We start from the raw sequence: 57,275 nt of genomic DNA, 5'->3' as shown, positions 1-57,275 counted from the left end.
TCCCGTGAAACCAAGGAATATTTCATCCCTTCAGTTCCCATAGAAACGCCATCGCTGATGGTAATTGTGCCGAACATTTGCGTCATTGCCTTGGCATTTTTGACGCCAATTTCTGCTATGGAGTGCTAATTTGTTGATCCCCATATTGCAGGGGGTAATAGTACTATAGCCATTGGCTATACCAACAATAGCTTTGGAGAAATCCTCATCTTAAAAACCAACGGCAAACGGCACGCAGCATTGATCACTTAGGCGTTAAGCGTAGCTCTGCCGTAGGCAATCGCTGCACTCCTTGCGTTACAACTTGGCTTCTTAAATTCTCTGACATTTTGATAATTTCCTTGCGCCGTCATCTTTCTCTTGGCACATTTCCTTTGTAATTATCTCAACATATCAGATACTTTAGAGCCGACGTTCACGCGTTTATCGAAATATGATAGCTACGGTAGCTAATTATTGATTTTACCATCTGGCATAATCGCACCCTGCAACAGAGTACCCATCATGTGTGCCCCGTACAGATTAGCTCCCTCTAGATTTGCAGCGGTGAAATCTGCATCTATCAAGTCTGCCATTTTCAAGACTGCTCCATCAAGGATAGCTCCTGTGAGCTTTGCTTCATGAAGATTTGCTCCACTCAGATTGGCTTCAGTGAGGTTAGCCCCCGTAAGGTTAGCTCTCACTAAAGATGCTTCTGTCAAGTCAACCCCAACCAAATTAGCTTTACTCAAATCAACTTCACTTAAAGAAGCTCCTTTTAAACTTGCTCCGCTGAGATTGACTCCATTTAGGTAACCACCTATCAGGTTTATACCTTTGAAATTTCTTTCTCCTGTCTGATAGCGTTTCAACAAATCATCAACGCTCATTGCACGATTTAACAATACTTCTTGCATGCAGTGTGCCTCAAAGAACAGACTAAGTTGAGTGAATTGTGTGATCAAGTCGAGTTGTGAAAAATTCTCTCATTAATAGATAAAATATCATGATGATAATCCAAACTAAGTCATTGGTAAACAACTCACAAATAATAGTTTGTTAGGGCGTAAACACTACCACCAATTAAAGTTGTATATTAGACAATTTGTGTTCATTATTGTTTGTCAAGTTTTTTGACTTAATGAGTGTAGTTCTCTTACACTTCATATATAATTCCAACCACGACGCAGTTAACTTGATTCTTCACAGAGGAAGCTAGATGTGATATGGCAGTCTTAAATCATAAGCCCTACGTGTACGCTACAAGGGACGTGAAAATCTCTCTTTATTCTTCTGGTGGTGCGTACTCTGCGCCTGGTGCAGTTCAGTGAAAAAGTAATTTTCACAAATCAGAGAAGCAAACATAAGCGGCGATTTATAAACATTCCCATGCTGCTTGAAAAAAGTCTCGCTCACATAACATGGCATAACGATAAGTTGACTCTACCAAAGTCGTGCGACTCGCATACGAATCAACCAAATCTTCTAATTGTTGCGTTAATGGTTGAAAATCTGCGCCGCTATAAGTACGAATCCAATCCGCATATTGATGATTGGGAATGTTATCACCAGCTAATTGTTTTCCTAAAAAAGCATATAAACCCATACAGGGAGACATCGCTGCAGCAGTTAAACCTACATCAGCACTCCAAGCAGTAGCTAACAGAAAGTCGGTATAGCGACGGGTAGTCACTCCAGGTTCTACAGAATGTAAACTGACTCCCCACTTTGCTGCATAACCCTCATGAAGTTTCAGTTCTTGTAAAACTCCATCAGCCAAGGAGTGAAATGTCGTAAAGACTGAGAAATCTGGTGCTTTAGCTGCAGCTATGCTGTAAGCACGAGCAAAGGCTTCTAAGAAAAAAGCATCTTGTCCGACATAATAGGCAAATTTTTTCTGCTCAAGAGTACCATCAGCGATACCTTGGACAAAGGGATGTTCAAGACAAGCCTGGGCTATGTCGTGATTTGCTTGCCATAGTTCTTTAGAAATACTCATGAGTCATAAGTTATGAGTTGTCATTCAAACAGTGAGCAGTCAACAGGGAACGCTTAACAGTAACAACTGATAACTGATAGCTGATACTGCGGGTACTTGATCAAATACTACTATCCACTGACTACTAATCACTAAAATGGCAAAAACTGGAGTAGTAGAGAGCCAACACTTCCTACAAAATCAATGAAATCAGGTTTGGCAGGTTTTACCTTAGTTTCGTAAGGTGTTTGCAGTTCTTTGATAAAAGCTTGTGCTGTTTGTATTCCACTGCTATTGTTTTGGGATCTAAACAGTTTTTCAGCAACTTGAGCGTCTTGAAATGCACCTTGTCGATCAAGTATTTGGTAACGAGCAACACCACGAGCTAGATAAGCACCTGCATAATCAGGGTTCATGACAATAGCCTGATTGAAATAATCAATTGCTTGCTGTTGATTGCCTTTTTGTGCTTCGGTAACACCCCAAGCATAAAATTTCTCATGTGTAGCAATTTGCGATGGTATGCCGATTGCTCCTTGGAAATTAATCCCATTAAGATTCACACCATCTAATTGAGCGTTAACTAAATAGGCATGTCGCAAATCAGCATTCTGCAAATTTGCCCCACTAAGATTGGCTCCCGTGAGGTTAGCACCAAATAAACCAACACCACTCAAGTTTGCACCCCTCAAGTTAGCACCACTCAAGTTAACGCGGCTGAGATTCGCACCTGCAAGATTGGCTTTAGTTAAATCCGCTCCTGATAAATCAGCCATCACCAAACCAGCCCCGGCTAAATCACAGTTTTGACACTGTTTGCTTGCTAGTAACTGTCTGACATGTTCCAGATTTGCTGCTAGAACTGCCTGATTTAAGCCGATAAGCGTTAAAAATACGCTGGTGGCTAAAATTCGGCTTTTCATTATTGGCGTCACAATGTCTTTGCCTGAAGGCTCAGTGTTTCCATAGACATATCTTTTTATATTTTTTTTATTTTCCTAGTCATATCACTGTTGCTATGGCGTATAATTCTTGTTATCGACGTAAAGTAACAGTGAAAGCTGAGAAATCAGAATTTGTCCTGTTTGTGGCTGTACGGGCTGAAGAAAACCAGTTCAGTTCTGTAAACAAACTTAAGGCAAATGTCAGAGTAACAGCTAGTAAAAGTTTTTCTCGCATAAGTTATTCCTCACAACTGCCAAGTAAGAAATCAGTACTTGTAGTCTAAATACAAGAATGATTTGTCTTCCCTCCCAAACTAAGAGATAAACAAATTTGGGGAAAGTGATAAGTATCAATTATTTAAGTGATGCTCGTCACTTACATAGTATCATGTACGTGAGTCGCTTACCTAGAGCCAACTCCCTAAGGCATAATTGTGTTGCTCAGGTTTACACCTTCTAGAAGAGTTCCTCTCAAAAGAGCTCCCTCTAGGTTAGTATGATCAAGATTGGCACCCCTCAAGTCGGCGCGACTGAGATTAGCACTGCTCAGATTCGCATTTTCAAGAATTGCACCACTGAGATTAGCACTGCTCAAATTCACACCACTCAAATTAGCATTTGCAAGATTTGCACCACTCAAGGTAGCTCCACTCAAGTCAACACCACTCAAGGTAGTGTTTGCAAGATTCGCACCACCTAAGTTAGCATTACGCAGCTTCATCGTGCGTAAGTCCTTTCCTTGCCAATCAACACCACCAAGGTTTTTTCCTAGTTCGTTTGGCTGTTCTTGAATTGCTACGACTGGTGTGTCTTGTGGTGATGAAACCAATGTGTCTTCTGGAGGCGGAGTTAATGTATCGACAGGTGCTTGTGTAATGTCTTCTTCTGTGCTTTCTGTTTGGTTAGGTACTGCTATTGGTCTTTCCACGCCTTTGAGCACTACATAGATTCCAACTCCAGCTAAAAGAGTTGCTCCAGTCAGTATAGCCGAAAGAGTGAAAAGCAAACTTTGGCGTTGTTGGTGATACATTTGTGCTGGTTGAATTGTATAAATTTGGGCTTTTGCCTACTATTTATAGCAGTTCTTAATTGAGTAAAGTACCTATTTAAAATAACGATGTGCAACTACGATCGCTTATTTCACACAATTGAGGAATTAGTCATGCATCATTCTCCCAGTGGTGCAGAAACAGAAATTAACCAATTCTTGATACAGCAATTTGCGGCACTAGGAGTGGAAGTATGGTGCGATCGCGCTGACAATATCATTGCTAAAATTCAAGGGCTAGATTCCACTAGACAGATTGCCATTACTGCTCACAAAGATGAAATAGGCGCAATTGTGAAAACAGTTGGCGAAAAAGGTCGAGTCGAAGTTCGCAGGCTAGGCGGCTCATTTCCGTGGGTTTATGGCGAAGGAGTGGTAGATTTACTGGGAGATAACGCAACACTCAGCGGTATTCTCAGTTTTGGTTCCCGTCACGTTTCCCACGAATCACCCCAAAAAGTTCAGCAGGAAGACACTCCTGTCAAATGGGAAAATGCCTGGATAGAGACAAAATGTACCACAACCGAATTGGAAGCAGCTGGTATTCGACCAGGTACCAGAATGGTTGTCGGCAAGCATCGAAAACGTCCAACACGGTTAAACGACTACATAGCCAGTTACACCTTGGATAACAAAGCTTCAGTTGCTATTTTATTAGCACTTGCCGAAAAGGTAAAACAGCCACCAGTCGATGTGTATCTAGTCGCATCAGCAAAAGAAGAAGTGGGAGCAATTGGAGCACTTTTCTTTACTCAAAACCAGCGCTTAGATGCTTTGATTGCTTTGGAAATTTGTCCTCTCTCATCAGAATATCCCATTGAAGACGGGGAAAGCCCTGTGATACTTTCTCAAGATGGATATGGAATTTACGATGAAACGTTAAATGGACAACTGCGTCACTGCGCCAAGCAACTAGATATGTCAGTACAGCTAGCAACAATCAGTGGTTTTGGTAGTGATGCTTCTATTGCGATGAAATTTGGTCATGTTGCTCGCGCTGCGTGTTTGGCATTTCCGACACAGAACACCCACGGATACGAAATTGCGCATTTAGGAGCAATTGCTAACTGTGTTGAGTTGTTACAAGTCTTTTGTGAGACGGAATTTGAGTAATTATTCTTCTTCCCCTACTTCCCGATAAGTAACAATGTATTAACGTGATAAGCTTAACACCCACAATTCTTTACAATAAACCAGGTAGATTAATAACAAAGTGACAGCAAGCCAATGCCTAAAACAGTTGCCGACATCATGAGCCGTGATCCAATCGTCGTCCAACTAGAAACTCCTCTACAGGAAGCGATAAAAATCCTGGCAGAACGACGCATTAGTGGACTACCAGTTGTGAACGACGCTGGGAAGTTAGTCGGTATTATCTCAGAAACGGACTTAATGTGGCAACAAACTGGTGTAACCCCTCCGGCTTACATTATGTTTCTTGATAGCGTCATTTATTTGGAAAATCCTGGAGATTACGAACGTGACTTGCACAAAGCACTTGGGCAAACTGTTGGCGAAGTCATGAGCAAAAACCCGATCACTATTGATCCTGACAAAACAGTCACAGAAGCTGCTAAACTCATGCACGATCGCAACGTCCACCGCCTACCAGTACTTGACAGCGAGAGCCAAGTTATTGGTATCCTCACTCGTGGTGACATCATTCGAGCAATGGCAGCGAGTCAAGATCAGTGAACACTAAACAGTGAACACTAAACAGTTATCAAGCCAAAATGAGCTGATGAGTGATAACTGATAACTATTTTTTGAAAACATTTTTGAAAATTAGGATAATTAAATGAGTATTACTCCTGAATCTGTCAAGCAACTGCTGGAATCTCAAGATTTAGGCGATCGCTTGCGAGCAGTCAACCAAATTCGTCAATTAGAGCCAAAGCTAGGTTTTGAGTTGGTTCAAAATGCTGTAAATGATAGCAACTCCCGTGTGCGGTATTCAGCTGTGAGTCAGTTGGATACGCTGGGTAAACAAGATTTAGATTTATCTCTAAACATATTGCGCGATCGCTTGCTCAATGATCCCGAAGCTGATGTTCAAGCAGCCGCAGCAGATTGTTTGGGTGCTCTTGGGCTGCGTGAGGCTTTTGACGATTTACAACAACTTTACCAAACCAGCAACGAGTGGATTGTACAATTTAGCATCATCGCTACACTCGGAGAGTTGAACGATCCAAGAAGTTTTGAGTTGCTAAAAACGGCACTTTCTTCAGAAAATGATTTAGTCAAAACTGCAGCCATTAGTTCTTTTGGCGAATTGGGAGACTTGCAGGCTATTCCCTTGTTGGCTCCCTATGCAACAGATCCAGATTGGCAAGTGCGTTATAGGCTGGTACAAGCCTTAAATCGTTTAGGCGGTACAGATGCAAAATCCATATTGGAAACTTTGGCGAATGATGAGGTAGAAGCTGTTGCAACTGAAGCCAAAAAATCTTTACCCGAAGCTTGAAGCATCTGTCTTTAGCATGACTCAGTGAACCGTATTGCTCCATACCATTAAAAATTTGTTCATACTGAGCTTTTTTCCTGTTTACAGTTTGATACATATACTTATAGCCTCTTAAGTTTCTAACTCAGGAGGCTAATTATCTTATTTTGTGTAATTGACATCTTGCACTCAATGAGGTAAAGCGAATATAATTCATTCTTACCTACCTGAAATGCCTTAAAAAAACAGGGTTTCACAGGACTTGAGCGCAATAGCTTATGTCCATATCAGTGTAGTTATGTAAAAATTTCTACATTTTGAAACAACCCGAATCTCAAACTAGGGAAAACTAAGGCAGTTTCTCCAAAAAAAAGGGTTCAAAAACCCATATTTTCCCGGAATCTGCCTCACCAGACTTGGGATCTATATCAGTTGGCTTAACAACAAGGTGTCACAACCGAAAAAATACCCATTAGGGTATGGGCAATTTGTCAAACTATTGTTATCGTTCGTAATACGGAGGTAAAAATATTTTGGACAAATAAAAATTTAGCTATATACCCTATTAGTTCAGCCGACGGCTATATCACCTTTACTTTTTCTTTTTAGGAGTTCATCATGAATCAACCAATCGAATTGAGCCTCGAACAGCAATTCAACATTCGCTCATTCGCCACTCAGGTGCAGCATATGAGCCATGACCAAGCTAAAGACTTTTTAGTTAAGCTCTATGAGCAGATGGTACTTCGGGAAGCGACTTATAAACAGCTTCTTAAGCACCAATGGGGAATAGACGAGGGATCGACCTGGGCAGCATAGAGTTGTAGCGCCGCCGTAGTAGGCGACCTCCTTCTCTAGCTAAGTTCCAAGGAGGAAATGAGCTGGGGATGCCGGGGCGTCAACTAAGAGGATCAACTACGATTAGAGATTTTACCAACGATCATTCATCTTTTGCAAGTGAGTTTCACTTTGTGACGTATATCGTTTGGCTTAACATTGGGTCACACTCGCTTTATGCATCTACGACACTCCGCTGCTACTAAATTGCAGGTTTGGAGGATAAATGCCATTGCACGTGTTTTCCATTAACTAGCGTTTAACTCGTCTAGCTCATGTAAACTCCAGTCATTAGTTTACTCTAAATTGCATTATTCATCCTCTTTGTATTTATATTTCTTATAACTTTGTTCATAATTGTATACATATTTTTTTAAAAAAAGTTTACAAAAGGATGGAACGATGGTGTATAAATCACATGGATGAGCAGTATATTCCTTTCAGCCGAAAAGGTCAAACGAGGAATCTGTATCCATTGCTTGTATCTTTGCCAAAATATGTGGTTTGATCTTTTCGTACTCAGTTTTAAGTAAAGTTTTACTAAATTGTGGTTCGGCAGAAGAAACCAGCTTGTTGCTCATCGTTACCCAGTGATGTAACCACAGGCGTTGTGTAGAAGCAATACTTGAGAGTAATACATCAACACAACGATTTGGTGTCTCGCGAGTAAAGAACAGTATCGGGTAGTAACCTGTTTGTCTGAGTAGGCGAGTGATTTTTTGCCCGAAAGTTGTCTTCAGATCAAGGTAGTATGTTAGCCATTTTGCACCATGCATAGTGTTGTAGATCAGGGTAATCCATAGCAGCATGGGGTGAGGAGAAGTTATAAAAAGAAATTGATTATAGCGTTTACAAACCAAACGCTTTTGAATTTCCAAATGCGGTAGCATCACCCACAAGGCGGGTAGTTCCTTACCATTCAAACCCAGAGGACTAGGAAAGACGATATCGGCGATCGGTTTATTCGAGGGCCAACAAGCTTGCTGTACAATTTCCTGTATCAATCCAGATGATAGCGTCACTGCTTGGCTGTTGTCGTCATACTGAGTTGAATTCAAAGATAGTAGGTGGGATGACGATGAGGAAGGAGCAAAAAAGCGAGGAAAGGATATTTTTTCAGACTCCCACACTCCCACACTCCCTAACTCTGTGAGTCTGTGAGTCTGTGTTCTTCCGCCATTTCTAAATGCTATTTCTGAACGCAACTTGGTATCAACATCTGTTTTGATTAAGACACAGACAGTTGGAGCTTTATCTATATTTGGCAAAGTTTCACTTGCCCGATCGCCCGAAAGGGGCGGCGCGAGAGGAGCATCGCCCTGTTCTAAAGATCGCAGAACCTGAAGAATTTCGTTTATACTTTGGGGACGTGAGCTTGGTGTCTTGGCTAAACAACTCATAACCAAATTTTTCACACTCTGTGGTAGTTGCAGATTGGGTGCAACTTCAGAGAATGATCGTGGTTGTTGATAGTGGTGTACTTTGTACCATGCTCCAAAAGAGTTGGTTGATGCGACTAGGGGAATTTTGCCTGTAAGCATCTCAAACATCATCACTCCCAAACTATAAATGTCAGCACGGTTATCTAATTCCTGACCATCTATCTGTTCGGGAGAAGAATAAGCAAGAGTGCCTAAATAGTAGTCAGTATAGCTGCTATCGGCATGTAGTAACTTGGCAATACCAAAATCTAGAACTTTGACTAATTCGCCGAAACTATGGTCTTGAATGACCACTATATTACTGGGCTTAATATCGCGGTGAATAATTGGACATATTTTGCCTTCTACAAAGATACCATTATGAGCGCACTGTAATCCCAAGCAAATTTGACGCACCAAATTCAAAAATCTTGGTAAACAGGGTGGTTGGTGGCGAATGATATTGCTCAGGCTGCTTCCTTGGAGGTATTCCATAACATAGAACGGAGTATTATTCTCGTCTACGCCATAGTCCATGACTCGGACAATGTGGATGCTTTTTTGTCCAAGAATGGCACAGGTTTTTGCCTCTTGCTCAAAGCGTTCTTGCACTCGCAGATTTTGATTTTGGGTCGATAGAGCTAGAAACTTCACAGCAACAGGTACGCCACCCAACAAAATGTCCTTAGCACGATAGACTCTACCCATTGCTCCAGTACCAATTATCTCCTGGAGTTCGTAGCGTTTGCCGAGTAAACGACCAATGTTGGGATCTGACATAAATCGATTCCAAAGTTTAATAGTAGAGAACCCAGCTTTGCTGACAACTTGTAAGTTAATAAAGACAAATTTACTAGTGTTTTCACAAACAAATAAAGTATAAAAAAGTTAATCTATATTAAATTATACTCAAAAAACACCAAAAAATCTACGTTATACGTGTAATAAATAGTGCGAACCAGGAGTGAGCTTAAGTAGAGAGAATTTCCAACCGCCTTGCCCTGGAGATGATACAGCTATACGGAAACGCAAACAGCGAATGTGTAGTCTATAACTAAATATTCTTTTTTGTGTTAAAAGTGTCACACCATGCCAGTCATCACGATTCGGGAAGAAGAGAAAACCGACACCGGCTTTGAGGTAACTCTGAGATTTGAAGGTGAAGAATATTCACTTACAATCACTAACCCATTCACTTCTAAAGAGGAACAAGAACTGGAGTGGTATTTTGAAGAGTGGTTGGAGTTTCCCTTTAGCGACACGATCATAGCCGAGAGGGCAGCCGCCAGTATTAAAAAGTATGGGGAAAATTTCTTTAACCAAGTTTTTAGAGATAGAGATGCTTATAGTCAATATCAGCGGCTACGCAAAGGGCAAAATCCCCTACAGATAGAAATTGTCGGGAAAACTCCGGACTTTCAAGCACTGCACTGGGAAGCTTTGTGGGAACCTGGCTATCCGCGACCGTTGGCGGTAGACTGTGTGATGGTGCGTAAGAGTGTTAAACGTGGGGCAAGGCAAGCGAACATTCCACAGTCACCCGTGATTAATTTGCTGGTGGTGACAGCACGACCAAATGAAGAACAAGATGTTGGTTATCGTACCATTTCGCGATCGCTGATTGACGCAATTGAAAATAGCCAGTTGGCGGTGAATGTGGAGTTACTGCGCCCAGGTACTTATGAAGCACTAGCAAGACATCTGGAAGAAAAAGGCGCGGGGTTTTATCACATCATCCACTTTGACACCCACGGTGCGCTGATGAGATATAAGGATATCCAAAAGGAAACCGCAAATCCTTATGCTTATCAGTTGAGATGGGGGCGCTATGATTTGCAACACTACGACGGAGTGAAGGCGTTTGTGTTTTTGGAAGGAGAAACCAAAGGCGATGCAGATCCGGTGGAGGCGACGGAATTGGCGAATCTGCTGACGGGTAAGGAAATTCCTGTATGTCTTCTCAATGCTTGTCAGTCGGGGAAACAAATTAAACCCACCTTTGCAAGGGGGGAAGGGGGGGATCTCGACAATGAACAATCAAGATCCCCCCTTCAAAACGGGGGAACAGGAACAGAAGATTACAGAGAAACCAGTCTCGGAAGTCAGTTGATGGCTGCAGGGATGCAGATGGTAGTGGCGATGGGGTATACCGTCATGGTGGATGCTGCCAAGCTGATGATGCAGCAAGTTTATGCTCATCTATTTGATAATAAGGATATCAGCGAAGCGATACGGCTGGGCAGGCTGGAACTTTTCCATGACAAGAAGCGCAAAGCTTATTTCAACAAGCACATTGATTTGGAAGATTGGTTGCTACCTGTGGTTTACAGCAATCAAGCTGTCAAATTCAACCTGCGAGAATTCACGCCACAAGAAGAAGAGCAATTTTGGCAAACTGAAGGTGAAAGATATCGCTTCACGTCGCCAGAATATGGATTTTTCGGGCGAGATTTGGAAATTCTCAAAATAGAAAAGTCATTGCTGCGACACAATATCTTGCTGTTGCAGGGAATGGGCGGAACAGGTAAAAGCACTCTGCTAAGATATTTGCGCCAATGGTGGCAGAGGACGGGTTTTGCAAAAGATATCTTTTATTTTGGGTATGACGAGAAGGCGTGGAATTTAGAGCAAATCATCTTGGAGATTGGCAACAAGATTTATGATAGGTATGACAACTTTCATCGGATGGTGCCAGAAGCTAAAAAGCAAAAGTTACTGAAAACACTCCGCGCTGAATCTTATATTTTGATTCTGGATAATTTGGAATCGGTGACAGGGCAACCCCTGGCGATTCAAAATACTCTCCCAGAAACAGAACGCAACCAAATCAAAGATTTTTTGACGCGCTTGGTAGGCGGAAGAACGCGGGTGATTCTGGGTTCTCGCAGTCGTGAAGATTGGTTGCAAGCAACGACTTTTAAAAACAATATTTATGAATTGCAAGGGCTAGACAAAGAAGCACGTTCTGACTTGGCACAGGCAATTCTCCAACGCCATGTTACTGAAAAACGTATTCCCACTATTCGTCAAGACGAAGATTTTCAGAAGTTGATGCAACTGTTGGCGGGGTATCCATTGGCGATGGAAGTTGTGCTGGCGAATTTGAAAAATCAATCGCCCAAGGAGATTCTTTTGGCGTTGCAGTTTGCTGATGTGAAGTTGGATACGGGAAGTGACGAAAAGACGAAAAGTATTCTCAAATGTGTAGAATATTCCCACAGTAATCTTTCACCAGATGCGCAAAAGTTGCTGTTGTGTTTGGCTCCTTTTAGTGGGTTTATTTTCCGCCGCACTATTCCAAACTATATCAACAAATTACAAGCACTGGAACCATTCAAAGATTATCATTTTGAGAAATTTGATGAGGCGATTCAAGAAGCAATTAACTGGGGTTTGCTTTCCTCAGATTCAAATTTACCTGACTTGCTGACAATTCAACCTGTATTCCCCTACTTTTTGAAAACTAAGTTAGAGACTCTTGATGAAGAAAGCCGTGAAGCTTTGCAATCGGGATTTAAAAACCACTATCAAGATTTGGCAGATTCTTACAATGAGTTGATGGAATCCAAGGAAGTGCAAGAGCGGCCATTGGGTATATTCTTCTGTCAATTAGAGTATGAAAATCTCTACAATATGCTACAAATATGTTTAGATAACCAAGAAAGTATCAACATATATTTTTGTTTATACAAATACTTTGAGTTGATTAACGATAACCAAAGTAAGCTAAAGTTAGCAGAAATGGTTTGTCAACGTTTGGACAAGTATCCACCTGCATTCATCAAGGGGGAATTAGGTTATCAGATACCATTTGCAATTGAGAGACTGGGCGCATGTCAACTGAAAACAAACCAGTACCAGCAAGCAAGAAAGTCCTACGAAAAGACTTTGGAAATTAATGATGCACTTGGCAGTGAAGAAGAAAGACAAAAACAACTTTGGAAAGCTGTCACGTACCACAACTTGGGAATAGTTGCCCAAGAATTGCGAGAATTTGAAGAGGCAAGACGCAATTACCAACAAGCTTTGCAAATCAAAATCGATTTTGGCGATCGCTACGAGTGTGCAAGCACCTACCACCAGTTGGGAATCCTAGCCAAAGAATTGCGAGAATTTGATGAGGCAAGGCGCAATTATCAACAAGCTTTGCAAATCACTATCGATTTTGGCGATCGCTACTCTTGTGCTCGCACCTACCACCAGTTGGGAATAGTCGCTCAAGAATTGCGAGAATTTGAGGAGGCAAGGCGCAATTACCAACAAGCTTTGCAAATCACTATCGATTTTGGTGATCGCTACTCTTGTGCTCGCATCTACCACCAGTTGGGAAGGGTAGCCCAAGATTTGCGAGAATTTGATGAGGCAAGGCGCAATTACCAACAAGCTTTGCAAATCAAAATCGAATATGGCGATCGTTACGAGTGTGCAAACACCTACCACCAGTTGGGAAGGGTAGCCCAACAATTGCGAGAATTTGAAGAAGCAAGGCGTAATTACCAACAAGCTTTGCAAATCAAAATCGAATATGGCGATCGCTACTCTTGTGCAGGCACCTACCACCAGTTGGGAATGGTAGCCCAAGATTTGCGAGAATTTGAGGAGGCAAGGCGCAATTACCAACAAGCTTTGCAAATTTATATCGAATATGGCGATCGCTATTTAAGTGCTTACACCTACGCGCAATTAGGATTGCTTGCAAAAGCAGAGGAAAACTACGTGGAGGCGAGGGCTAATTTGCAGAAAGCTTTGGAGATATATGTTGAGTATAAGGATGAATATATGGCAGAGGTAGGACGGCGGGATTTAGAGAGATTACCAGAGTAGTTAGAAATCAGGCTTGATGATGCGATTAGATTAATGACTTTCTCGTTCCCATGCTCGGCGTGGGAATGTAATTAGAGAGGCTCTGCCTCCACTCACACTAGTCAAAATTCAATAATTGTACTGATGTTTAATGAGGCAGAGCCTCATCCTAGGCATTCCCTGGTTGAACCAGGGAACGAGAAAACGAGAAACGCTATGCTTTGTGCTTTGCAGAGCGAAAAGCTATAAGGTGGTTCAGGATTAGTTTTTTGGTGGTTGGTTTCCCGAAGCATCAGCATCTGGTTCGGTATACTCACAAAAAATATCGATGCCGACATGGACAATGTACAACACAATAACAGTAGCAATATTAGGGTCGAGTGGTACTCCAGTCATAGCTAGCAATGAGACAATCAACGCTGTGAGTAACGGCGCACTCGCTGGATTTTTTTTGTATTCCTGCACTTTGGTACGGAAACTATCATCAGCGCCGCAGAGTTCTTTGCGCAACCGCTTCAGTGTCACTTCCCGCAGAGATTTTTGATAGTCTCTCGTCGCACCGAATTTATCTAACAAAATCTCATCTAAACAAGAGTCAATGTCGCCGTTGTGTTGTTCGATCTGAGTCAGTGCTGACTGGAAAGATGCATCGTTTGGCAAAACTTCGCGATATTGCTCGATTTCAGCGGTAGAGAGTTGAGTCATGCTGAACCTTGGTTGTTGAAGATAGTAGGGACAAACAAATATAGATTACATTGGCGGAGGTTGAGATTACGGAAAAAGTTAGCTAAACGGATATGCGCGTTGCATTCGTGATTTATACCTCACCCTGCCCTGTCGGGCATCCCTCTCCTTAAGGAGAGGGAAAGATTTTAGCGCCGATTCAAGCGAGGGTGAGGTTACGGAAAAAGTTAGCCAAACGGATATGCGCGTTGCATTCATGATTTCTACCTCACCCTGCCCTGTCGGGCATCCCTCTCCTTATAAAGGAGAGGGAAAGATTTTAGCGCCGATTCAAGCTAGGGTGAGGTTTAAGCTTTTTTATCCCATTTGCCATGAACAAACAAGAACCCCGACAACTCTTATGAAGTCGGGGTTCTGAACCGATTGCTATCATTCAGTTGCTCACGGATTTGATACCAAATAATCTTCCAGTAAAGAGACGATCGCCTCTGGATGAAGATTCTTATATTCTTTTGTCCCAATTTGCAAAATCAAATTCGGTGCGTTTTTACAACATTTTAAACAACTAGTGCGCTCAATGATGACTTGATCTGATAAACCGCGAATGGACAAAATCTTTTCTAATTCTGACAAGTAATTTTTTGCACCACGCTTGACACAGCCAGATTTTTGGCAGGTTAAAATCTTTGCCTTAGGAGCACGTTTGTGTTGTTGAACGGGTGTTTTTTGAGTCGAACAAAAATTAAGTGGTGCTATGCTAAAAGCTTTTAGTTTGACTTCGCCTGTTTGGGTGTCTAGCTTACTAATACCAAATACACGAATTTGCTCGCCAGGAACTAGAGAAAACTTGAGGTGTTGACGTAATTCTTTGGGAATTTTGATTTGTACATCCTCGGATTCTAACGCCAGTTGTAAGTATTTGGATTTGCCTGGGCTATCACCAACAAAGCTCAGGAATTGTCCTTCGAGGTTAAATTCAGATAATTTTAAGTAATGATGACCCATGTTTTTTTAATCAGTGGATTTTTTGTGTGGGTTGTCTTTTTTAAGTAAGTGGAAACAGATAATCGTAATACTTAGATCTTGCTTTCTTATTTTTGTCCACCAAGAACGCCAAGAAATAAATTTCTTGGCTCAAAGTCCAAGTCCGTTAAAACGGACTGGGTAAGTCTTTGAGTCCGTTTTAACTGACATTTTGCACTATTCTCAAGAACGCAACCTCGTCCGCCTCGGAATCAATTGGGAGGCTCACACTTCAAGTCTCTTAAAGTAGACTCAAAGGCTTATGCAGTCGTCTAAAGACGACTTTGACTATGAGACTAGGGTTTAAACCCTAGGCGGTTGTTGGCACAAGTGCAAGATCTCAGCCTTAAACTCGTACGCGGTTACACGCTGGCAACGAATGAAAGAAACACTACCTCCCTTCTTCCCTATTCCCTCTTAATTTTGCAAGAGGCTTGGTGCTAAGCTAGGAGAGGCGTTTAGCTTCTACAGTCTGAGGTAAATCTACCAATTCTGGCAAGTTAGTAAATGCTAATTCCCAGCCATTTGCTAAGGTCAAAATTTTGCCTTCTGGTCCTTCAGTTTGTTTGACAACTTCTTCTTCAAGGTCTTTCTTGGCAACGTAGACGACCAAGTTTCCAGCATCATTTTGACGCAGCATGACTTTCATAAGAATTTTACCGCTTCCTAGTGTTGAGATTAATGTATTTGAGAAATGTCTGATTTTCTGTTCAGAAAAATAAGTTTATGAGACTTACTCAGTCATTTCTTGCCCTTTCTCAACAAGTTCTAATTCTTTTTTGAGACAACCTATGACAAATCCTTTGTCCAAAAAATGGACTGCATAGATATAGGATCTTTGTAAATAAGTGCCTATACTAGCAACGTAGCCAGTATCTCCTTTTGTCGCTAAGATAACTCCAATCTCTTGACCAGGAAAAGTGCCATCGTTCTTAATAACTTTACGCAATCGGACTTTATCACCAATGTTAAAAGCTGGTGGTTCTTCTAGTTCTATTTCATCTGATGGTCGCATGTGAATACCTCTGTTGTTCTTGTACTAAATCCAACAGTTCTTGCACGGTTAAACTGCGTTTTTTCTCTACTGATTCTTGTCTTACCGCATCTAAAACAGATTGAGTTTCTTGTGAACTCAGAAAAATACCATGCTCTTGCAGGATACTAGATAATAAATGCCGACCAGAATGCTTACCCACAACCAAACGCCGCTCCCAGCCTACTTCTTGGGGAGCAAACGGCTCGTAAGTGGTGGGGTTTTGCAGTACGCCGTGAGCATGAATACCAGCTTCGTGGGCAAAGGCATTCTCACCAACAATTGCCTTCCAAGGTGGTACATGAGATCCTGATGCAGCCGCAACAAGTCGAGACAGTTCTAATAAACGAGGGGTTTCAATACCCAAATTAACGCCGTATATACGTTTAAGAGCCATGACAACTTCTTCTAAAGCTGCATTTCCGGCTCTTTCGCCTAACCCGTTCACTGTAGTATTGACTGATAAGGCTCCAGCTTTAAGACCAGCAAGAGCGTTGGCAGTTGCCAAGCCAAAATCATTGTGAGTGTGAATTTCTACGGGAATGACTAAAGCCGATACTAATCTTTTGACTTTAGTGTATGTGCTGAAGGGGTCGAGAATGCCTACTGTGTCACAAAAACGAAACCGTGATGCACCCCATTCTTGGGCATATTGCGCAACATCGAGAAGGAAGTTTTCATCAGCTCTAGAAGAATCTTCTCCTCCTACCGACACCCAAAGACCTTTATCAAGAGCAAAGTTAATGCTATCTCTCAATTGTTGCAGAGTGACTCGCCACTGACCATGAAATTTAGCAGCGATTTGGATTCCAGAAACGGGAATAGCGATATGCACTCGCTTCAAACCGCAAGCTATGGAAGCTTGAATATCAGAAATGACAGCGCGATTCCAGCCAAGCAGTTTGGCTTGCAAATCTAACTGAGTAATTGCTGATATCGCTCGTGTTTCTTCCTCACCCATCGCCGGAATACCGACTTCCAACTCATGAACGCCGATGGTATCGAGAAATTTGGCGATCGCGACTTTCTCTTGTAAGTTGAAGGCTACTCCTGCTGCTTGTTCGCCGTCGCGTAGTGTTGTGTCATTTACCAGGACTTGATTCATCTTAAAAACCTCTGAGAAAATGATGAATGATGACAAGCATTGAACTCAGACTAATTGGAACCAGAACCGAGAATCTTTTTTTGGTGATTTCGGTTTATCTGGAATCCAATGCAAGTAAATTTACACGGAGATGAATCACTCTTGTGTTGTCAAATTTATTCCGTGAATTTTAGGAATATTCTGATTTTTGTATTTTGACTTTTCACCCAAATATTACTATTCATAGTTGATAATTCTTGCTCTATCTGTATGCCATCAAACAAGAATTTGGTATCAACTACAAATTGTTATTATCTGGTGGTGATTCTGTCTCACCAAATAGCATATGACTGAGATACGTATTCGCAAGTCCGGAAAACACTAAAATGCTCAATCCGGCTATTAAGGTAGAAATCATCGTCACATCCTCCTAAAGTTATTCAGGATTTGTAGATCGTCATTTTGACCGCACATTGGAATTTATACAGTCTTCTTAAGTTTTGAATATTTTAATGATTGGTGCTGATTTTTATCAGCTAAAATTTGAATTGTTTAACTTTGGTCTTCTAGCCAATCTAAAATGCGCTCTAGCTGTTCTATATCAACTAAGCCATACTGCCAAAGAAGCATTGATAAAGGACTATTATCTAACTCATGTTTACGTAATGCTACAGAAATATCCATAGTTGAAAGTGCAAATTCCTTTTCTAAAAAATCAATAAATTTTACATGAGTTTGATGGTTTGCCATAAGAGAAAGTTTTACCAAAACTATAAAGTATAAAGGTATAAGGATAAAGGATGTAGACGCTACAGATACTTTCCCAGGGCGGGAGAAACCCCCGTACCGCAAGGCGGAATTCAACATTCAACATTCAAAATGCTTATGATGTAAGCTTTTGGTTGATTTTGAATGGGTGCTTCATTAGATACTTTCCCAGGGCGGGAGAAACCCCCGTACCGCAAGGCGGAATTCAACATTCAACATTCAAAATTCAAAATGCTTATGATGTAAGCTTTTGGTTGATTTTGAATGGGTGCTTTATTGATGCGCCCCGTGTACTAGTAGGGTAAAAGAAAAATTTTAACATCTGAACGTCAACCTAACCCTTCATACTTCTTTTCACACCTCACGCCTGTTTTCAGGCTTGCTGATCTCAAATGAAAATCGTCAAAAATTTAAACCTGCCAACATTTTTCTAGCCAATCGATTAATTCTTGGCGACTTCCCATAAATTGCAGTACGGTACTGCGGACAAGAATAGCTGTCAGACAACTATTCACTTGTACCCGCAAAGAACCATCAGGATGACACCAACAGTTGATCATTAATTCTTGCAAGCGGTGACAGATTTGTCTGCGATCGCTCACGGGGATCTGCACAATATGCTCGCCTGAGGCTTGGAAACTACACGATTGCAACATAGTTAACGTTCCTTTATCACCAATTCTTTTTCCGTTTTCTGATTTGTAAAGGTTTCTAGCTTTTGTTCGAGTTGCTCAATACGTTCGAGCAAAGAACGAATGACACTCGCTTCTAAATCGGGTAGTTTTGCGTGTTCTAGGGGAGAGAGCTGTTCATTTTGCTTGCGAGAAACAATCCGTCCTGGAACTCCCACAACAGTGGAATCTGGTGGAACATCGCGTAAAACAATGGAACCTGCACCGATGCGGACGCGGTCGCCAATCTCAATATTGCCCAAAACTTTTGCACCCGCCCCTACAACGACGTTTTTCCCCAAGGTAGGATGGCGCTTACCACTTTGTTTTCCTGTTCCACCAAGGGTGACACCTTGGTAAATCAGCGTATTGTCGCCAACGATAGCAGTTTCGCCAATGACAACACCCATACCGTGGTCGATAAACACACCCTTGCCAATCTCCGCACCCGGATGAATTTCAATTCCTGTCAGAAACCGTCCTAAGTGAGAAATCAAGCGGGGGATAAAAACCACTCCACGACTGTGCAACCAATGAGCAAGCCGGTGCAAAGATAGTGCATGGAATCCAGGGTAACAAAACAGTACCTCCAGCCAATTGCGTGCTGCTGGATCTCGCTCAAATATGATGCGAAAATCACTTAATAACGCCTCAAAAGAAACGCCAGAAAGCATAGCAAAAAGCGGGTGGGAATCGCCGCCCAGCATTTTTGCAATTTTTAAATTCCTGATATAGTCGAGGGGCTGTTGCATCAGTTTTGCAGGAATGAAAATAGCGGTGTGCTATATTCTCTGCTTATATCAGGTGTTTGCAAAGATGGCTGTGTCTCTAACGCCGATTGAATTTATTGAATTGATTAAAGCTGTACTCAAGTGTGTGTGAACCTTGATTTAATGCAAATTTAAAATTTGTCTTGGGGTAGGGGTACTAGTATTTCCAGGATCGGGGTACTTGAATTTATGGGGGAGAGGACTAAGTATTTTTGTACTCAATAGAAATTGGCTTGCCATAAGACTTTTCTGCTGTTTAGGCAAGATATTTTCGCATAAATTAACAAGATTTCATCTGTACTCAGACATAAGACGAAAGAGCTATATACAAAAGTTCTGTATATGCAATTACTATTTATTATAATATTCCTACAATTGAAAAAAGACAAGTTTTACTATTTGATCTGATGGTTTTTATCTGTAAGTACAGATACTATTTTGTGTATGTAGAATTGTAGTTTGATTAACGGTTAAATCTATTTTATCCCTTTAGATAAGAATTTTGAGTGTTTTATATAAGAAAAAGCAATATCTTTATGCATTTTCTGCATCTTCTCGAAATGAAAAAACCTGCAAATGCAGGCTTATCTAGTACAATTTTCGACTGTTATTTTAAGAATTCCCACAAAAGTTCCACACATTAATTGGCAACGGTAATGGCAATTTTACCTACTGCTCGCTCTGTTTCGCTATATGTATGAGCGGCGGCGAGTTCTTGTAGAGGGTAGGTGCGATCAATCACTGAGCGCATTTTACCAGTCTCAATCAACTCTTTTAGGTAAACTAAGTCCTGAGTATCAGGTCTTTCAAGGATAAATGTTGCTTTTTTACCAGGAATCAGCGCTGTCAAAATAATCTGGACAAAGCTTTCAAGGCTGGGGAGTGTCGTCACGTAAATTCCATTGGGTTTTAGAGCTTGTTTACAACCAGAAAAGGACTGCTTAGCAACTGCATCCAAAATGATGTCGTACTGCCCTAATTCTTGGGTGAAGTCTTGTTGTGTATAGTCAATAATGCGATCTGCTCCCAAAGATTTTACGAAATCAATGTTTTTTGTACTGCAAACTGCGGTTACTTGTGCACCATACGCCTTAGCAATTTGTACTCCAAAAATACCCACACCACCAGAAGCGCCATTCACAAGAACGCTTTGATTTGGCTGAATCTTCCCCAAGTCTCGCAGCCCTTGCAGTGCAGTGAGTGCTGCTACGGGGACAGAAGCTGCTTCTTCATAAGTCATGTTTGTTGGTTTAAGAGCAGCATTATTTTCTGGAACGGCTGCAAATTCTGCATAAGCTCCTCCCAATGGACTAATAGAGCCGTATATAGCATCTCCGGACTTAAATTGCGTAACTTGAGAACCAACTTCTATCACTTCTCCCGACAAATCAAACCCTATAATCATGGGAAATTTGTTACCCGTGATAAATTTCAACATTCCTTTGCGCATTTTCCAATCAACAGGATTAACGCAAGCCGCATGAACTTTGACAAGTAACTGATTCGGTTTAATTTTCGGAGGTTCTACATCTTCGTACTCAAACACCTCAGGGGAGCCATATCGACGGATAACCACTGCTTTCATAGTTTTACTCTTGGTACCCTGATTTTTGGGCAGAATTAGGACAATATTTTTTCTCAGTGTAACGAGAGTATGGTGTTGGTAGCTTTTCACCCAACATCTCTTAGGCATTCTCTGGCGAAGCCAAAGAACGAGGAATGTCTTGTAAAAACTGCCTGACTGCTTTTGGTGAACGCAGAACTATAACTTGCGATCGCGGTGTTAGCTGGCTCAGTTTTTCCAAAATGCCAGGACGACTCCAGAACCAATAATCATGATTTTCTTGACTTAAGACCAAGTTATGTTCAAAGATATCTTTATTCCAGATTCCACTTGTTCAAACTCCGTTAGTTGAGATATTATTCTATTAATAGGTCAAATCAACTGGGTAAGAAACCTTATTTTTCTTGATTACGCCTGAAAGCTAGCCAAATTCATCAGGGAAAGCCTATCAATATCTAGTAAAGATCAGCATACCAACTAAATATTAAAAAAAACTTAAATAGCATTTTTTCTTCCCAAAGAATGATATTCTGTATACAGAATTGAATTTCGCAAATTTCTGGAGTAACGCTCCTTGATCTGCTCCAGATTTCCAAAATCCGAATTTTTTTCTCTTCAGGCAGTGCTCTAGCTATTATTTCACCACCCTTTGAGTACAAGGTGAAAAACCGAAAAAAAAGCTAAGATTGCGCTCAAGTCCTTGCAGGGATTGGTTTTTGTATGAGTACAGAAATACTTGTCCCCACTTCCATAAATACTCGAACCTCAACTGAAAAATTCTAGTACCCCTACCTGGAAAAAAATTTTGTGACTCCTCAAATGCATAAAGGGTAAAGGTTTTTAGTATTGAGTACAAGTCTAATCAATCCAATAAATTCTATCCAGAACACAAGCGCTGCCCTTATTCAAGACAACTGATATAAAACTTATATCGCCAACACTTAAAGCGCAAACAAAAAACAGCGCAGTGAGTGAGTGGAGGGATGAGATAGCACCATGCCCCTGTGAACAGAAGTCGCGCCTTTACGCGATCGCCCTTAAGTCAAAAAGCGTTGACACACTACCAGCCCTTGAAAACTTTGGGTAAACAGCGCAATACAAGACGCGGCTTCGATTCTTAACTCAACAGAGTGGCTATGGCATCTTCCACGGTGGCAACGTTAGTACCTGACCTTTTGCGAAATTCAATGACACAACAGTTTACAGGACTCGTTACCCCAGTAGTAACAGAATCCACTCCAACCAAAGCAAAATCCAGCGGTTGCGGCGGATGCAACGATGATAGCAGCGCCACTGTGGAAATGGAGGAAAAGCTCAAACAACGGATTGCCCAGCATCCCTGCTACAGTGAAGAAGCCCATCACCACTATGCAAGGTTGCACGTTGCAGTTGCCCCTGCTTGCAATATTCAATGCAACTACTGCAATCGTAAATACGACTGCGCTAACGAGAGTCGTCCTGGAGTGGTGAGTGAATTGCTGACCCCAGAAGAAGCAGCACACAAAGCTTTAGTAATTGCAGGCAAGATTCCTCAATTAACCGTGTTGGGAATTGCAGGTCCTGGCGATCCATTAGCAAATCCAGAGAAAACTTTCCGCACTTTTGAGTTGATTGCAGAAAAAGCGCCAGATATTAAGCTTTGTCTGTCAACTAACGGTTTAATGCTGCCTGAGTACATTGATCGCATCAAACAACTCAACATAGATCATGTTACTATGACTATTAACATGATAGACCCAGAAATCGGGGCAAAAATTTATTCTTGGGTTCACTACAACCGCAAGCGTTATAGAGGCATCGAAGGAGCAAAAATTCTGCACGAAAAGCAGATGGAAGGATTGCAAGCCCTTAAAGAAGCTGACATTTTGTGCAAAGTCAACTCGGTGATGATTCCGGGTATTAATGATCAGCACCTGACAGAGGTGAATCAGGTCATTCGCTCCAAAGGCGCATTCCTTCACAATATTATGCCGCTGATTTCTGCACCAGAACACGGCACCCACTTTGGATTAACTGGTCAGCGCGGTCCCACACCAAAAGAAGTGAAGGTTGTGCAAGATAATTGCGCTGGTAACATGAAGATGATGCGTCATTGCCGTCAGTGTCGTGCTGATGCAGTCGGTCTTTTGGGTGAAGATCGCAGCCAGGAATTTACTAAGGATAAATTCATGGAAATGACTTCAGAATACGACCTAGAAAAACGTCAAGAAGTTCATGCAGGCATTGAGAAGTTTAAAGAAGAACTCAAAGCAGCCAAAGAAAAGGCTCTCACTGCTGTAGAAACAAGCAATGGCGCATCTGTAGAAAGCAGTCCAATCTTAGTTGCAGTCGCCACTAAAGGTGGTGGATTGGTTAACCAACACTTTGGTCATGCCAAGGAATTCCAGATTTATGAAGTTGATGCCAATAAAGTTTCTTTTGTTGGACATCGAAAAGTTGACCACTATTGTCAAGGCGGATACGGCGAGAAAGCCACTCTAGAAAATATCATTCAAACAATAGCTGATTGCAAAGCAGTATTGGTCTCTAAAATGGGTGACAGTCCCAAAGAAAAATTGCAACAACTCGGAATTCAGACGGTTGAATCCTACGATGTGATCGAGACAGTTGCTTTAGAATTTTATCAGCAATACCTTCAGGAACAAGGGAACTAAAAGACCAAAAGCATGCCCTTGAGTGAAGCCTAGACGTCGTTGGGCAGCTTATTGAAGGATAGGGTCGAAAGTCAAAAGTTAGAAATCTGAGGAATTTTTAACTTTTAACTTTTCACTTTTCCTTCTCCCCATTACCCAATATTTAGTACTCACTACCCAATTCCCAATCCACAATTTATAAGATAATAAGGGGAATAGTCATGACTTATAAAATTACCAGCAAGTGCATTTCCTGCAAATTATGTCTTTCTGCCTGTCCCACTGGTGCAGTCAAAATAGTTGACGGTCGTCACTGGATTGATCCTAACCTATGCACAAACTGTGATAATACGACTTACAGTGTCCCTCAGTGTGCGGCTGGTTGTCCCACCTGCGATGGTTGCGTCAAAGAACGTGGGGATTACTGGGAGTCTTGGTTTACCACTTACAATAAACTCATAACAAAACTAACAAAAAAAGAAGAATATTGGGACAACTGGTTTAACTTATATTCCCAAAAATTTTCTGAGCAAATTCAGAAACGTCAAACATCAAAAGTCTAAGCTTGAACCAGTAAACAGTTATCAGTTTGAAGAAGAATTCAGCAATTCTGAATTCAGTATTCAGAAGCAAGAAAAAAAGAATTGCGACTTCTGACTCCTGAACGGCAGGCGCTACCCTGCGGGAAGCCCTCCGGCGTCTACAAGCCGGGAAACCCGTCCAACGCGCAGCCTCCTCCTGACTCCTTCACTGTTCACTGATAACTGTTCAACGGATATCTTATACAGATTTTCAGAAATTTTTGGTTGTAATCAAATTAAATTGGAAGCAATGCACAAAGACTGCATATATCTAGACAATAACGCCACCACCAAGGTAGATCCAGCAATTGTAGAGGCGATGCTGCCCTACTTCAGCGATTATTACGGCAATCCCTCCAGTATGCACACCTTTGGTGGGCAAGTTGGTAAAGCAGTAAGACTTGCACGAGAACAAGTGGCTGCTTTGTTGGGTGCTGAGGAATCAGAAATTATCTTTACCAGTGGAGGAACTGAGGGAGATAACGCCGCTATTCGTGCAGCGCTTTTGGCACAACCCCAAAAGCGACACATTATCACGACACAAGTCGAACACCCAGCAGTGCTGAATGTCTGCCAACAGCTGGAAACTCAAGGTTATTCTGTCACCTATCTATCAGTGAATCGTCAAGGGCAGTTGGATTTAAATGAACTGGAAGCCTCATTGACAGGCAATACTGCCCTAGTGACAATTATGTATGCCAATAACGAAACCGGTACGGTTTTCCCAATTGAGCAGATTGGGTTGCGCGTAAAAGAAAGTGGCGCACTCTTCCATGTCGATGCGGTGCAAGCTGTGGGTAAAATTCCCATGAATATGAAGACGAGCACCATTGATATGCTCACTCTATCTGGTCATAAAATGCATGCACCCAAAGGAATTGGTGCATTGTATCTACGACGCGGAGTTCGGTTCCGTCCCATGATTATCGGCGGAGGACAACAGCGCGGTAGAAGAGCAGGAACAGAAAATGTTCCAGGAGTTGTTGCTTTAGGCAAAGCAGCTGAACTAGAATTATTACATCTTGAAGAAGCGACAGCCAGAGAGAAGCAGTTACGCGATCGCCTTGAGCAAACTCTGATCAACACAATTCCCAACTGCGAAGTCAATGGTGATCCAGCAAACAGATTACCAAACACCACCAACATTGGTTTCAAATATATTGAAGGTGAAGCAATTCTTCTCCACCTAAACAAACACAACATTTGTGCTTCATCCGGTTCTGCTTGCAGTTCTGGCTCTTTGGAACCCTCTCATGTTCTGCGAGCAATGGGCTTACCCTACACCATTTTGCATGGTTCCATTCGCTTCAGCCTTTGCCGTTACACAACAGAAGCCGAAATTGATGCAGTTCTGGCAATTATGCCTGATATTGTAGAGCGTCTACGTGCCCTCTCACCCTTCAAGAATGATAATGTCGGTTGGCTGCAACAACAAGAAAAATCAGTGCTTGGTGTAGGCAGATGAGGAACAGAAGGGAGAAAACAGGAAGCATAGGAACAGGGAAAACCCACCAGAGGGAGAGGAAGAATCCGCCGGACATTAACTCTTTATCTCCCTTGCGTCCTGCCTTTTCGAGAGAAAGCTCCCTACCCCCCCCAACTTTCCAATAATCCAATCCAATGTTCAAAATCAACAAATCTGAAATCGGCTATGTGGGACTATACAGATAAAGTGATGGATCTCTTCTACAATCCCAAAAATCAAGGGGAATTAGAAGACTCTACAGAACCTGGAATCAAAATTGCTGTTGGAGAAGTCGGTAGCATTGCTTGTGGAGATGCCCTGAGACTTCACTTGAAAGTTGAGGAAACAACTGAAAAAATCCTCGAAGCTCGTTATCAAACCTTTGGCTGTACGAGTGCGATCGCATCTTCTGAAGCTTTGGTAGATTTAATCCAGGGTTCAACCCTAGACGAAGCCCTCAAGGTAACTAACAAAGAGATTGCCGACTATCTTGGCGGATTACCACAAGCAAAGATGCATTGCTCGGTGATGGGACAAGAAGCGCTAGAAGCAGCTATCTATAATTACCGAGGTATTGCTCCCGAAGTTCATGAAGACGATGATGAAGGAGCGCTAGTTTGCACTTGTTTTGGCATTAGCGATACAAAAATTAAGCGTGTGATTAGAGAAAATAATCTCACCACCGCCGAAGAAGTCACAAATTATGTCAAAGCAGGTGGCGGATGCGGATCTTGTTTGGCAACGATTGATGATATAATAGAATCTGTACGGCAAGAATCTGCTGCCCCTTCAGGTAATTCCTTGAAAAAGAATACGGCTAGTCAGCAAGCCGAAAAACCTCTGACACCAGTGCAGAAAATTGCACTGATTCAAAAAGTCTTAGATGAAGAAGTCAGACCCGTTCTCATAGCCGATGGCGGAGACGTAGAACTGTACGACGTAGATGGTGATTCTGTAAAAGTTCTGCTCCAAGGTGCATGTGGTTCGTGTTCTTCTAGCACAGCAACACTAAAGATTGCAATTGAATCTAGATTGCGCGATCGCGTGAGCAAAGACCTTGTCGTAGAAGCGGTTGAGCCATCATTGCTTTAAGACTTACGCACTTTACAATTCTACTGTAATATGCATTACCCTGAAACACCAAGTAGGATTTGACTCATATCATTGTCTTCCTTATCAACCCTTGAGTTCTACTAAAAACTGACAGCTAAATTCACTAGCTTTGAGTAACAAGAGTGAAGGTTTTTAGCGCTCAAGTGCGCGAATTTCAGTATCCAACCAACTCGCTTCAAAGGAAAAGGATATGAGCACATTATTCGACCAACTTGGTGGACAACAGGGTATTGAGCAAATAGTGGATGATTTCTACAAACGCATCATGGCTGACAACACCCTTAATCACTTTTTCGCTAATACAGATTTGGACAAGCAGCGTCGTCATCAAGCTGCTTTATTCTCTCAGATCTTTGACGGTCCAAACCAATACACGGGTCGTCAAATGGAAAAAGTACACACGGGTATGAATCTACAGCAACAACACTTCGATGCGATTGCAAAGCACCTTGGTGAGTCACTAGCTCAGCGTGGAGTGTCGTCAGAGGACACAAACGCTGCACTTGCTCGCGTCTCAAGTTTGAAGGACGCTATTTTGAACAAGTGATGTCAAAGCTACGAATTCAAAATTCGCTCCTTCAAAAACAGAACTGAATTTTGAATGTTTGAGTAGCGAGGGTCAAGTCTTACTTGGTGTTTCAGGTTTATGCATATTCGGATGCATTTGTAAAGAAAGTCCCAACCAAATTTAACGAGGATAAATGATGTTCTTGCTTTGGATAGTTTCAGGGGTAGAGCGATCGCCACCGGCGGGCACATAGTGCCAATGCCACCTGATTCGTTCTACACACAGTCAACGCTGTAATTCTAATAGGCGTGACTCACAAAAAGCAAAGACCCACCAAACCAACCAATTAATTAGCAATCTAATTGCAGGAGAAAACTCATCATGTCCGAGGATAAAATCAGACAGATAGCATTCTACGGTAAAGGCGGTATCGGTAAATCTACCACCTCCCAAAACACCCTTGCCGCTATGGCAGAAATGGGTCAGCGCATCATGATTGTGGGTTGCGACCCAAAAGCAGACTCTACCCGTTTAATGCTGCACAGCAAAGCCCAAACCACCGTGCTTCACCTCGCCGCTGAGCGGGGCGCAGTAGAAGATTTAGAAATCGAAGAAGTGTTGCTCACCGGCTTCCGTGGTGTTAAGTGCGTGGAATCTGGTGGTCCTGAGCCTGGTGTAGGTTGCGCCGGTCGTGGTATTATCACCGCCATCAACTTCTTGGAAGAAAACGGTGCTTACCAAGACTTAGACTTCGTCTCCTACGACGTGTTGGGTGACGTTGTCTGCGGTGGTTTTGCTATGCCTATCCGTGAAGGAAAAGCACAAGAAATCTACATCGTGACCTCCGGTGAAATGATGGCGATGTACGCTGCTAACAACATCGCTCGCGGTATTCTCAAGTATGCTCACTCTGGTGGCGTGCGCTTGGCTGGTCTGATTTGTAACAGCCGTAAAGTTGACCGGGAAATCGAACTCATCGAAACCCTGGCGGAACGGTTGAACACCCAGATGATCCACTTTGTACCTCGTGACAACATCGTTCAACACGCAGAATTGCGTCGGATGACCGTCAACGAGTACGCACCTGACAGCGACCAAGGTAACGAATACCGCGCATTAGCTAAGAAGGTCATCAACAACACCAAGCTCACCATTCCTACACCTATTGAAATGGACGAGTTAGAAGCCCTACTCGTAGAGTTCGGTATCCTCGACGACGATAGCAAGCACGCAGAAATCATTGGCAAACCTGCAGAAGCTACTGCCAAGTAAGCAATGCCCTAGGGTGGGCAAGCAGCCCACCTTTGAAGACAGAAGAATAAAGAATGAAATATAAATGGTTCACTCTTCACTCTTCACTCTTCATCCTTCCTTCTCATCAGTAATTCACCAGCAAGGAACACTATGACATATACAGATGACAAAAAATCTTCCGAGCAAGATCCAAAAGCGCTCGTAGAACAAAGAAAACAAGTAGTTAAAGAAGTTCTAGACGCTTACCCCGACAAAGCTAAGAAAAAGCGGGAAAAGCATATAAACGTATACGAAGAAGGCAAGTCCGACTGCGGCGTTAAGTCCAACGTCAAATCTCTTCCTGGTGTGATGACCGCTCGTGGTTGTGCTTACGCTGGTTCTAAAGGTGTGGTCTGGGGTCCAATTAAGGACATGATCCACATCAGCCACGGTCCTGTCGGTTGCGGTTACTGGTCTTGGTCTGGTCGTCGTAACTACTACATCGGCACCACAGGTGTTGACACCTTTGGCACCATGCACTTCACTTCTGACTTCCAAGAACGGGATATCGTCTTCGGCGGTGACAAAAAACTCATAAAACTAATCGAAGAACTCGAAGTACTCTTCCCCCTCAACCGTGGTGTCTCAATTCAATCTGAATGTCCTGTCGGTCTGATTGGGGATGACATTGAAGCTGTCGCCAGAAAATCATCCAAAGAGATTGACAAGCCTGTTGTTCCCGTGCGTTGCGAAGGCTTCCGGGGTGTTTCTCAATCCCTCGGTCACCACATTGCGAACGACATGGTTCGTGACTGGGTGTTCACCAGATCTGACAAAGAAAAAAAAGAAGGCAAGCTGCAATTCGAGTCTACTCCTTACGATGTCGCAATCATCGGTGACTACAACATTGGTGGTGATGCTTGGGCTAGCCGCATCCTGTTAGAAGAACTCGGCTTGCGCGTAGTCGCCCAGTGGTCAGGTGATGGCACCATCAACGAGATGATGCAGACACCAAACGTCAAGATGAACCTGATTCACTGTTACCGGTCGATGAACTACATCAGCCGTCACATGGAAGAAGCTTACGGTATACCCTGGTTGGAATACAACTTCTTTGGTCCTACCAAGATTGCTGCATCCTTACGGGAAATCGCTTCCAAGTTTGACGAGAAGATCCAAGAAAACGCTGAGAAGATCATCGCCAAGTACCAGCCAGTGATGGATGAAATCGTTGCCAAGTATCGTCCAGGCTTGGAAGGCAAAACTGTTGCCATGATGGTTGGTGGTTTGCGTCCTCGCCACGTTGTTCCCGCTTTCCAAGATTTGGGAATGAGAATGATTGGTACAGGTTATGAGTTTGCTCATAATGACGACTACAAACGTACCACCAACTACATTGAAAACGGTACTATCGTTTTCGATGACGTTACTGCTTACGAGTTCGAGGAGTTTATCAAAGCACTCAAGCCCGACCTCGTCGCTTCTGGTGTGAAAGAGAAGTATGTCTTCCAAAAGATGGGTCTTCCTTTCCGTCAAATGCACTCTTGGGATTACTCCGGACTTAGCGATGGCGCAGAAAAGTCAGGTAAAGAAAGGTTTTTTAGCGTTAAGACCAAAAATAATCTATTTTTAGCCTAAATGTGAGCTGTAGGGTTATCTAGGAACAATCTTTTTTTGATGCTTCAGACAATATAACTCTTATCGAGTCTGGTTTTAAGGATTTGCTTGAATTTTGCTTACATCAAAACTGTTAAATTAAAAACTATTTTCAATGAGATTTTTTTAGATTAAATAAAGTGATGGACATTCAAAAAAATCTCCATTTTACATTCCATAGTATTTTGCACTAAAGCCTACCGTTAAAGGAGCTTCATCATATAAACAAGAAACACTTATTTTTAGCTTTTTTCTATGATCATAATAAGTGTGGAAGTGTGTCTGCTTTCGTACAAGCTCTAGTTCATACGGATTTATACTAAGCGAGCCAAGTATTGGTACTGAGTCAAACTCTTGTGTTTGCAAATGAGGTGCTGTTTTCTTCAGATCAATTTCAACATAATTGATGAAATTACCCTCAGCTTCAAGGAGCATATGACAATCATCATTATCAATAATTATATTGCCGATTTCATTCGGTCTTTGCCCCACAGCAGTTGAGGCGGAGGCAATGCTCATACCTATATATTGGAATGGTCTGTGAAATGGCTTACTAAATATAGGAAGATTTATGATCGCAGCTTTGTTCAATGCTTGCCCCAAGGTAGCAGCAGTAAGACTGCTTTCAAGAGCATTTTTATTAAACACAACCTCAATACTACGCACAAGTTTTTCAAAAGCATCTTCATACCGAGACTCTTCGGTAAAATCAGCATACAACTTACCAAGTAAAAAATCCGGTAATTCACATTTCCGATACATAATCGGAAGAACTTTAACTCTTTTCCTCATAATCTCTTGGTTCATAGCTACATCCACTTCTCGCTGTACCCAAGACGAAGCAATTGAATTTGGAGATAAAATAACAGCAACATAGTCTACTTTATCCAAACCACTTCTGATTTTTCCTATTAAAGATTCTCCAACTTTTATTTCAGCTTCATCAAGCCAAATTTTAACGCCGTGGTTGTCCAAATCTCTTGCAAGTTTCCTGACAAAAAGTTTGTCTTCCTTGTTGTGGCTAAGAAATACACTTACTGTCATTTATGTGCATACTCCATTTAGATACTAAACTAGTTACTAGACTGACATTTTCCGTCTCATACTTAGATTAGAATACTATACAAAAAGTTTCCGTCTAATTACCTAATTTGGGGTGGTTATCCAGAAATTTTCCATCTAATATTCCTATTTGGACATTAGATGGAAATTGTCCATATATTTACCCTAATTGAGTCTGTAATTGAAACAGTATCAGTTTCTTAGAGCAAGTTTAACTGCGTTGGCGCAGTCCGTCGTATACATCGCCTAAATCTTGTCGATTTAGGGATTGTGTGTGAGACGCACAAGAAGTAAACCGTTGTAGCGATTGCCTACGGCAGAGCTACGCTTAACGCCTTCGCTCGACAACACGCTACTGCATATTCATACTGGATGAAGTTAAGAGATCGCCTCTAACTCAGGAATTTGTTCAGTTTCATAGTTTTCGATTAAGACACCAATGACTTCCATTAGAGACGCCAGCGGATGGCTTTCATCTTCACCAACTTGATCGATAAGGCTATCAAGCATCTCGACCAAGCGATCATATTCCTCTTCGGTGTGAGGAACAAAGACGTTTTCGGCAATGGACGACCAAGCAATGATGGTTTGATCAAGGTTGAAACTTTGCATTATTCTTTCCACTTTCCTTCGTCATATTCTGAATGCGTTAACACAGCCCGGATGTAGACTTTTTGGCGGTTGTAGTGAATTGCGGCAATGAGTCGAACTTTGTTGCCGCCAATGTTAAATACAGTCAATTTACCGACTTGATCTGCTGATGGAAACATTTCACGGAGTTCCACAAATGAGGCAAACTGATTTTGCTTCACCAATTGATACCATTGAGCCAGAGCGTTCTTTGTATCTGGATAGAGTTTAGCAAATTCATTGAGTCGTTTACGAGTAATCACATGCATGTGAAAATCCCTGATGTCTTAATAATTCTGTCATCTATCTCACTCCGCTTCCATCGCTAATCTTGTATTTTAATCATTTCTCTTTTTACTTTTTACTTTTATCTTTTGACTTTTTAATTTTGTGGTTCAGTCTGGGAAAGCTGCACCAGTCATTGGATCACGGATATACAGCCCTAGTGTCAAACTACGCATCATTTCATCCCAAACAGATATTAGCTGCTCTGCTTGATCTGCCCAATAATCGAATGTTATCAAGCACTGAACATTCGACCCTAAACCAATGCAAGTCCGCGAAAAAGCTTCGCGTGGCTCTGCTTGGGTGTCGATAAATTTGATTTCTGTCCACACAATCCTGGCGGTTTGGCGCTTGATGGTAAAGATTTCTCCCGATTCAATGACGTTACGACTATCGTCTTCTATGACTTTCTTCAAGGTAGATTTTAACGGAAACTGGCTCCAGTCATTGGGTGGTAGGCGATTGAAAGATACTTCCAGGCAGCAATCATCGTTGGGGGGTTTTCTATCGAGGAACTTGAACGATTTTTCTTGTGGCTCAAAAACCCAATTCTGGGGAACATTGAAGCGAACAACTCCCCGATCTGCTACAAAAATCTTGTAACCTGATGGAGATTCCCAACGATGATCGGGTTTTAGTTCAAGCGTTTCTTTAATCCACTGGAGATTGCTTTTTTTACGCTTTGCCATAGTGTTTTTGCAAATTTGCTGATGAGGGCGATCGGCTTACAGCAGTTTTCACTTATTTAGACCACATTATTGCGTTCTTATTTGCACTTTTGCGCCTTTGCGTGAGGCAAAAAATGTGGTTCATTTACCTGAAAATAGCTGTAAGTTGGGTTGTAGGCGATCGCCCACTTTGTTAATCGTATCAAATTGCTAGTAAGGTGCGTTGCGCTTTGCGACAACGCACCCTACGCGAGGGATGCGATCGTACTGCGTATTTAGCAATTGTGGGTAAGGTGCATTTTTGTTGCAGTTGAAAATGTTATTTAGCCAAGGTTTTGCCTCGGTTGCATCCAAACCAACGGCTTTCAGCAGCCTGCTGCAACAAGGTTGTTGTGCCGCTTTTCAGTAATCATAGTCCTCGTCCATCCAATCTGGCGAAATCTCGCCAAAATCAATGACATCAGGGGCTGTGATCTCAATTTCAACATCATCCACTTCAACCTCCGCCCCGATTTTATCCAAATCTCCTATGAATGAAACTAAGATATCTACGTCTAAATTAGTTTGAATATTTGCACTACCACTCCCCATTGGAACATCGTCTTTATCTATAGAGTCGTATACGGAAAATGAAAAACTACACTCGATATTGACATCAACGCCTAGCTTTGCTTCAACTACCAAACCATCATTATCAAAATTAACTGGTCTAAATATTAGGTTGGGAGGTTCAAATAACTTAAACTCAAAGCCATTAAAGATTACTTCTGTCGAGTCTTGTTCATAAATGTAAGCAGAACTTGCCTCTGGATAAATTTCAAGCTCGCCCATTTTATCCTCCAAGGCATTAGAGATGGCTTCTTTTACATCCTCTAGTTCACCCTTCTCATATCTTTCCGACAAATCTCTACAAATATCGTCGGCATTTGGAAGTTGAAATAGTCCTAAAGCTCCTGCAAAATCATCAATAGCAATAAGCCTTTCAGAGCTTTTGCAAAAGTTTTTCCAATCATTATCAGATGTGACAACAATAACTTTTGTTTGGTTTTCATTAGCCCATGTCTCCAAAGACATTAAAGCAATAGCATCAGGAAATTCGTTTTTCTTTTTCCCTGTCTCTGAGAATGGTGGTCTGGCTTTAAAGTATTTTTGTATTAACTCCCCAACCATTACATAGTTTTGAGCCTCAACTATCTCTAAAGATGTAAACTTTACAAACTGATTAAATCGCTCAAACGCAATTTCCTGTGCTTCACGCCCACTAAAAACTATTTCTTTTATGTCTTCGATCTTCTGATTCTCAACCTGCCAATATTCCTTGGCTTGTTTCAGGGATTTCTCAATTTCCTTTTGGGCGTCTCTTGTTTTCTCTATTAGATGTGATAAAGTCTCTTCCCTGACCACTTCGGAAAGAATCAGTCTTGTAGAACTATCTCGAAATTGTTCTAATTGCTTAAACAATCCTGACTCTAACCTCAAACCTTGAGCATGAAAAATTGATGTATCTAAGGTAATAGCCCCAAACTGCCCTGTTCGGACAAGATTTTTCAGTTCATTTAAGTCCATCTGTGTAACTTAAGTTAAGACAATTCAAAGGAGGCATAACATTGAAAACTAATAGATGATTTTAGGATACCTTTTTACCTATCACCCAGCGGCATAACTATTTATGAGACGGAAAATTTCCGTTTCATTACCCGATTTGGACAGTTATTTGCAATTTTTTATTTTACCCACATTTAGATATTATACAAAAAGTTTCGATTTAATTACTTAATTTCGGGTAGATAGTAGGGTGCGTTGTCGCAAAGCGCAACGCACCACATCAATTATGGGCATCCTAAAAAAAATGCCATCCCCTCACCCCCATGCCGAACTACCGCAGATCTAATATTCCTGGTGGCACCTACTTCATCACCCAAGTTACCTACCAACGACAACCCTGGCTTTGCTCTGATGCTGGGCGTACTGCTTTACGCGCTGCCCTTCAACATGTCCGACAGAATTACCCTTTCTCTATTGATGCCTTTGTTCTACTGCCTGATCACTTTCACAGCCTATGGACTCTGCCTGCGGGAGATAGCAATCTATCGATACGAATGCTTTTGATCAAACGCTTTGTAACTAAATATTACGGGCATGAGCTAGGACTTGATGTCGGTATTTCCCGTTCGCGAGAAAAGCGAAAAGAAGGAAATCTATGGCAACGTCGTTTCTGGGAGCATTTGATTCGAGATGAAGTTGATTTTGCCAATCATTGCGATTACATCCACTACAATCCTGTCCGGCATAACTTTTGTGAATCACCGCAACAATGGGCTTTTTCGAGTATTCATCGTTTTATCCAACAGAAAATTTACCCGTTAGATTGGGGTGGCGGTGGTGAGGCTCAGCTTTCGTCAAATATTTGGGATGTTTGAAATTGTGGTGCGTTGCGCGTTGCGACAAGGCACCTTACATGATCGAGCGATCGCGTTTCCTTCTATATGTATTTTAGCTGATTCATGAGTGAATTTAACTCCGCTTATAAACCAACTCCAACTTCAACATTTCATTCTCCAACTTCAACATTTCATTCTCCATCCTCAGCTTGGCATTCTCCTCCTTAATTAACTCAATTTCATTCCTCTTACTCAAAGCCTGATTAATCGCCAACTTCCGCATATCTAGCGAGAACCAACGCTGATAAGTTTGAGTATGAACTTGCACACTATGTCCCAAATTATCCGCCGCTGCTTTGATTGGTATTCCTAGAATATGCGCTCGAATTGCCCAAGCGTGACGTAAATCATACGGCTTAAAATCCAATCCGATTTTCCGGAACCACCAACTCACTCGTTGGGTTAATGCTGTTATCTCTGCATGTTTATTCTTGTCTTTTTTACTAATTGCTGTTGCCAGCATTTCTAAATATTTAGGATTTTTTAAATCAAACTCCTCAATCCATTGTTTCTGTAATGGTAATGCTTGTCTTTCTCCAGTTTTACAATCTTTATGGACTTTCCATGTCATATCTGCATTCTCTTCGCTTAACCACCAATCGATATCAGGATTGATAAAAAGCTCCCGTGGGCGTAAACCAAAAACTGCTAACATTCCATAAGTCCAGCGCCAAAGTTGCCAACTATCTTTCACATCTGGATTAACTTGATTACCTCTGTTATTCAGGTAATCTGCAAACTTGATAATTCCTGCGGAGATTTCCACATCGGTTGGTATCTTCCGGGAATTATTCTCCGGCATTTTGGAATATTTAGATAAATCAATTTCAATTTTGAATGTTATGCAAAATGCAGATATAGCTCTTGTCGCGTTATATCTAGCCCATTCTTTATCGATTTTCTGAATAGAATTTATCAAATTTTCAGAATTTGCTAAATCTTGAGAATTAGTAAATCGCTTTGTTCGGGAATAATAATAAAAAAAAGTATGTTCACTTTTTGTTGTTCGTTTATGATTTTTAAAATATTCTTCTTCAAAGTTTTTGAGTAATTCTCCTATTGTTTTTAATTCTTTTGGATTTGCCTCATTTCCCAAATATTTCTCATTCCATTCAAAGGTTTTTCGAGCAATTAACTTTCCTAATTCGTAGGATTCCTCCTCAGCCGTCTTGAGTCCATCCAAGTTAGCGGGAATATTCAAACTGATATTGTATTGCTTTCTCCCAGTTCCATTTGTGTCTTTGTCTCCCGGTTTAAGTGGTAATGTAGCACGTAACTGCAAACTCCCATTTGATTCCCTAATTGTCACTTTTGTCTTTGCAGACTTCAAACGTTGATTAACTTTCTCTAATTCTTGTAGTACTTTTGTTCTCATATGCTCTCTTTGCTGCTGGGCTTGCTGACTGGAGCCAAGGAAACTTCCATCTGTAGATGAAACTGGCTCCAAATCTTCAAAGGCTTGCTGATACTTGTCTTTACTCTGTTTTTCCATTGCAGTCTTTTTAGCCTAAAATTAGCCTAAAAATAAATGTGTTATCAACGAACAATGTCTAATTATTACATTGCTTGTTATAAACATTAGGCTATTTCAAGCTCTTGAACCACCAAAAGGATTACTCCGGTCCTTATCACGGTTATGATGGCTTCGCTATCTTTGCTCGCGACATGGATCTAGCACTCAACAGCCCCACCTGGGGATTAATCGGCGCTCCTTGGAGCAAGAAAGCTAAAGCTGAGGCTAAGGCTGAAGCTAAGGCTGTCGCCTAAGGAATACCTCGTTACCAGGCTAAGCCTGGTGACGCATTCGGGGAGGCTGTACCTCCTCCGTAGCAAACAAGATTCGTGAGGCTATGCCTCAGCCTAGGCATTCCCAGGCTCAGCCTGGGAACTAAACCACAATTAACCAACCCACTAGCTCGCTTGGAGATAGAGAAATGCCTCAGAATCCGGAGAAAATTCAAGACCACGTGGAGCTATTCCACCAGCCAGAGTACCAACAGCTATTTCAAAACAAGAAAGAGTTTGAAAACGGACACGACCCTGAAGAAGTAAAAAGGGTTGCAGAATGGACCAAGAGTTGGGAGTATCGTGAAAAGAACTTCGCTCGTGAAGCATTGACCGTTAACCCTGCTAAAGGTTGCCAACCATTGGGCGCAATCTTCGCTGCTGTTGGTTTTGAAGGTACTCTACCTTTTGTCCAAGGTTCCCAAGGTTGCGTTGCTTACTTCCGCACCCACTTAACTCGTCACTACAAAGAACCGTTTTCTGGCGTATCTTCTTCCATGACAGAAGACGCAGCGGTATTTGGTGGACTGCAAAACATGATTGACGGCTTGACAAACTCCTACCAACTGTACAAGCCGAAGATGATCGCTGTCTGCACCACCTGTATGGCAGAAGTTATCGGTGATGACTTACAGGCTTTCATCAACAACGCCAAAAAAGCTGGTGCAGTTCCTCAAGATTTCCCAGTGCCCTTTGCTCACACTCCTAGCTTTGTTGGTTCCCACATCACAGGCTACGACAACATGATGAAGGGTATTCTTTCTAACCTGACTGCAGGTAAGAAGAAAGAAACCAGCAATGGCAAAATCAACTTCATCCCTGGTTTTGACACCTATGTTGGTAACAACCGGGAAATCAAGCGGATGTGTAATCTGATGGGTATCGATTACACGATACTGGCAGATAACAGCGACTATCTGGATTCACCCAACACAGGTGAGTTTGATATGTACCCAGGCGGTACTCCCTTGGAAGAAGCTGCAGATTCAATTAATGCGAAAGCAACTGTTGCTTTACAAGCACACTCTACTGCCAAGACCCGCGAATACATTCAAAAAGAATGGAAGCAAGAAGTTGTCGTTTCTCGTCCTTGGGGTATTAAGGGTACTGATGAGTTGTTGATGAAACTCAGTGAACTGACTGGTAAACCCATTCCCGAAGAACTGGAAATTGAACGCGGTCGGGCAGTCGATGCGATGACTGACTCCCATGCATGGGTTCACGGCAAGCGCTTCGCTATCTACGGTGAGCCTGATCTCGTGTACTCTATGGTAGGCTTCATGCTGGAAATGGGTGCTGAACCCGTGCATATCCTTGTTCACAACAGCAATGAAAACTTTGAGAAAGAAATCAAAGAGTTGCTGGATTCTAGCCCTAATGGTAAGAGTGCTACTGTTTGGCCTGGTAAAGACCTGTGGCACATGCGTTCTTTGCTGTTCACCGAACCTGTAGACTTGCTCATCGGTAACACCTACGGTAAGTACCTGTGGCGCGACACCAAGATTCCCCTCGTGAGAATTGGCTACCCCATCATGGACCGCCACCACCTGCACCGCTACTCTACCATCGGCTATCAAGGGATAATCAACTTGCTCAACTGGATTGTGAATACAATCTTCGAGGAAATTGACCGCAACACAAACATTCCTTCTAAGACAGATATTTCCTACGACTTGATTCGTTAGGAATTGTATTCACCTGCGACGTGCTAACAAAGGAAAAGGAAAAGGCAGAAGGATTAAGGTATTGGTTAGTGGTTAGGAGTTAGTAGTTAGCGGTTATTTTTGCTCAAAAGAACTAACAATTAACAACTAAAAACTAAAATAATCCCACGCTCAATTCCTAATCTCTCTTACCAATTCCTTTTACCTTTTTCTTGAGTTATGGAGTAATGTAATATGAAAACTATAACTCACACTCATAATCACCAGGAACACCATTCACCTACTTCTAGAAAACCAGGCTCATTTGATATTTTATATCCTTTGCGTCGTCTGGTGGATGGGTTTCAAGTAAAAAATGCTCGGCTTGCTCATCTTTGTTGCCAAATAATTCCTTGCTGTTGCCCCTTTGAGCGAAATCTGAGATTATTTGGACGTACTTTTCATATTCCGCCACTGTGTAAACTCAATCCTTTGTATGACAATTTTGTCGGATTGCGTTTTCGAGCATTATCTTACTTATCTGATGAGTGTGGAGAAGATGTAAGAAAATACATTTGCTAATGAGTTCAAAATCTATATTTTCTAGTTAATACTCAATGAATTGAGTATTAACTATTAACAAAGTATTACCCATTTTTGATCCCAATAAAAGAGAAAAATGAAAATCACCCAAAGTAAAATTAACGAGTTGCTCACTCAACCTGGGTGCGAACACAATCAAAGCAAGCATGGAGACAAGAAAAACAAATCCTGCGCGCAACAACCCAAGCCGGGAGCTGCTCAAGGGGGTTGTGCCTTTGATGGTGCAATGATTGCTTTAGTACCCATTACGGATGCTGCTCATTTGGTTCACGGACCGATCGCCTGCTCTGGTAACTCTTGGGGAAGTCGTGGTAGTCTTTCCTCTGGTCCTGTGCTGTACAAAACAGGTTTTACCACTGATTTGGATGAAACCGATGTGATCTTCGGTGGCGAGAAAAAGCTGTACAAAGCGATTCTGGAAGTACAAAATCGCTACAAACCAACTGCAGTTTTTGTCTACTCCACCTGTGTCACTGCCTTAATTGGTGATGATATAGATGCTGTTTGTAAAGCTGCTGCCAACAAAACAGGAACTCCTGTTATTCCTGTCAATGCACCAGGATTCATCGGTAGTAAGAATTTTGGTAACCGCCTTGCTGGTGAAGCTTTGCTGGATTACGTTGTGGGTACAGCGGAACCTGAATTCACTACACCATTAGACATCAACCTCATCGGTGAGTACAATGTTGCGGGGGAAATGTGGAATGTCGTGCGACTGTTTGAGAAATTAGGTATTCGAGTTTTGGCGAAAATGACAGGTGATGGGCGTTACAACGAAATCTGTTACGCTCACCGTGCCAAGCTCAACGTGATGATTTGCTCAAAAGCGCTGCTGAATATGGCGACAAAAATGGAAGAGCGCTATGGCATCCCCTACATTGAAGAGTCTTTCTACGGTGTAGAAGACATGAACCGTTGTCTGCGGAATGTTGCTGCAAAGTTAGGTGATCCCGATTTACAAGAGCGTACAGAAAAGCTCATTGCTGAAGAAACTGCTGCTTTGGATGTCGCTTTGGCTCCCTATCGCGAGAAACTCAAAGGCAAAAGAGTTGTTCTTTATACTGGTGGTGTCAAGAGTTGGTCGATTATCTCGGCAGCTAAGGACTTGGGGATGGAAGTTGTTGCTACAAGTACAAGAAAGAGTACTGAGGAAGACAAAGCCCGAATCAAGAAGTTGCTCGGTCAGGATGGCATCATGCTAGAACAAGAAAGTCCTAAGGAGCTGCTACGGATCATCAAGGAAAAGAACGCTGATATGTTGATTGCTGGAGGTCGCAATCAATACACCGCTTTGAAAGCTCGGATTCCTTTTCTACACATCAACCAAGAACGCCATCATCCGTATGCAGGCTATGAAGGAATGGTGGAAATGGCACGAGAACTGTACGAAGCTGTTTATAGCCCTGTTTGGCAGCAAGTACGCAAACCCGCACCGTGGGAAGTTGCTGAATCTGTTGAGCAACCAGTTTCTTCCTCTTCTGTTCTACAGGAGGTGCATTGATGGCGATTGTGACTGTGACAAACTCATCAGTTGCTGTTAATTCTTTCAAGCTGAGTCAACCTTTGGGTGCTGCTTTAGCGTTGTTAGGCTTAAAGGGAATGATACCTGTATTCCACGGTTCCCAAGGCTGTACTGCTTTTGCCAAATCCATGTTGGTGAAGCATTTTTGTGAGTCGATTCCCCTTTCTACCACAGCAATGATGGAAGTTAGCACCATCTTGGGTGGGGAGGAGAATGTAGAACAGGCTATTGTTACGTTAGCCGAGAAGTCAAAGCCAGAAATCATTGGTTTGTGTACGACTGCACTGACAGAAACCAGAGGCGATGATATGCCGCGATTTCTTAAGCAAGTCCGCGATCGCCATCCAGAACTCAATCATCTACCGATTGTATTAGTCTCGTCTCCTGATTTTAAGGGCACATTGCAGGATGGGTATGCTGCTGCTGTTGAGAGCATCGTTAAGGAACTTGCCCAAAAAAGTGACAACCCAAACCCTTCTCCCACACAAGTCGCGATTTTGCCAAGTTCAGCTTTCACGCCTGGAGATGTGGAGGAGATAAAAGAGATTATCACCGCTTTTGGATTGAAGCCGATTGTTGTTCCTGATCTTTCTGCTTCACTAGATGGTCATTTAGAAGATTCTTACAGTGCTATCACAGCTTGTGGGACAAGCATAACAGAACTGCGCGAGATTGGTAATTCTGTATTCACCTTAGCTTTTGGTGAGAGTATGCGGAGTGCCGCGCAAATTTTGCATGAGCGTTTTGGCATTCCCTATGAGGTGTTTGGTGAACTGACTGGATTAGAACCAGTGGATAATTTCTTGCAAGCATTGGCAGATTTAAGTGGTACCAGTGTACCAGAAAAATACCGCCGCCAGCGCCGTCAGTTGCAAGATGCCATGCTCGACACTCACTTTTATTTTGGGTGCAAACGAGTATCCTTAGCACTAGAACCAGATTTACTCTGGTCAACAGTTCATTTTCTCAGATCAATGGGTGCTGAAATTCATGCAGCGGTAACGACGACTCGCTCCCCCTTGCTAGAAAAACTTCCTATTAATAGTGTCACCATCGGTGATTTGGAAGACTTTGAGCAACTCGCACCAACGTCTGATCTGCTCATTGGTAACTCCCACACAGTTGCTGTCGCAAATCGCTTAGGAATTCCCCTTTATCGTCAAGGATTTCCTATTTTTGACCGCGTGGGTAATGGTCTATTTACTAAAGTTGGCTACCGAGGTACAATGCAGGTTTTGTTTGATATTGGAAACATTTTCTTGCAGGCTGAGGAAGCTAGGATTCAGCACTCTGGAAGTTTCAATATTTTGAGTTCAGAAATTTAACTTGTAAATAAATTATGAGTTATGAATTATGAGTTGTCGTAAATGCTTTTTACTACTCATAAATCATCACTCATAACTTGAGGAGAGGAGAATTAAGTATGAAGATTGCCTTTACAACAAGTGATAAAGTTCATATCAATGCTCATTTTGGGTCGGCTAAAGAAATTGATGTGTATGAAATTTCTGACAAAGGTTACGAGTTTTTAGAAACTCTGACATTTGATGGTGACCTCAAACAAGATGGTAATGAGGATAAGGTAACACCAAAACTTGATGCACTATATGATTGCAAGATTGTTTATGTTGCAGCAATTGGAGGTAGTGCGGCAGCTCGGTTAATTAAGAAGGGTGTGACTCCAGTTAAGGCGCGTTCTGAAGAAGAAGAGATTGCTGAGATTCTTAACAAATTAGTGCAAACTCTTAAGAGTAATCCTCCGCCTTGGCTGCGTAAAGCATTACAGGCAAAACCCAAAAGTTTTGAAGATGAATTGGAAGAGGAAGCAACAGTATGAGTTTCACTAATAATGTAAATGGAACACGCCCAACCGAAACCTTAGACTCGCCTTTTCTCAAGGCGATTGTCCAACAGTTCCGGGGTCAAGATACTTACGGAACTTATCGTAGTTGGTCGGATGATTTGCTGCTCAAACCATTTATTGTCAGCAAACAAAAGAAACGAGAAATTTCCGTTGAAGGTGAAATTGATCTGATGACTCAGGCAAGAATTATGGCATTTTATCGTGCTGTCGCTGCCTGCATTGAAAAGGAAACAGGTCTTTTATCTCAAGTTGTGGTTGATTTGAATCATGAAGGATTTGGCTGGGCACTGGTCTTTTCTGGTCGTCTTTTGTTAGCTGCAAAGACTTTAAGGGATGCACATCGCTTTGGCTTTGACTCGTTGGAAAAATTAGCAGAAGAGGGAGAAAAGTTCGTACAAACTGGCGTCAGTTTGGCTCAGCGTTTCCCGGAAGTAGGTAGAATTTAAAAAAATCATGAATAATGAAGAGTAAAAAAATTCTTCTCTTCATTTTTGAGGCAAGAAAGAGGTTTGATGGCACAAGCTGAAGAAACATCTACTATTGAGGATCTGAAAAATCAGATTAAACGTCTTAATAGTAAAGCAGGTCAAATGAAAATGGATCTGCACGATTTGGCAGAGGGATTACCAACAGATTATCAACAACTGATGGATGTTGCTTCCCAAACTTATGAAATTTATCGTCAGTTAGACGAACTTAAGCAACAGGTAAAAAAGCTGGAGCAGAGAAAATGACCTGGGATTATGATCAATTCAAAAAACTTGAAGATGCAGAGGAGTATTTTCAGTTTTTTCAACTCCCCTACGATCAAAAGTTCGTGAATGTAAATCGTCTGCATATTTTGAAAAAGTTTTCTCAATTGATTAAGGAAATTGATGAGAATTATACTGACCTGAGTATTTCAGATAAGTTAAATAAATATCGTGAGGCTTTGGAACAAGCCTATCAGGTCTTTCTTGAATCAACACCCCAAGAACAAAAGCTGTTCAAAGTGTTTAATCAGAAGCCGAAAAATGTAGTCACGCTGACAGAAATCACATCAGATTAGGAGGTATAAAATGGTAGACCTAACGCCTACCGAGTTGGAACGCTACCGTCGTCAAATGATGCTTCCTAATTTTGGTGAAACAGCACAGAAGCGCCTCAAGTCAGCGACGGTTGTCGTTACAGGTGTAGGAGGATTAGGCGGTACGGCGGCGCTATACCTTGCAGTAGCTGGCGTTGGGCGGCTGATTTTAGTTCGCGGTGGTGACCTGCGGCTTGATGACATGAATCGTCAGATTCTGATGACGCACGATTGGGTGGACAAGCCTAGGGTGTTCAAAGCACAAGAAACTCTCCAAGCCATCAATCCTGATGTCCAAGTGGAAGCAGTTCATGAATATGTCACCCCGGAAAATGTAGACTCCTTAGTGCAATCAGCTGACATGGCTCTTGACTGCGCTCATAATTTTACGGAGCGCGATTTGTTAAATGAAGCTTGCGTACGCTGGCGTAAACCTATGGTGGAAGCAGCAATGGACGGGATGGAGGCTTACTTGACCACAATTATTCCTGGTGTGACTCCTTGTCTATCTTGCTTATTTCCGGAAAAACCTGATTGGGATAGGCGTGGCTTTTCTGTTCTAGGTGCTGTTTCTGGAACACTAGCTTGTCTGAGTGCACTGGAGGCGATCAAGCTGATCACTGGGTTGAGTCAACCTTTGTTGTCACAGCTTTTGACAATGGATCTAACCCGGATGGAATTTGTCAAGCGCCGTTCTCATCGCGATCGCGATTGTCCTGTATGCGGTAACAGTGCGCCTTGGAGATACTCGCAATCTCAAGTCATGGAAACCACCAGTGTTGCAAACAAATAATTGTGATCTTGGTGTCTTCATTCATTCCTCTGGGGTTTACCATACGTTCGTTTCAAGTCAGTGCAAAAATCGTAAATCAGATCTGGCAACTGTTAGCAACATTAATTGCCTTATTTTGCCTGAGTGTAAGCTTCATTTTTTCACCTGTCTGTGCCAATTGAAGTGCTGATTGCGATAACTGTACTCATCACCACTAAACAAATTCACACCTTAAATCACAACAACAACTAATTTTTTCCAATTAGGAGGATTGATGACGGTTACTTTGACGGAAAAAGCAGAATTTCGTCTGCGAACATTGCTGCGGGGTGCGACCTCCGAAACCAATACACCAGCTAAAGGTATCCGCATCTCTGTCAAAGATGGTGGTTGCAGTGGCTATGAGTATGGGATGGAAGTCATAAGTCAGCCGCAACCAAATGATTTAGTCAGCGAACAAGGTCATGTGCTTGTTTATGTTGATGCCAAAAGTGCCCCCTTGTTAGAAGGGTTGGTTATCGATTTTATCGAGGGAGTGATGGAAAGCGGGTTTAAGTTCATCAACCCCAAAGCTACTGATACCTGCGGTTGTGGAAAGTCATTTAGAACAGCTGACTGTTCTTCTGCAGGTACACCTTGTAACTAAACCAAGTTAAAGTAAAAAATTATTTTTACTTTTGACTTTCTTACACCCTTGAAGTCAGAAAACCTAACTGTACCGCGTGTGAGAAGAATCAAAAAATGGCAACATACCAAGTTAGATTACTCAACAAGAAAGAAGATCTAGATACCACGATTGAAGTTGATGAAGAGACAACTATTGTAGATGCCGCTGAAGAAAACGGTATAGATTTGCCTTTTTCTTGTAAGTCAGGTGCTTGCTCTAGCTGTGTCGGAAAAGTTGTTGAAGGTACAATTGATCAATCAGATCAAAGCTTTTTAGATGACGAACAAATGTCTAAAGGTTTTGCTCTACTTTGCGTGAGTTATCCACGTTCTGATTGCACGATTAAGACTAACCAAGAACCATACTTGGTCTAGTTCATATCTTGTTGCAGTCTTTTAAACTGTAAGGAATTAATTTCCTTATTTAGAGACGTAGTATACTACGTCTCTAAATTTTAAAATAAAAGCTAATATAGCAATATTCAATAATTTATCAAAATCCAGATAAGCGGCTTTTATAAGAAGTCAGTCATCTGGATTTTCAGGTTTTTATTTGTTCTTTTTTTATAATATGAATTGGAAAAATTCTTCACTATAATGGCTAAAAAAAGGATAAGCAGGAATCATCAAGTTTTGCAACATTAAGGACGAAAAATTTCTCAAAGAACTGATATCAATGGGGATAACACCAAGAACTCCCTTCACTGTAGAACAGCACTTTCCTTGTTTTGTCATCACAGTAGGAGAAAGACGATTGACACTAACTTGGGATTTTGCTCAAAAAATTTATGTCCGCATTGATGATGAGTGAACAAATCAGGAATTCGTCCAATCATGATTGAGAACACCGCCACACGCCACCATCAGAACTTTCTACAAGTCATTCACAGTTACTATCAACTTACAAAGCCTCGGATTATCCCCCTGCTACTCATGACAACTGCTAGTAGTATGTGGATTGCCTCTCAAGGAAATGTTAACCCAGTATTGCTGCTTGTCACTGTCTGTGGTGGTACTTTTGCAGCTGCAAGTGCCCAGACTATTAATTGTATCTATGACCGCGACATTGATGACCAAATGGAACGTACACGCCACCGACCTTTGGTTTCTGGTCGGGTGCAGCCGTCGCATGCTTTAATATTTGCGATCGCACTTGCAAGTCTATCCTTCACGCTGCTTGCTGTGTTTGTCAACCTGCTGAGTGCCCTACTAACAATGTCTGGTATTGTTTTTTATGTGGGCGTCTACACTCACTTACTCAAACGCCATAATCCTGCCAACATCGTCATTGGTGGTGCTGCTGGTGGAATCCCAGCGTTGGTAGGTTGGGCTGCGGTAACAGATACTTTAAGCTGGGCTGCATGGCTGCTATTTGCAATTGTCTTTTTGTGGACACCTCCCCATTTCTGGGCTTTAGCATTGATGATCCGTGATGAGTATGCCAAAGTTGGTGTACCCATGCTTCCTGTTGTTGCGGGTAATGTTGCTGCAACTCGCCAGATTTGGGTGTACTCTTGGCTTCTTATCCCCACTACATTTTTACTTTCCTATCCGCTTCAAGTTACAGGTGCTGTTTACACTTGCATCGCCCTTATATTGGGGGGTTTTTTCATCAAAAAAGCTTGGGTGCTATTGCACAATCCTGATGATAAACAACTCGCACGTTCTCTATTTCTCTACTCAATTTTCTATATGATGTTGCTCTGCGCTGCAATTGTGGTTGATAGTTTGCCTTTGACTCATCAACTCATAATATCCATTTTAGATTTGATACAATAGAAAAGAAAATCATACAAAAAAACAAAAAGGAAAAAGATAAATATAGGATTTACCTTTTTCCTTTCAAAATTTACCTACTTGCTCATCTCACATCCAAAATCAAACTGAGAATTTGATTGCTCCAGATATTGAGGTTGCAGGAGAAAGCCAGCTACTATCTCTTGCAACTTCAACTATCATGTTAATATTAGCTTTCTCAAAAAATACTTGTCTTCCGTAAAACTACTAGTAACTTGATAACATCCATAACATCTTTTTTTGAATCGAGATTGAGATTATAGAGGACAAAGCTTTTTAGCTTCGTAGAAAATGATTAATTAACGGCAATTATCATATCTGTGATCTTAATCACTCCTCAAACTTGCCTACTTCTGTTTTTTACACGTTGAAACCTAACTTTTGGGAAACCATTGCGTTGCTTTAGTTCCCCCCAAGTGGATGCAAACTCGATCGGGGCTTGGGCGCCAAAAAACACAGAGAAACAAGAGAATTTTGGGAATCCTCTAAGATTGCTATACTATTGTTTCAATCAAAGAGCAGATAATTTTTAGATAAGATCTGCTTCTATCTCTATGGGTTAATGGTTTAAATTCCAAACTTGTATATATTATGTCAGATTTAAACAATTATCAATCAGAAGGTAATGTTTTTGAGCGCGATTGGTCTGCATATTATAATGCTGTTGTGGGTCGTCCGCCACGAGAGACCTTAGTTGAAGCTTTAGCAGGTTTTGATAGTGAAAGTCTTAACCAACACCAGACACCTGTCCCACACTCACGCTTTGCAGTTGATTTGGGCTGCGGCGAAGGGCGAGATACAGTAGAACTCTTACGTGGGGGTTGGCGAGTCTTGGCTATTGATGGTGAAGCTGAAGCCATCGCGCGTTTACTAGAACGTCCAGATATTAATCGCCAACTTCTGGAAACTCGCGTTGCTCTTTTTCAAGACGTAGTGCTACCAGAATCAGTAGATTTAGTAAACGCCAGCTTTTCCCTACCATTTTGTCCACCGAAATTTTTCCCTAGCTTATGGGAAAAAATTATTTCATCATTACGTTCTGGTGGTCGTTTCTGTGGACAATTGTTTGGTAACCGTGATTCTTGGGCAATTTATACTTCCATGAATCACCATACAACTCAACAAGTAGAAATATTGCTGCAACCTTTTGAAATAGAAATGCTACAGGAAGAAGACCATCCTGGAAAAACAGCTATCGGAGAAGAGAAACATTGGCATATTTTTCATATTGTTGCTCGCAAAAAATAAGGTTTTTATGATATCAATCTGGGTGATGTCAGCCGATTTTGGATTTTAGAGGTTGTTTCAAAAGTAAAAGAAAGTATAATCTTGTCATTCTGAGTGGAGCGAACGCGAGTGCGTGTCCCCTTGGGACTCAGCGTAAGGTTAGCGCAACGTGTCCGCAGGACATAGAATCTAGGGTTATCGACACATACACCAGATGCTACCCTGCAGAAAGCCACTGAGTCGCAAAGCGACACACTGCGCGTTCGCCCTCTGGGTGTGCGCTTGCGCTTACGTGTCTATACTACGCTTGGCTGCGTATGCGCTAAGGCGCAGCGAAGCGAACAGCATGACAACAAAATTCACTTTTAAAACATCCTCTTAGATTTTGGGGTCACTACCGTGCATGGTTTCCCGACAGCCAGACGTCTGGCATTCCGTTGTAGTACGTGCCGTGATTTTGGATTGGTTCGGTCGGATAAATCCGGGGGCTTATACCCTGTGCGGAATTAACGGTCAATTGGTAGGCGAATAGATAATAGTAGATATTTTTTCTCATCTACTATTCGCAATTTACTGCTACTATTCATTCATGAATTTATTGATTCTAGTTTACAGAGTTCAAATTTCTAGAATAATCGTATAATTTGATTCTTTTTTTTTATTCTTTGCGCTTATTATAGGTCTAGTTGGAAATATAAATAAAGGAGTGTGAGGTATTCCTTTTTGGATAGCGGAGATCATCTGGGTGCTATTGCCGCTTCAACTTATCTACACAATAGAGACTTACAATTATTTTGATGTTGATAAACTCGCTCTCAATACGGATTTAGGTATTGAGAATAAAGAGTTTTGACTGCTTATGCCATCTGTTATGAGTTTCAAGCAAGAAAGTCAGACGTTTAAGGCTGAAAATGCCTTTCGTTGCTAGAACAGATTGATTATTTTGAAGCTCATCAATTATTTATTGAAGATGGTATAAAGCAACTGCACTCCGAGTTTGTAAAAACAACTAGAGTATCCGCAATTTGACTTGTACCAGGGAAGATTTTACCAAATTGTTTGCAACAAACGTCAAATCAGGCGTTTTCAGAAAAAAGTTATCTCTGCAAAATTTTTCTGGAATATCTTACACTCAGTAGAAAAAGTAATACCAACAGAGAATTTTGACGAGATAAAGATTTGTTCAGTGAATAACTGAATAAAAGAATATTGCCTGGTTTTAAGGAAAGCGTTTGTGAAAGCAGGTAATTTTAGTCACAAGGTCAGTAACTTGTGTCTTAATTAAGCTTTTGCGAGAGATAGTGCTGTCATTTTTTATTTTATTTCCAACTACAAAAATTATCTAAGTGCAATCTAAATTGCTAGTTTTTTAGGACAAAGTATGTATCGATTCAACAGCTATTGGGATATTCGGTGTAGTAGTATTAGCGCTTTCTATGATGATGCAAATCAGTAGTTTTTAGAAAGACGTACTTTATGTATGCAAAGGTCATTGAAAAATACTGAGAGTAATTGAGAGACAACGAGATGAAGAGGAAACATTTTTTTCACGAAGAAGATTCACACCCTGTCCAACTGACATCGGCAGATATTATCCTGCGGCAGCAACTTGAATATTCTATCAGCAGATACTTCTACGAAGGATGCGATCGCGACATCCAAGATTTATTATCTAATTGTCGATGGTACGTCACCACTGACATCAGTACTTTAACTTTAGTCATTGAGTGTCCAGATCAAGTAACAAATTGGCGTGTGTTACAGAAACTTGTAACGATGGGTGCATTGCTACAGCAAATAGTCAGTAGTGCAAAAATTCGCGTCTGTCCTCCCAAAAATCAAGGAATGCCTTTTGAAATGAGAGTAGATGAACTATCAGTCTACCGAAATTTGGCTTAAGATGACTGTGATTGCATAGCAATGCGAGATTTCGCCCCTTTGGCAAGATAGAAGTAAGCGAACCCAATAAGCATGAAAGAGCCAGATAGTTATGTTATCTGGCTCTTTTGTGTCCAAAAAAACAATCAAGTGAATTCTAAGTTCGGCAACAATCTAGAGCCTACCAAGATTATGTAGCCCTAAAATAACACCAGCACCTAGAATATGACCAAAAGCAGTAGTTGCCAAAAGTGCAGGTACACCAAAACCACCAAAAAAGCTGGGTGAAGGAAGTTCTGGACCAACGCTTTGATACTTAATGCTAGATTTGCCAAAGGCAATGGCAGCGATGTTGCACAGGATCATAATTAGTCCGACTATAGGACTCCATTCCAAGGGGGTTCTAGCGAAAGTGGTTACTAGTAAAGTAGATGTTAACAACTGACTTTCTCCTTAAAATTGTTAATGAGCAAAATCGAAGATATTCATGTAAATTTAATTATCAACAAATTGAATCCGGTGTTTATTTGTGAATTAATAATTAACATTTGTTGTTAATGCTTAATATAAATTGGTTCTGCTCCTCCTGTCTTGAAAATGGGCAACGCTTAACGCTTAACGCTTAACGCTTAACAAATAGGGCATTATGCTCACAACGCACTCAAGGAGCAATTATTGTGAAGATAATTTAAACTCAAGAAGATGTGGATTCATTGTTCCGACCTCTGTTATGACCTCTACCATTGATTCTTTGCCACCAAGCCTTGCTAAAATCGTCCAACGCTTTCAACGGGCTTCTGACCCCAAAAGACGTTACGAACAGCTTATCTGGTACGGTCAGCGACTCAAGGACTTTCCAGAAGCTGACAAACTACCAGAAAACAAAGTTTCTGGCTGTGTTTCCCAAGTTTATATCACAGCAACTTCGGAAGACGGTAAACTTATATTCCAGGGAGACTCAGATTCTCAATTAACCAAAGGGTTAGTAGGGCTTTTGGTCGAAGGGTTAAATGGACTAACCCCTGGTGAAATTCTGCAATTGACTCCAGATTTTATTCAAGAGACTGGCCTAAATGTCAGCCTAACGCCCTCCCGAGCTAATGGATTTTACAATATTTTTAAAACCATGCAAACAAAAGCTTTGGAATTTCAGTTAAACGTTAAGGACTAACATATAGTTAATAGTCAATAGTCGATAGTAGAAAACTATACAACTATAGACTATTGACTGATAAGAAAACTCAAATAGCCAAATCTAATAATAAAATATTTTGTTATGTCAACTAACGTACTATCTGCATCTTCCAAAAGTGAGATTGGTGGAGTTGTTGGAGAATATTTCTGGAAGTGCGAAAACCAACAATTGCGTATTGCCTATGAAATTCTAGGAAAAGGTTCACAGCTATTGCTACTCCCGGCTTTCAGCACCGTTTCGATGCGCTCAGAAATGGGCGAAATAGGCAAGTTGCTTTCTGCTCATTTTCAAGTTGTAGCAGTGGATTGGCCTGGTTTTGGGCAATCTTCACGTTTTGGGGTCAATTATGGACCAGCTTTATATCAGCAATTTCTAGAAGATTTTGTCACATCCGTATTAGATACGCCAGTCGCAGTGGTTGCCGCTGGTCATAGTGCAGGTTACGTTCTGCAACTGGCAAATCAATTACCACCAGTGTTTTCCCGTATAGTTTTGGTAGCTCCAACTTGGCGCGGTCCTTTGCGTGTGATGGGGGTAAATCAGCAAGTAAGAGGGATGGTCAAAGATTTGGTGCGATCGCCTTTCATCGGTCAATTTCTCTACAAGCTCAACACCTTACCCTCTTTCCTCAAGTTTATGTACCGTCGTCACGTCTACGTTGATGCGGCTAAACTCACACCCGACTTCATTCAGTATAAATGGCGCAATACTCAACAGAGCGGAGCAAGATATGCTCCTGCTGCATTTGTCACTGGTACCCTTGATCCTGTAGACAACCAAGCTGATTTTTTAACACTTGTTCAAGGTTTGTCTATCCCGTTGAAGGTAGTCATTGGAGAATCTAGTCCTTCCAAGTCTCGTGCAGACATGGATGCAATGAAAACTTTAAGCGGAGTAGAAACAGTTGTTCTTCCTGGTTCATTGGGAATGCATGAGGAATACCCACAAGCTGTGGTTGATGCGGTTCAGGACTTTTTATTGTCTACATAAAATTATGGCGGTTCTCAATTAAACACACCACAAGCTAAAGGTTCAGATTGCCGACTTTCCTAAGAAGTCGGCAATCTTGTTGTTTAGTTCATCCGTTCGTTACCAATACGCTTCCTTTGCCGAGAAAGAGAAAGTGCGACTACCCCAAGAACACCTAGCCCAATTGTGGTTGTAGGTTCAGGCACTTTCTCCACTTTAAAATCAAAACTGAAAGTGCCAGACTCGCCCAGAGCTGTGCGGTTATTAGTAGTACCGTTATCTATAAGTTTGAATGTCGCTGAGTATGTTCCTAGTGGCGCAGTCGCATTAGTCCAAAATGTAGGATTAAAGTAAAAATTATCACTACTGCCGACAGTGTAAATATCGCCAACAGAGTTAAATAGATTCGACCCTGACTTATCAGTAACATTTAAACCGTCACTAATTGATACCAGTTGCAAACCAGTCGTTGCTCCCTGAAGCGACCCCTGCCAACGCCTATTACTGCTATTAAACAGATACTGGTCTTCTGATTCGGTAGAATTTTTCAGAGATAGCACAGGTTGTGTCTTTAGATTGCTATATTCCTCGTTTGTGGGAGTGCTGACTAAGCGACCACTAAAAACTCCTGTTCCTGGTAATAATGTCAGGGGCGATTGTTGAGTGTATGGTTCAGGAATTCTGTTATTTGTGTTGGTTGAAGTAATAGTCGGACTGTCTTTTGAGCCTGAATAGCTGTAAGCACCGATACCATGGAAATGGTTAGTTGTAGGGTTTTCTTCGCGATGTGCGTATAGAAAGGTCAGACGATTGTAGTTAGGGTTTTCCAATCCAGCGTATGTACCGCTAGTAAGAACTTGCAAAGTATCTAACCCTACAAAATATTCAGTTTCATCAGTGTGAGTGTGACCTTCATCAGCCTGTGCTGATGTCAAGGCGGTGGATAGAACTAGAGGTGTCGTCACTAAAAAGCTCACTGCAATAGACGCAAATGCTTTCCCTGTTTGAGTTTTCTGCTTTAGAAAGCAGGTTTTGTTACTTGCAATCACCACGCTTCTCCATTTGAATGTAATTTCTACTTTATGATAATGATTATCATAATATTTGATTTTCCAAACATTAAGAATTTATAAAGAAATGCTCAAGCTATTCTTTTGCGCTAGAGTGCTAATAATTAAGTGTATAAAAAATACCATCATTCTCTTGTTATTTTTCCAGAATCTTATTCAGCAACAAGTCGTCATTAAAATATAAAGCGATTAAGATAGGCGATAATGATTATCTATACAGGAAAGAGGCTAGGGCATGGTTGCTGAGGTAATAACAGATTCAGTCCCCGTTACTGTTCTGACTGGCTACTTGGGAGCAGGCAAAACAACACTGTTAAATCGCATCCTCACCCACGAACATGGCAAGAAAGTTGCTGTGATTGTCAACGAATTTGGAGAAGTGGGTATTGATAATCAATTGGTTATTGATACGGATGAAGAAATCTTTGAAATGAACAACGGCTGCATCTGTTGTACAGTGCGTGGCGATTTAATTCGTATCATCGGTAATTTGATGAAGCGTCGTCATAAATTTGACCACTTAGTCATAGAAACCACAGGTTTAGCTGACCCCGCGCCAGTGATTCAGACCTTTTTTATGGATGAAGATATGCGCGAACAGCTAGAGTTAGATGCTGTGGTGACGGTGGTGGATGCTAAGCATATATGGCAGCACTGGGATGCCGATGAAGCACAAGAACAGATTGCCTTTGCCGATGTGATTTTATTAAATAAAACCGATTTAGTGCCACCAGAACAGCTTGATGAGCTAGAAAAACGGATTCGGGGGATGAATGCTATGGCTAAAATTTACCGTACCCGTGAATCTGAGGTATCAATGGATGCTTTGTTGGGTGTGAAAGCTTTTGACCTTAACCGCGCCTTAGAAATTGATCCAGAATTTCTGGGTGAAGACGCGCATCAACATGACGAAACTGTTTTCTCTGTAGCTTTGGTAGCAGAAGGCGCACTCAATGGCGACAAGTTAAATGATTGGATGGGAGAGTTACTGCGTACCCAAGGACCAGATATCTTCCGTATGAAAGGTATTTTGAATATTGCTGGGGAAGATAACCGTTTTGTATTCCAAGGGGTACATATGTTATTTGACGGAAAACCGGATCGTCCTTGGAAAGAAGGTGAAACCCGCAAAAACGAACTGGTTTTCATCGGTCGGAACTTGGACGAAGCCCAACTCAAACAAGATTTTCTCGCTTGCTTGGCGTGAAGAAAAGATGAGGGAGTCCATTCGTGAGAAAGTGAGGAAAAATATCCTTTCCTCCCTCCTTCCCTCATAATCTTCCTCATCCCCCTAATCTTCCATACACAACCATGAACCGCCCAACCCTCAACTCCAAGCAATTTGAACAGCAATATTCGGGGACGCTTTCGGATTATGTTACAGCGATCGCCTGGTCCCCAAAAGGTACAACTCTAGCAGCAACTTCTGCTGCTGGTGAAGTTGTGCTGTGGCAAGATGGTGATCTGACAACTTTACAAACTGGTAAAGGTGAATCAGTAAATTGTGCCGCCTTTTCCAAAGATGGACAATTTTTAGCCGTTGGCGGACAAGATGGAAAGGTAAAAATTTGGCGAGAAAGCGAATTAATCGCCACTTTAGAAAATTCTCCCGCGTGGGTTGATAAGCTAGCATGGAGTCCGACGGACAATCATCTCGCTTTCAGCTTAGGGCGTTATGTTCAAGTATGGAATGCTGATACTCGTGAAATAGTCGTCACCTTGAATTTTGATGCCTCGTCGGTTTTGGGTATTGATTGGCGTGACGATGGAGAGTACTTAGCCATTGGCGGTTACCTGGGAGTCAAGATATGGGACTCTCAAAACTGGGATGAAGACCCGTACATCCTAGATATACCTTCTGTCAGTGTAGCAATAGCTTGGTCGCCGGATGGGAAATACCTTGCCTCTGGTAATATGGATCGTAGCATTACTGTTGTGGAATCGCAGATGTTATCCTCTGACGGCGAAGCCCAACCTTGGCTTATGCAAGGTTTTCCTGGCAAAATTCGCCAAATTGCATGGTCAGAATTAGCGACTCAACAAGGTGCACCTCTGGTCGCCTGTTCCAGTGTTGATGGTATTGTTGTGTGGGAGAAGCAGGCGGATGACTCCTTGGGTTGGGAAGCAACAGTCTTAACGAATCATGTTGATATCATTCAGGCGATCGCCTTTGCACCTAAAAGCTTTCTGCTTGCTTCCGCTGCTGCTGATGGCTGGATTTGTCTGTGGAAAAAAGCAAAGGAAGTCTCTCAAATTCTTACAGGTGTTTCATCCGGGTTTTCAACACTCGCTTGGCATCCCCAAGGTAACCAACTTGCTGCAGGTGGTGAAAATGGTGAGTTGTTTGTTTGGTCAAAAACGAAGCGTGGTCAAGGTTTTGGGAATAAATAAAGGAATTGCTGAATTCTATTTTCAAGCATCCCTAGCCTGAACGCGAGTGCGTGCCGTAGGCATAGCCACAAAGTTTTCAGGCAGCCATCATTATAATGTTAAATTTTTTGCCAAGGGCATTAATCTTTTTTGTGGAATGTTACTTTTCTTTGCGATGATGTCAATATCCTGATCGATAATGATTATTATGTTCAGGAATTGACTCACAGTTGACTCGAATGTTCACCAAAGGAAAGATATATGTCTCTAAACGTGAGTGTGCATCTCATTGAACAAGCAAAAGCAGGTCAAGTTAACGAAGCAGATTTTGTAGCCACCATTAGAGAGTCGTTACCTTATGCTTGGAGTGTGGTTGAGGGTTTGGCTGAACGTTTGGCAAGAGGAGAAGAATGGGCTAATCATGCTGTAGCACCACCAAGTGAGAAAGCACGCGCTCAATTATTGCGGATGATGGGTGGAGATGCTATACGTGGAGCAGTTGAGCGTTATTTTGGTATCAAATTGGCATTTCAGAATTGTCACAGCGTTGCTGTCTTTCACCCAAATAGATTAGATTCTGCTGCTTACCAAGATTTTATTTCCATTAAGAGTCAAATTCTTAACCAAACACCAGAATTAGTAGACTGCTAACACTAAACTTCCTGTAAAAGAACAAAGAACAGTAAAGCTACGATACCCCTTGTTTCATCCTCCACTAAGAAGTTTTCCTTGTTTATCCCGACATGAGGAAATTAGTAGGAGTAGTGAAACAGGGGGGTTTCGTTTATGAGAATTTTTCTATAATTGCCTAAAGGTGCACAATATAGCTGGTAAAAACAACTCCTAAAAGGAAGATACACCATTATTATTGTGTTTGTTCTTATAGAAGTATTTATGTCAAGAAAGTTACAATTAATCCAACCATTACGTGCTGCTCTCGTTGCTTTTACTCTTGGATTGTTTGGGTGTCATAATTTAGGTAGTATGGCAAACACTTCTACTGGCACTCTCAACTCCAGTGAACACAATGCTAATCTTCCTAAAGTCGTAGCAACAACAAGTATATTGTGTGACTTAACCAAGCAAATAGCACAGGAGACAATTAATCTCACCTGCCTAATTCCCCCTGATACAAATCCCTACTTTTATCAACAAAAACCAGAAGATCAAGAAGCCATCGAGCAAGCTAAATTGATTCTTTTCAGTGGATACAATTTAGAACCTAGTGTAGTCAAGCTGATCAAGGCGAGTAAAAATAGTGGGGCAAAAATCGCAGTTGCTCAACGTGCTGTTCCTCAGCCGCTAAAGTTTGAAGAAGAGGAGAAAACAGTATCTGATCCTTATGTTTGGCACAATGCGAAAAATGGTATCAGGATGGTAAATGTTATTAGCAATAACCTGAGTAAAGCAGTTCCAGAAAATACTTCCTTATATAGTAAAAACGCAGAAAAAGTTAAAAATGAACTCACAAAACTAGATGGTTGGATTAAGTCAAGAATTTCTAGTGTACCTGCCAAACAACG

58 protein-coding genes and 2 pseudogenes (2 of these 60 running past the window's edge) are annotated in these 57,275 nt (G+C 41.7%); 36 read left to right on the top strand and 24 right to left on the bottom strand.

The window, feature by feature from the left end:
- The 4 genes and pseudogenes from DP114_RS36265 to DP114_RS11265 form a co-directional block, all read right to left on the bottom strand.
- Positions 1–328 (bottom strand): annotated as a pseudogene (locus DP114_RS36265) (dihydroxy-acid dehydratase domain-containing protein); its annotated part reaches 19 nt to the left of the window's first position; the annotation flags it as partial.
- A 121-nt stretch (positions 329–449) separates the two neighbouring features.
- Entirely contained in the window at positions 450–869 is a 420-nt protein-coding gene (locus DP114_RS11275; RefSeq protein ID WP_169265697.1) for a pentapeptide repeat-containing protein, read from the bottom strand.
- Between the two features lie 485 nt (positions 870–1,354).
- Complete coding sequence (locus DP114_RS11270; protein WP_169265675.1) at positions 1,355–1,978, bottom strand: TenA family protein; 624 nt, start codon at positions 1,976–1,978, stop codon at positions 1,355–1,357.
- A gap of 131 nt (positions 1,979–2,109) precedes the next feature.
- Positions 2,110–2,880, bottom strand: a complete 771-nt coding sequence (locus tag DP114_RS11265; protein ID WP_169265674.1) for a pentapeptide repeat-containing protein — start codon at positions 2,878–2,880, stop codon at positions 2,110–2,112.
- 95 nt (positions 2,881–2,975) lie between these two features.
- Between DP114_RS11265 and DP114_RS11260 the strand changes: the two genes are divergently transcribed.
- Entirely contained in the window at positions 2,976–3,185 is a 210-nt protein-coding gene (locus DP114_RS11260) for a hypothetical protein (RefSeq protein ID WP_169265673.1), read from the top strand.
- 137 nt (positions 3,186–3,322) lie between these two features.
- Here DP114_RS11260 and DP114_RS11255 read toward each other — a convergent pair whose 3' ends face one another.
- On the bottom strand, positions 3,323–3,931 hold the full coding sequence (locus DP114_RS11255) for a pentapeptide repeat-containing protein (protein WP_171976111.1): 609 nt from the start codon (positions 3,929–3,931) through the stop codon (positions 3,323–3,325).
- Between the two features lie 87 nt (positions 3,932–4,018).
- Here DP114_RS11255 and DP114_RS11250 point away from each other — a divergent pair, with 87 nt between their 5' ends.
- The 4 genes from DP114_RS11250 (at position 4,019) to DP114_RS11235 (ending at position 7,211) form a co-directional block, all read left to right on the top strand.
- Positions 4,019–5,062 carry a M42 family metallopeptidase gene (locus tag DP114_RS11250; protein ID WP_171976110.1) on the top strand — a complete coding sequence of 348 codons (1,044 nt, stop codon included), beginning with the start codon at positions 4,019–4,021 and terminating at the stop codon, positions 5,060–5,062.
- Between the two features lie 114 nt (positions 5,063–5,176).
- Positions 5,177–5,644 (top strand): CBS domain-containing protein, encoded by a 468-nt coding sequence (locus tag DP114_RS11245; protein WP_171976109.1) that lies wholly within the window; start codon positions 5,177–5,179, stop codon positions 5,642–5,644.
- Between the two features lie 103 nt (positions 5,645–5,747).
- Entirely contained in the window at positions 5,748–6,413 is a 666-nt protein-coding gene (gene nblB, locus DP114_RS11240; RefSeq protein ID WP_169265669.1) for a phycobilisome degradation protein NblB, read from the top strand.
- A gap of 597 nt (positions 6,414–7,010) precedes the next feature.
- On the top strand, positions 7,011–7,211 hold the full coding sequence (locus DP114_RS11235; protein ID WP_169265668.1) for an NblA/ycf18 family protein: 201 nt from the start codon (positions 7,011–7,013) through the stop codon (positions 7,209–7,211).
- A gap of 458 nt (positions 7,212–7,669) precedes the next feature.
- Here DP114_RS11235 and DP114_RS34870 read toward each other — a convergent pair whose 3' ends face one another.
- Positions 7,670–9,430, bottom strand: a complete 1,761-nt coding sequence (locus DP114_RS34870) for a serine/threonine-protein kinase (RefSeq protein WP_246163111.1) — start codon at positions 9,428–9,430, stop codon at positions 7,670–7,672.
- Between the two features lie 309 nt (positions 9,431–9,739).
- Here DP114_RS34870 and DP114_RS11220 point away from each other — a divergent pair, with 309 nt between their 5' ends.
- Positions 9,740–13,474 carry a tetratricopeptide repeat protein gene (locus tag DP114_RS11220; protein ID WP_171976108.1) on the top strand — a complete coding sequence of 1,245 codons (3,735 nt, stop codon included), beginning with the start codon at positions 9,740–9,742 and terminating at the stop codon, positions 13,472–13,474.
- 240 nt (positions 13,475–13,714) lie between these two features.
- On the opposite strand, the gene DP114_RS11215 is transcribed toward DP114_RS11220, so the two are convergent.
- From DP114_RS11215 to DP114_RS11170, 10 genes are all read right to left on the bottom strand, one after another.
- The gene (locus tag DP114_RS11215; protein ID WP_171976107.1) at positions 13,715–14,158 is read right to left on the bottom strand and encodes a hypothetical protein; all 444 of its coding nucleotides are present in this window, start codon (positions 14,156–14,158) and stop codon (positions 13,715–13,717) included.
- A gap of 420 nt (positions 14,159–14,578) precedes the next feature.
- Positions 14,579–15,142, bottom strand: a complete 564-nt coding sequence (locus tag DP114_RS11210) for a (2Fe-2S) ferredoxin domain-containing protein (RefSeq protein ID WP_171976106.1) — start codon at positions 15,140–15,142, stop codon at positions 14,579–14,581.
- Between the two features lie 463 nt (positions 15,143–15,605).
- Positions 15,606–15,809, bottom strand: coding sequence for a putative nitrogen fixation protein NifT (gene nifT, locus DP114_RS11205; RefSeq protein ID WP_169266000.1), 204 nt, complete (start codon positions 15,807–15,809; stop codon positions 15,606–15,608).
- A gap of 84 nt (positions 15,810–15,893) precedes the next feature.
- A complete protein-coding gene (locus tag DP114_RS11200; protein ID WP_171976105.1) occupies positions 15,894–16,175 on the bottom strand; it encodes a nitrogen fixation protein NifZ in 282 nt (93 codons plus the stop codon).
- On the bottom strand, positions 16,159–17,298 hold the full coding sequence (nifV, locus tag DP114_RS11195; RefSeq protein WP_169266002.1) for a homocitrate synthase: 1,140 nt from the start codon (positions 17,296–17,298) through the stop codon (positions 16,159–16,161). The genes DP114_RS11200 and nifV overlap by 17 nt, the downstream gene beginning before the upstream one ends.
- Before the next feature lie 531 nt (positions 17,299–17,829).
- Positions 17,830–18,027, bottom strand: a complete 198-nt coding sequence (locus tag DP114_RS11190; protein ID WP_169266003.1) for a DUF2949 domain-containing protein — start codon at positions 18,025–18,027, stop codon at positions 17,830–17,832.
- Between the two features lie 428 nt (positions 18,028–18,455).
- Positions 18,456–18,701 carry an Asr1405/Asl0597 family protein gene (locus DP114_RS11185; RefSeq protein ID WP_169266004.1) on the bottom strand — a complete coding sequence of 82 codons (246 nt, stop codon included), beginning with the start codon at positions 18,699–18,701 and terminating at the stop codon, positions 18,456–18,458.
- Between the two features lie 2 nt (positions 18,702–18,703).
- On the bottom strand, positions 18,704–19,468 hold the full coding sequence (gene cysE / locus DP114_RS11180) for a serine O-acetyltransferase (RefSeq protein ID WP_169266005.1): 765 nt from the start codon (positions 19,466–19,468) through the stop codon (positions 18,704–18,706).
- Positions 19,469–20,126: 658 nt separating this feature from the next.
- Complete coding sequence (locus DP114_RS11175; protein WP_171976104.1) at positions 20,127–21,071, bottom strand: NAD(P)-dependent alcohol dehydrogenase; 945 nt, start codon at positions 21,069–21,071, stop codon at positions 20,127–20,129.
- Between the two features lie 100 nt (positions 21,072–21,171).
- Positions 21,172–21,345: a P-loop NTPase family protein gene (locus DP114_RS11170; protein WP_169266007.1), complete on the bottom strand. Its 174-nt coding sequence runs from the start codon at positions 21,343–21,345 to the stop codon at positions 21,172–21,174.
- 892 nt (positions 21,346–22,237) lie between these two features.
- On the opposite strand from DP114_RS11170, the gene nifB reads away from it, so the two are divergent.
- The 7 genes from nifB (at position 22,238) to nifD (ending at position 30,221) form a co-directional block, all read left to right on the top strand.
- A complete protein-coding gene (gene nifB / locus DP114_RS11165; protein ID WP_171978163.1) occupies positions 22,238–23,704 on the top strand; it encodes a nitrogenase cofactor biosynthesis protein NifB in 1,467 nt (488 codons plus the stop codon).
- A gap of 200 nt (positions 23,705–23,904) precedes the next feature.
- The gene (locus DP114_RS11160; RefSeq protein ID WP_169266008.1) at positions 23,905–24,246 is read left to right on the top strand and encodes a DUF362 domain-containing protein; all 342 of its coding nucleotides are present in this window, start codon (positions 23,905–23,907) and stop codon (positions 24,244–24,246) included.
- Between the two features lie 268 nt (positions 24,247–24,514).
- Positions 24,515–25,729, top strand: coding sequence for a cysteine desulfurase NifS (gene nifS / locus DP114_RS11155; RefSeq protein ID WP_171976103.1), 1,215 nt, complete (start codon positions 24,515–24,517; stop codon positions 25,727–25,729).
- 186 nt (positions 25,730–25,915) lie between these two features.
- Entirely contained in the window at positions 25,916–26,821 is a 906-nt protein-coding gene (gene nifU / locus DP114_RS11150) for a Fe-S cluster assembly protein NifU (RefSeq protein ID WP_171976102.1), read from the top strand.
- 211 nt (positions 26,822–27,032) lie between these two features.
- On the top strand, positions 27,033–27,389 hold the full coding sequence (locus DP114_RS11145) for a group I truncated hemoglobin (protein WP_169266011.1): 357 nt from the start codon (positions 27,033–27,035) through the stop codon (positions 27,387–27,389).
- 342 nt (positions 27,390–27,731) lie between these two features.
- Positions 27,732–28,622, top strand: a complete 891-nt coding sequence (gene nifH, locus DP114_RS11140) for a nitrogenase iron protein (protein ID WP_169266012.1) — start codon at positions 27,732–27,734, stop codon at positions 28,620–28,622.
- A 132-nt stretch (positions 28,623–28,754) separates the two neighbouring features.
- Entirely contained in the window at positions 28,755–30,221 is a 1,467-nt protein-coding gene (gene nifD / locus DP114_RS11135; protein WP_171976101.1) for a nitrogenase molybdenum-iron protein alpha chain, read from the top strand.
- 186 nt (positions 30,222–30,407) lie between these two features.
- Here nifD and DP114_RS11130 read toward each other — a convergent pair whose 3' ends face one another.
- From DP114_RS11130 to DP114_RS11110, 5 genes are all read right to left on the bottom strand, one after another.
- Positions 30,408–31,283 (bottom strand): toll/interleukin-1 receptor domain-containing protein, encoded by an 876-nt coding sequence (locus DP114_RS11130; protein WP_169268707.1) that lies wholly within the window; start codon positions 31,281–31,283, stop codon positions 30,408–30,410.
- A 396-nt stretch (positions 31,284–31,679) separates the two neighbouring features.
- Positions 31,680–31,913, bottom strand: a complete 234-nt coding sequence (locus DP114_RS11125; RefSeq protein ID WP_171976100.1) for a hypothetical protein — start codon at positions 31,911–31,913, stop codon at positions 31,680–31,682.
- A complete protein-coding gene (locus DP114_RS11120; RefSeq protein ID WP_169268709.1) occupies positions 31,913–32,200 on the bottom strand; it encodes a type II toxin-antitoxin system HigB family toxin in 288 nt (95 codons plus the stop codon). Before DP114_RS11120 ends, DP114_RS11125 begins: the two co-directional genes overlap by 1 nt.
- Positions 32,201–32,326: 126 nt before the next feature.
- The gene (locus tag DP114_RS11115) at positions 32,327–32,905 is read right to left on the bottom strand and encodes a hypothetical protein (RefSeq protein WP_169268710.1); all 579 of its coding nucleotides are present in this window, start codon (positions 32,903–32,905) and stop codon (positions 32,327–32,329) included.
- 381 nt (positions 32,906–33,286) lie between these two features.
- Positions 33,287–34,450 (bottom strand): PIN domain-containing protein, encoded by a 1,164-nt coding sequence (locus DP114_RS11110; RefSeq protein WP_169268711.1) that lies wholly within the window; start codon positions 34,448–34,450, stop codon positions 33,287–33,289.
- A 302-nt stretch (positions 34,451–34,752) separates the two neighbouring features.
- Here DP114_RS11110 and DP114_RS11105 point away from each other — a divergent pair, with 302 nt between their 5' ends.
- Positions 34,753–35,304: an REP-associated tyrosine transposase gene (locus DP114_RS11105; protein ID WP_171976099.1), complete on the top strand. Its 552-nt coding sequence runs from the start codon at positions 34,753–34,755 to the stop codon at positions 35,302–35,304.
- A gap of 94 nt (positions 35,305–35,398) precedes the next feature.
- Here the strand turns inward: DP114_RS11105 and DP114_RS11100 are convergent, their stop codons facing one another.
- Complete coding sequence (locus tag DP114_RS11100; RefSeq protein ID WP_171976098.1) at positions 35,399–36,817, bottom strand: site-specific integrase; 1,419 nt, start codon at positions 36,815–36,817, stop codon at positions 35,399–35,401.
- A gap of 110 nt (positions 36,818–36,927) precedes the next feature.
- On the opposite strand from DP114_RS11100, the pseudogene DP114_RS11095 reads away from it, so the two are divergent.
- The 16 genes and pseudogenes from DP114_RS11095 to DP114_RS11020 all read left to right on the top strand — a co-directional run.
- Positions 36,928–37,092 (top strand): annotated as a pseudogene (locus tag DP114_RS11095) (nitrogenase molybdenum-iron protein alpha chain); the annotation flags it as partial.
- A 167-nt stretch (positions 37,093–37,259) separates the two neighbouring features.
- Positions 37,260–38,795: a nitrogenase molybdenum-iron protein subunit beta gene (gene nifK, locus DP114_RS11090; RefSeq protein WP_171976097.1), complete on the top strand. Its 1,536-nt coding sequence runs from the start codon at positions 37,260–37,262 to the stop codon at positions 38,793–38,795.
- 213 nt (positions 38,796–39,008) lie between these two features.
- On the top strand, positions 39,009–39,335 hold the full coding sequence (locus DP114_RS11085) for a Mo-dependent nitrogenase C-terminal domain-containing protein (protein WP_171976096.1): 327 nt from the start codon (positions 39,009–39,011) through the stop codon (positions 39,333–39,335).
- Positions 39,336–39,432: 97 nt separating this feature from the next.
- Entirely contained in the window at positions 39,433–40,857 is a 1,425-nt protein-coding gene (gene nifE / locus DP114_RS11080; protein WP_171976095.1) for a nitrogenase iron-molybdenum cofactor biosynthesis protein NifE, read from the top strand.
- Positions 40,857–42,203, top strand: a complete 1,347-nt coding sequence (gene nifN, locus DP114_RS11075; RefSeq protein WP_171976094.1) for a nitrogenase iron-molybdenum cofactor biosynthesis protein NifN — start codon at positions 40,857–40,859, stop codon at positions 42,201–42,203. The genes nifE and nifN overlap by 1 nt, the downstream gene beginning before the upstream one ends.
- A 98-nt stretch (positions 42,204–42,301) precedes the next feature.
- Positions 42,302–42,715, top strand: coding sequence for a nitrogen fixation protein NifX (gene nifX, locus DP114_RS11070; RefSeq protein ID WP_171976093.1), 414 nt, complete (start codon positions 42,302–42,304; stop codon positions 42,713–42,715).
- Positions 42,712–43,188, top strand: a complete 477-nt coding sequence (locus DP114_RS11065) for a NifX-associated nitrogen fixation protein (protein ID WP_169266019.1) — start codon at positions 42,712–42,714, stop codon at positions 43,186–43,188. The genes nifX and DP114_RS11065 overlap by 4 nt, the downstream gene beginning before the upstream one ends.
- 66 nt (positions 43,189–43,254) lie before the next feature.
- Positions 43,255–43,476, top strand: coding sequence for a CCE_0567 family metalloprotein (locus DP114_RS11060; protein WP_169266020.1), 222 nt, complete (start codon positions 43,255–43,257; stop codon positions 43,474–43,476).
- The gene (gene nifW, locus DP114_RS11055) at positions 43,473–43,790 is read left to right on the top strand and encodes a nitrogenase-stabilizing/protective protein NifW (RefSeq protein ID WP_171976092.1); all 318 of its coding nucleotides are present in this window, start codon (positions 43,473–43,475) and stop codon (positions 43,788–43,790) included. The genes DP114_RS11060 and nifW overlap by 4 nt, the downstream gene beginning before the upstream one ends.
- A 10-nt stretch (positions 43,791–43,800) precedes the next feature.
- Entirely contained in the window at positions 43,801–44,601 is an 801-nt protein-coding gene (locus DP114_RS11050; protein WP_171976091.1) for a HesA/MoeB/ThiF family protein, read from the top strand.
- Positions 44,602–44,854: 253 nt separating this feature from the next.
- Positions 44,855–45,226: a HesB/IscA family protein gene (locus DP114_RS11045; RefSeq protein WP_169266023.1), complete on the top strand. Its 372-nt coding sequence runs from the start codon at positions 44,855–44,857 to the stop codon at positions 45,224–45,226.
- A gap of 95 nt (positions 45,227–45,321) precedes the next feature.
- Positions 45,322–45,621, top strand: a complete 300-nt coding sequence (locus tag DP114_RS11040) for a 2Fe-2S iron-sulfur cluster-binding protein (protein WP_169266024.1) — start codon at positions 45,322–45,324, stop codon at positions 45,619–45,621.
- 247 nt (positions 45,622–45,868) lie between these two features.
- Positions 45,869–46,057 (top strand): FeoA family protein, encoded by a 189-nt coding sequence (locus DP114_RS34865; RefSeq protein WP_318284515.1) that lies wholly within the window; start codon positions 45,869–45,871, stop codon positions 46,055–46,057.
- A 23-nt stretch (positions 46,058–46,080) separates the two neighbouring features.
- A complete protein-coding gene (locus DP114_RS11030) occupies positions 46,081–47,025 on the top strand; it encodes a heme o synthase (protein WP_169266025.1) in 945 nt (314 codons plus the stop codon).
- Between the two features lie 609 nt (positions 47,026–47,634).
- Positions 47,635–48,291, top strand: a complete 657-nt coding sequence (locus DP114_RS11025) for a class I SAM-dependent methyltransferase (RefSeq protein ID WP_169266026.1) — start codon at positions 47,635–47,637, stop codon at positions 48,289–48,291.
- Between the two features lie 1,506 nt (positions 48,292–49,797).
- A complete protein-coding gene (locus DP114_RS11020) occupies positions 49,798–50,169 on the top strand; it encodes a hypothetical protein (protein WP_169266027.1) in 372 nt (123 codons plus the stop codon).
- 153 nt (positions 50,170–50,322) lie between these two features.
- On the opposite strand, the gene psaK is transcribed toward DP114_RS11020, so the two are convergent.
- Positions 50,323–50,589 (bottom strand): photosystem I reaction center subunit PsaK, encoded by a 267-nt coding sequence (psaK, locus tag DP114_RS11015; RefSeq protein ID WP_169266028.1) that lies wholly within the window; start codon positions 50,587–50,589, stop codon positions 50,323–50,325.
- Positions 50,590–50,878: 289 nt separating this feature from the next.
- On the opposite strand from psaK, the gene DP114_RS11010 reads away from it, so the two are divergent.
- Both DP114_RS11010 and DP114_RS11005 read left to right on the top strand, forming a co-directional pair.
- The gene (locus tag DP114_RS11010; RefSeq protein WP_169266029.1) at positions 50,879–51,319 is read left to right on the top strand and encodes a SufE family protein; all 441 of its coding nucleotides are present in this window, start codon (positions 50,879–50,881) and stop codon (positions 51,317–51,319) included.
- Positions 51,320–51,424: 105 nt separating this feature from the next.
- Entirely contained in the window at positions 51,425–52,333 is a 909-nt protein-coding gene (locus DP114_RS11005) for an alpha/beta fold hydrolase (protein ID WP_171976090.1), read from the top strand.
- An 83-nt stretch (positions 52,334–52,416) separates the two neighbouring features.
- Here the strand turns inward: DP114_RS11005 and DP114_RS11000 are convergent, their stop codons facing one another.
- Complete coding sequence (locus DP114_RS11000; protein ID WP_246163108.1) at positions 52,417–53,361, bottom strand: all3515 family Zur-repressed PEP-CTERM protein; 945 nt, start codon at positions 53,359–53,361, stop codon at positions 52,417–52,419.
- Between the two features lie 256 nt (positions 53,362–53,617).
- Between DP114_RS11000 and DP114_RS10995 the strand changes: the two genes are divergently transcribed.
- The 4 genes from DP114_RS10995 to DP114_RS10980 form a co-directional block, all read left to right on the top strand.
- Entirely contained in the window at positions 53,618–54,589 is a 972-nt protein-coding gene (locus tag DP114_RS10995; protein ID WP_171976089.1) for a CobW family GTP-binding protein, read from the top strand.
- Positions 54,590–54,693: 104 nt separating this feature from the next.
- Entirely contained in the window at positions 54,694–55,773 is a 1,080-nt protein-coding gene (locus DP114_RS10990) for a WD40 repeat domain-containing protein (protein WP_171976088.1), read from the top strand.
- Positions 55,774–56,013: 240 nt separating this feature from the next.
- Positions 56,014–56,403, top strand: a complete 390-nt coding sequence (locus DP114_RS10985; RefSeq protein ID WP_169266033.1) for an SCO5389 family protein — start codon at positions 56,014–56,016, stop codon at positions 56,401–56,403.
- A 243-nt stretch (positions 56,404–56,646) separates the two neighbouring features.
- Positions 56,647–57,275 carry the 5' portion of a metal ABC transporter solute-binding protein, Zn/Mn family gene (locus DP114_RS10980; protein WP_169266034.1) on the top strand. It continues 406 nt past the right edge of the window, so only the first 629 of its 1,035 coding nucleotides appear in the window; the start codon lies at positions 56,647–56,649; its stop codon lies off the right edge, out of view.

Source organism: Brasilonema sennae CENA114 (assembly GCF_006968745.1).
GTDB classification, from domain to species: Bacteria; Cyanobacteriota; Cyanobacteriia; order Cyanobacteriales; family Nostocaceae; genus Brasilonema; species Brasilonema sennae.
The sequence above is the reverse complement of the archived record's forward strand: the minus strand, read 5'-3'. Positions and strand labels throughout refer to the sequence as shown.

What these genes read in the sequence shown, in the direction of transcription:
- DP114_RS11275 (WP_169265697.1), bottom strand. Translation starts at nt 869, where the DNA reads ATGAGCGTTGATGATTTGTTGAAACGCTATCAGACAGGAGAAAGAAAT.
- DP114_RS11270 (WP_169265675.1), bottom strand. Translation starts at nt 1,978, where the DNA reads ATGAGTATTTCTAAAGAACTATGGCAAGCAAATCACGACATAGCCCAG.
- DP114_RS11265 (WP_169265674.1), bottom strand. Translation starts at nt 2,880, where the DNA reads ATGAAAAGCCGAATTTTAGCCACCAGCGTATTTTTAACGCTTATCGGC.
- DP114_RS11260 (WP_169265673.1), top strand. Translation starts at nt 2,976, where the DNA reads ATGGCGTATAATTCTTGTTATCGACGTAAAGTAACAGTGAAAGCTGAG.
- DP114_RS11255 (WP_171976111.1), bottom strand. Translation starts at nt 3,931, where the DNA reads ATGTATCACCAACAACGCCAAAGTTTGCTTTTCACTCTTTCGGCTATA.
- DP114_RS11250 (WP_171976110.1), top strand. Translation starts at nt 4,019, where the DNA reads ATGTGCAACTACGATCGCTTATTTCACACAATTGAGGAATTAGTCATG.
- DP114_RS11245 (WP_171976109.1), top strand. Translation starts at nt 5,177, where the DNA reads ATGCCTAAAACAGTTGCCGACATCATGAGCCGTGATCCAATCGTCGTC.
- nblB (WP_169265669.1), top strand. Translation starts at nt 5,748, where the DNA reads ATGAGTATTACTCCTGAATCTGTCAAGCAACTGCTGGAATCTCAAGAT.
- DP114_RS11235 (WP_169265668.1), top strand. Translation starts at nt 7,011, where the DNA reads ATGAATCAACCAATCGAATTGAGCCTCGAACAGCAATTCAACATTCGC.
- DP114_RS34870 (WP_246163111.1), bottom strand. Translation starts at nt 9,430, where the DNA reads ATGTCAGATCCCAACATTGGTCGTTTACTCGGCAAACGCTACGAACTC.
- DP114_RS11220 (WP_171976108.1), top strand. Translation starts at nt 9,740, where the DNA reads ATGCCAGTCATCACGATTCGGGAAGAAGAGAAAACCGACACCGGCTTT.
- DP114_RS11215 (WP_171976107.1), bottom strand. Translation starts at nt 14,158, where the DNA reads ATGACTCAACTCTCTACCGCTGAAATCGAGCAATATCGCGAAGTTTTG.
- DP114_RS11210 (WP_171976106.1), bottom strand. Translation starts at nt 15,142, where the DNA reads ATGGGTCATCATTACTTAAAATTATCTGAATTTAACCTCGAAGGACAA.
- nifT (WP_169266000.1), bottom strand. Translation starts at nt 15,809, where the DNA reads ATGAAAGTCATGCTGCGTCAAAATGATGCTGGAAACTTGGTCGTCTAC.
- DP114_RS11200 (WP_171976105.1), bottom strand. Translation starts at nt 16,175, where the DNA reads ATGCGACCATCAGATGAAATAGAACTAGAAGAACCACCAGCTTTTAAC.
- nifV (WP_169266002.1), bottom strand. Translation starts at nt 17,298, where the DNA reads ATGAATCAAGTCCTGGTAAATGACACAACACTACGCGACGGCGAACAA.
- DP114_RS11190 (WP_169266003.1), bottom strand. Translation starts at nt 18,027, where the DNA reads ATGGCAAACCATCAAACTCATGTAAAATTTATTGATTTTTTAGAAAAG.
- DP114_RS11185 (WP_169266004.1), bottom strand. Translation starts at nt 18,701, where the DNA reads ATGTTGCAATCGTGTAGTTTCCAAGCCTCAGGCGAGCATATTGTGCAG.
- cysE (WP_169266005.1), bottom strand. Translation starts at nt 19,468, where the DNA reads ATGCAACAGCCCCTCGACTATATCAGGAATTTAAAAATTGCAAAAATG.
- DP114_RS11175 (WP_171976104.1), bottom strand. Translation starts at nt 21,071, where the DNA reads ATGAAAGCAGTGGTTATCCGTCGATATGGCTCCCCTGAGGTGTTTGAG.
- nifB (WP_171978163.1), top strand. Translation starts at nt 22,238, where the DNA reads ATGACACAACAGTTTACAGGACTCGTTACCCCAGTAGTAACAGAATCC.
- DP114_RS11160 (WP_169266008.1), top strand. Translation starts at nt 23,905, where the DNA reads ATGACTTATAAAATTACCAGCAAGTGCATTTCCTGCAAATTATGTCTT.
- nifS (WP_171976103.1), top strand. Translation starts at nt 24,515, where the DNA reads ATGCACAAAGACTGCATATATCTAGACAATAACGCCACCACCAAGGTA.
- nifU (WP_171976102.1), top strand. Translation starts at nt 25,916, where the DNA reads ATGTGGGACTATACAGATAAAGTGATGGATCTCTTCTACAATCCCAAA.
- DP114_RS11145 (WP_169266011.1), top strand. Translation starts at nt 27,033, where the DNA reads ATGAGCACATTATTCGACCAACTTGGTGGACAACAGGGTATTGAGCAA.
- nifH (WP_169266012.1), top strand. Translation starts at nt 27,732, where the DNA reads ATGTCCGAGGATAAAATCAGACAGATAGCATTCTACGGTAAAGGCGGT.
- nifD (WP_171976101.1), top strand. Translation starts at nt 28,755, where the DNA reads ATGACATATACAGATGACAAAAAATCTTCCGAGCAAGATCCAAAAGCG.
- DP114_RS11130 (WP_169268707.1), bottom strand. Translation starts at nt 31,283, where the DNA reads ATGACAGTAAGTGTATTTCTTAGCCACAACAAGGAAGACAAACTTTTT.
- DP114_RS11125 (WP_171976100.1), bottom strand. Translation starts at nt 31,913, where the DNA reads ATGCAAAGTTTCAACCTTGATCAAACCATCATTGCTTGGTCGTCCATT.
- DP114_RS11120 (WP_169268709.1), bottom strand. Translation starts at nt 32,200, where the DNA reads ATGCATGTGATTACTCGTAAACGACTCAATGAATTTGCTAAACTCTAT.
- DP114_RS11115 (WP_169268710.1), bottom strand. Translation starts at nt 32,905, where the DNA reads ATGGCAAAGCGTAAAAAAAGCAATCTCCAGTGGATTAAAGAAACGCTT.
- DP114_RS11110 (WP_169268711.1), bottom strand. Translation starts at nt 34,450, where the DNA reads ATGGACTTAAATGAACTGAAAAATCTTGTCCGAACAGGGCAGTTTGGG.
- DP114_RS11105 (WP_171976099.1), top strand. Translation starts at nt 34,753, where the DNA reads ATGCCGAACTACCGCAGATCTAATATTCCTGGTGGCACCTACTTCATC.
- DP114_RS11100 (WP_171976098.1), bottom strand. Translation starts at nt 36,817, where the DNA reads ATGGAAAAACAGAGTAAAGACAAGTATCAGCAAGCCTTTGAAGATTTG.
- nifK (WP_171976097.1), top strand. Translation starts at nt 37,260, where the DNA reads ATGCCTCAGAATCCGGAGAAAATTCAAGACCACGTGGAGCTATTCCAC.
- DP114_RS11085 (WP_171976096.1), top strand. Translation starts at nt 39,009, where the DNA reads ATGAAAACTATAACTCACACTCATAATCACCAGGAACACCATTCACCT.
- nifE (WP_171976095.1), top strand. Translation starts at nt 39,433, where the DNA reads ATGAAAATCACCCAAAGTAAAATTAACGAGTTGCTCACTCAACCTGGG.
- nifN (WP_171976094.1), top strand. Translation starts at nt 40,857, where the DNA reads ATGGCGATTGTGACTGTGACAAACTCATCAGTTGCTGTTAATTCTTTC.
- nifX (WP_171976093.1), top strand. Translation starts at nt 42,302, where the DNA reads ATGAAGATTGCCTTTACAACAAGTGATAAAGTTCATATCAATGCTCAT.
- DP114_RS11065 (WP_169266019.1), top strand. Translation starts at nt 42,712, where the DNA reads ATGAGTTTCACTAATAATGTAAATGGAACACGCCCAACCGAAACCTTA.
- DP114_RS11060 (WP_169266020.1), top strand. Translation starts at nt 43,255, where the DNA reads ATGGCACAAGCTGAAGAAACATCTACTATTGAGGATCTGAAAAATCAG.
- nifW (WP_171976092.1), top strand. Translation starts at nt 43,473, where the DNA reads ATGACCTGGGATTATGATCAATTCAAAAAACTTGAAGATGCAGAGGAG.
- DP114_RS11050 (WP_171976091.1), top strand. Translation starts at nt 43,801, where the DNA reads ATGGTAGACCTAACGCCTACCGAGTTGGAACGCTACCGTCGTCAAATG.
- DP114_RS11045 (WP_169266023.1), top strand. Translation starts at nt 44,855, where the DNA reads ATGACGGTTACTTTGACGGAAAAAGCAGAATTTCGTCTGCGAACATTG.
- DP114_RS11040 (WP_169266024.1), top strand. Translation starts at nt 45,322, where the DNA reads ATGGCAACATACCAAGTTAGATTACTCAACAAGAAAGAAGATCTAGAT.
- DP114_RS11030 (WP_169266025.1), top strand. Translation starts at nt 46,081, where the DNA reads ATGATTGAGAACACCGCCACACGCCACCATCAGAACTTTCTACAAGTC.
- DP114_RS11025 (WP_169266026.1), top strand. Translation starts at nt 47,635, where the DNA reads ATGTCAGATTTAAACAATTATCAATCAGAAGGTAATGTTTTTGAGCGC.
- DP114_RS11020 (WP_169266027.1), top strand. Translation starts at nt 49,798, where the DNA reads ATGAAGAGGAAACATTTTTTTCACGAAGAAGATTCACACCCTGTCCAA.
- DP114_RS11010 (WP_169266029.1), top strand. Translation starts at nt 50,879, where the DNA reads ATGACCTCTACCATTGATTCTTTGCCACCAAGCCTTGCTAAAATCGTC.
- DP114_RS11005 (WP_171976090.1), top strand. Translation starts at nt 51,425, where the DNA reads ATGTCAACTAACGTACTATCTGCATCTTCCAAAAGTGAGATTGGTGGA.
- DP114_RS10995 (WP_171976089.1), top strand. Translation starts at nt 53,618, where the DNA reads ATGGTTGCTGAGGTAATAACAGATTCAGTCCCCGTTACTGTTCTGACT.
- DP114_RS10990 (WP_171976088.1), top strand. Translation starts at nt 54,694, where the DNA reads ATGAACCGCCCAACCCTCAACTCCAAGCAATTTGAACAGCAATATTCG.
- DP114_RS10985 (WP_169266033.1), top strand. Translation starts at nt 56,014, where the DNA reads ATGTCTCTAAACGTGAGTGTGCATCTCATTGAACAAGCAAAAGCAGGT.